The organism is Candidatus Avoscillospira sp. LCP25S3_F1, from assembly GCF_052117125.1.
Classification (GTDB): Bacteria; Bacillota; Clostridia; order Oscillospirales; family Oscillospiraceae; genus Avoscillospira_A.
Genome location: NZ_JBQKJT010000006.1, coordinates 169,528 through 217,661 on the forward strand (window position 1 = coordinate 169,528; position 48,134 = coordinate 217,661).

Consider the following 48,134-nt stretch of genomic DNA (forward strand, 5'->3'; position numbering starts at 1 on the left):
GGTTCAGATTGACCTCCTGATAGCCATGGTCGGCCAGGACCCCGGTGGCAAAGAGGAAGTCCACCGCCGATTTGGTCAAAATCTGCGGCACCACCGGCGTATCACCGTTGTACTCCGGCAGAATGTCCCGCCGGACACGGGGCGTGATGGTATGTTCCTGGGTGGGCGACCAGAAGGGCATCCAATAGCGGTCCACGCCGCCGAAAATTTTGTGGTGCAGATTGCGGTAAGCCGCGTCGGTAACGCCCTCCATGGGGGCAAAGTCAAAGCGTTTCATCAATAGCGGCTGATCTCCAGAGAATCATCATCCACGCCCTTTTCGATGGCCCGGATTTCTACATAGTAGCTGTAATCGGCGTTGACCTCCACCTTGACCCGGTCGCCGATCTTGTGGCCCAGCACCGCCTTTCCCACCGGCGACTCCTTGCTGATTAGGCCCTTGAGGGGATTCTGCCGCAGCGTGGTCACCAGCTGAATGACCTCTTCCTCGTCGTCTTCCTCCATATAGATGGTGACTTTGTCAAAAAGGCCCACGGTGTCCTCGTCGGTCACGGTGCCGTCAATGACATGGGCCGTCTTAATCATCCGCTCCAGATAGCGGATGCGGCTGTCATTGCGGCGCTTTTCCTGCTTGGCCGCCTTGTACTCAAAGTTTTCGCTGAGATCGCCGAAGGCCCGGGCGGTCTGAACATCTTCAATGATCTTATGGCGCAGAACATTGGAGCGGTATTCCAGCTCCTCCTTCATCTTCTGAATATCCACCGCCGTCAATTCGTCGTGCATGGTTCAATCCTCCTTGATGGTGCCGCCGCAGAAGCGGATGGCCGCCTTGGCCAGCTCCGCTGTGGGGTCAATAAAGTCGCCGGACAGATTCAACCTCTGCCGGACCAGGGGCAGCTCCGTGCAGCCCAGAATAAAATAGCCCGCCCCCTGCCGTCTCATGCGGTCCAGGGTGTCCAGCAGGGCCGGGGCCATGGGCGTCAAATCCCGGCCCGCCTTGACGCCGTCGTAGATGGCCGTCATCAGCGCGTCCTTTCCCGTCTCGTCTGGCATCAGGCTGGCAACGCCCGCCCGCTCCAAGGCCTGGGAATACATCCCCGTTTCCAGCGTACCACGGGTGGCCAGAATGCCCGCCGTCCGGCCTGGAAACTGCTCCGCACAGGCGTGGGCCGTGGCCTCCAGCATACTGAGAAAGGGCGTGTCCGTCATGGCCTGGAGCCGGGGCAGAAAATAGTGGGCCGTGTTGCAGGGCATCAAAATGCAGTCGGCGCCGCAGGCTTCCAGATGGCGTAAGGCGTCGGCCATCTCCGGCACCGGGTCGGGCCCGCCCCGCAGAATGGCGGCGGTCCGGTCGGGGATGGCGCTGTTGCTGTCGATGTAAACGCGGATGTGTTCATTGTCGCTGTGGGCGTCGGTGAGCAGGACGATCTTACGGAAGAGATCGGCCGTTGCAAGGGGTCCCATGCCGCCCAAAATGCCGATGGTTTTCATGGTGGTGCGCCTCCTGGGTATCATTGCGTATTGCATCATTGTAGCACGATTTGCCTGCCCTGTCCATGGGGGGAAATTCGCCGAAATTCCTTGACATTCGCCGCCTTAGAGGGTACTCTATTACCGTAAAGTTTGTTCCGGCGAACCGCCGGATTTTTCTATTGTAACAGAGGTGATACCATGACATTGGATCAACTGCCCGTAGGGCAGAGCGGTACCATTACGGCCGTGGGCGGCGAAGGCCCCCTGCGCTGCCGTCTATTGGATATGGGACTGATTCCCGGCACCGCCGTGACGGTGCGGAAGGTGGCCCCCATGGGGGACCCCATGGAGCTGCGGCTCCGGGGCTATGAGTTGACGCTCCGCAAGGCCGACGCCGCCAACATCACGGTGGAGCAGAAGGAGGCAGCCCAATGATTTTCGCATTGGTCGGCAATCAGAATTGCGGCAAGACCACCCTGTTCAACCAGCTCACCGGCTCCAATCAGCATGTGGGCAACTTCCCCGGCGTCACCGTGGACCAGAAGGCCGGCGCCGTCCGGGGACAGAAGGATGTGGAGGTGGTGGACCTGCCGGGCATCTACTCCCTGCGGCCCTACACCGCGGAGGAAATCGTGACCCGGGACTTTATCCTCAACCAGAAGCCCGACGGCATCATCAACATTGTGGACGGCACCAACCTGGAACGCAACCTGTACCTGTCCTTACAGCTGCTGGAAATGCGAATTCCCACGGTGCTGGCCCTGAACATGATGGACGAAGTCCGCAGCAACGGCGGCACCATCCACACCAAGGCGCTGGCCGAACGGCTGGGCATTCCGGTCGTTCCCATCAGCGCCGCCAAGAATGAGGGCATCGACGAACTCATTGTCCAGGCCATCAATGTGGCCAAAAAGCGGATTCCTCCGGCCGTAAGCGATTTCTGTGACCCCGGCCCCGTCCACCGCTGTATCCATGCTGTCAGCCATGTGATCGAAGATCACGCCCAGTTGGCGGGCATCTATCCCCGGTTCGCCGCCACCAAGCTCATTGAGGGCGACGAGGACATTCTGCGGCGGCTGGACATCAACACCAACGAGCAGGAACTGATTGAACACAGCATCTGTGAGATGGAGCACGAGCGGGGGTTGGACCGCAACGCGGCCTTGGCCGATATGCGCTACGCCTTTATCGAAAAGGTCTGCCGGGACACGGTGGTTAAATGTCAGGAGAGCCGGGAGCACAAGCGCAGCGAGCGCATTGACAGCGTCTTGACCCATCGAATCTTTGCAATTCCCATTTTCCTTGGGATCATGTTCTTCATTTTCTACATCACCTTCGGTCCCGTGGGCACGTTCCTGTCCGACGGCCTTGCCGCAGGCATCGACGGCCTCATTGCCCTGGCGGATAAGGGACTGACGGCCTATGGCATCAATCCGGTGGTCCACTCTCTGCTCATTGACGGCGTCTTTGCCGGTGTGGGCAGCGTGTTGAGCTTCCTGCCTCTGATTGTGGTGCTCTTTTTCTTCCTGTCCATTCTGGAGGATACGGGCTATATGGCCCGGGTAGCCTTTGTCATGGATAAGCTGCTGCGAAAAATCGGCCTGTCGGGCCGCAGCATCGTCCCCATGCTCATCGGCTTCGGCTGTTCGGTCCCGGCCATTCTGGCCACCCGGACCCTGTCTTCGGAGCGGGACCGGAAAATGACGGTGTTTCTCACACCGTTTATGAGCTGCTCTGCCAAAATCCCCATTTACGCGGTCTTTGTGGCGGCTTTTTTCCAGCATTATCAGGCGCTGGTGATGATCTGTCTCTATGTGGGCGGCATGGCCGTGGGCGTGCTGGTGGCACTGCTGTACAACCACACGGCGTTCCGGGGCAACAGCGTACCCTTTGTCATGGAGCTGCCCAACTACCGATTCCCTTCGGCCAAAAGCGTTGCATTGCTTCTGTGGGAAAAGGCAAGGGACTTTTTGCAGAAGGCCTTCACTGTGATTTTTGTGGCTACCATCGTCATCTGGTTTTTGCAGACCTTTGACACCCGCCTCAATGTGGTGACCGACAGCAGCACCAGTCTGATGGCCGATCTGGGCCGCCTGCTCTCCCCCATCCTGGCGCCTCTGGGCTTCGGTGACTGGCGGATCGCTTCGGCGTTGGTCGTAGGTCTGACGGCCAAAGAGGCGGTGGTCAGCACCCTCAGTGTTCTGACCGGCACCACCCTGGCCACGCTGGCGGACAATTTGAGCGCGTTGTTCACGGTGCATACCGCCATCAGCTTCCTGGCGTTCACACTGCTGTACACCCCCTGTGTGGCCGCTATTGGCGCCGTTCGCAAGGAGCTGAGCCGTCTGGAAGCCTTTCTGTTTGTGGGTATCCAGTGTCTCATTGCCTGGATTGTGGCCTTTGTGGTCTATCAGATTGTGGGGTTGATTCTGTGACGTGGCTGGACTGGCTTCTGGTGGCCCTGGTGGTGGGCTGGCTGCTCTTTGTGCTCATTCGCCGCCCTGGCCGGGGCTGCTGCGGTGGATGCAAAGGCTGTTCCAACACCTGTCACTGTGATAAAAAGAATAAATCATAACCCCTGCGCCGAAGAACTTCGCGGTTCTTCGGCGCTTTTGTGATTTTTACCATATGGTTAGCATATACTAATCATTTAATTTGTAACATGTTCCGATTCTCAGCCTTTTCAAAAAAATCCCTTGTCAATTTCCCAGTAATATGCTATTCTTTACCCGAAAGTTAGCTACAGCAAACTATTCAGCCCGCCGATGCGGGTTCCTGTTTGCCCCGTTGGTTAGATTTACCTAACTATTTAGAAGGAGAAACCGACCGTGAAAGAGCGTACCATCACCCTGGTCCTGGCCTGCTGTCTGGCCGTGGCCTCCGTGCTGTCCCTGTTTGTGGGCGTCATTGACCTAAATCTTTCCTCCCTGCTGGGCGGCGACCTGCATCAGCTGGAGATTTTTCTCATCTCCCGACTGCCCCGGCTGCTGGCCATTCTCTGTACCGGCGTGGGCATGAGCGTGGCGGGCCTGATTATGCAGCAGCTATGTCAGAACAAGTTCGTCTCCCCCACCACCGGCGCCACCATCTCCTCGGCCCAGCTGGGCATCCTCATCGCCCTGCTGTTCCTGCCCGCTTCCACCTTGTGGAGCCGCGCCGTCTTCGCCTTTGTCTTTGCCATCCTGGGGACCTGGGTGTTCGTCTGGTTCATCCAGCGCATTCAGTTCAAGGACGCCGTTATGGTCCCCCTGGTGGGCATCATGTTCGGCAACGTCATCGGCGGCATCACCAGTTACCTGTCCTATCAGTTTGAAATGACCCAGGCCCTTTCCTCCTGGCTGGTGGGCCACTTCTCTCTGGTCCTCAAGGGCCGCTATGAGATCGTCTGGCTGGTGGCGCCCCTGGTGGTCCTGGCCTTTGTCTTCGCCAACCACTTCAATATTGTCGGCATGGGCAAGGACTTTTCCCGCAACCTGGGCGTCCCCTACAACGTGATTCTGTTCCTGGGCCTGTCCATTGCCGCCATGATCACCGCTTCCATTGTGGTAGTGGTGGGCTCCATCTCCTATGTGGGCCTGATTGTCCCCAATGTGGTCACCATGTTCAAAGGCGACAAGCTGCGGGGCACTTTGACGGATACGGCCCTGTTCGGCGCGCTGTTCGTTCTGGTCTGCGACATGATCGGCCGGGTCGTCATTTTCCCCTACGAGCTGCCCATCGAACTGATTGTCGGCATTTTGGGCAGTCTGATTTTTGTGGGACTGCTGTTCTATCGGCTCCGGGGCAAAAAAACCGTCCGTCTCGCTGTACAGAAAGGAGGCTGCTGCTCTTGAATGGCATTGCTGTCCGCTCCAACCGCCGCAAACTGTTTTTCATGGCGGCCCTGACGGTCCTCTGTGCCGTGGGTTATCTGGTGGTGGAGGTCAACTTCTCCAATCCCAATCTGGTGCGCTACGCCATGAAGCTGCGGGCTCCGAAGCTGTTGGCCATGGTGATTACGGCCTTTGCCATCGGCGGCGCGTCCCTGGTGTTTCAGTCCATCATCAACAACACCATTGTCACCCCGTGCCTGCTGGGTATGAATTCCCTCTATACGCTGATTCATACGGCGGTGGTGTTCTTCATTGGCTCCGGCAGCGCCCTGGCCGTCAACGCCAATCTGGCCTTTGCCGTGGATGTGGTCCTCATGGGCATTGTAGCCACGCTTCTCTATAGCTATCTGTTCCGAAAAACCAACCACAACGTCCTCTATGTGCTTTTGGTGGGTACGGTGCTGACGTCCTTTTTCGGCAGCATCCAAACCACCCTGACCCGGGTCATGGACCCCAACGAGTACGACACGCTGCTGACGTCTCTGGTGGCCGGATTCAACAACATCAACAATGAAATCATCGTCTTTTCAGTGATTCTGCTGGGCGCCATCGTCTTTTTCCTGCGAAAGGAGTTGGCCCTGCTGGATGTGTTGACCCTGGGCAAAGCCCAGGCCATCAACCTGGGCGTCGATTACGACCGGTGCATCCGCCGTCTACTGCTGGGTGTGACGCTGGCCATCGCCGTGGCTACGGCTCTGGTGGGTCCCATCTCCTTTCTGGGGCTGATCATCGCCAACCTGTCCCGGCAGCTGCTGCGGACCTACCGCCACAGCCAGCTGGTTTTAGGCTCCGTGCTCTTCGGCACCATTGTCCTGCTGGGCGGCCAGCTGATTGTCGAACACCTCTATACCTATACGGTCCCCGTCAGCGTCTTTATCACCGTAGGCGGCGGCCTGTACTTCCTCTATCTGCTGCTCTCGAGAAAGAAGGTCTGATATGCTGCAAATCAAAAATCTCTCCAAACAGTACGACGGTAAGACTGTCGTCAACGACGTCTCCTTTCACATTCCCAAGGGTAAAGTCATCTCCATGATCGGTCCCAACGGCGCGGGGAAATCCACCGTCATGGGCATTCTCTCCCGGCTCATCGCCCGGGACAGCGGTCTGGTGGAGTTCGCCGGCAAAGACATCAGTCAATGGAAGAGCAAGGAACTGTCGAAACGGCTGGCCATCCTGACCCAGAGCAACAATATTCAAATGAAGCTGACGGTGCGGGAACTGGTGACCTTCGGCCGGTTCCCCTACTCCGGGGGCCGCACCACGCCGGAGGACCAGGAGATCATCGACCGGGCCATTGCCTATATGGAGCTGGAGGACTTCCAGGACCGGTTCATCGATGAGCTGTCCGGCGGCCAGCGTCAGCGGGCCATGATCGCCATGGTCATCGCCCAGGATACGGAGTATGTGCTGCTGGACGAACCCACCAACAACCTCGATATCTACCACGCCACCAATATGATGAAGATTGTCCGCCGTCTCTGCGATGAACTGGGCAAAACGGTCATTCTGGTCCTCCATGAGATCAACTACGCCGCCTTCTACTCCGACTACATCTGCGCGTTCAAGGACGGTCGCATTGCCAAATTCGGCACTGTGGAGGAAGTGATGACCAAGGAAACCCTTTCGGAGATTTACAACGTGGATTTCGAGATTATGACCATCCAGAATCGCCCGTTGTCCATCTATTATTAACCAATTTTTCAGTACTTTTTGTAAAAAGGAGAACCCCAAATGAAGAAACTGCTTGCACTGACCGCCGCACTAACACTGGCCCTGGGCCTGACGGCCTGCGCCGCTGCCGACACCGCCGCTCCCGGCACTGCCGCCGGTACCGCCGCCACGGAAACAACTGCTGCCTTTCCGGAGACCGTCTCCGTATCCTCCCTCAACGCCAGCAAGGAGACCATCTCGGTAGAAGTCCCATACAATGCCCAGCGCATTGCCGTCCTGGACATGGCTTCCCTGGACATCCTCGATGCCCTGGGCGTGGGAGACCGGGTGGTAGGCTCCGCCAAAACCACCCTTGCCTATCTTCAGGACTATAGGACTGAGGATGTGGCCCAGCTGGGTACCATCAAGGAGGCCGATCTGGAAGCCGTCATGGCCTGCGAACCCGATGTGATTTTCATTGGCGGCCGTCTGGCCGAGTCCTACGACGCGCTCAGTGAGATTGCGCCGGTGGTCTATCTTGCCGTGGACACGGACCTGGGCGTGGTGGAAAGCGTTCGGCAGAACGCCACCAACGTGGCCAGCATCTTCGGTCTGAACGCCAAGGTGGACGAGCTGATGGCGGGCTTTGACAGCCGCATTGCGGCCCTGGCTGACGCCGCCGAGGGCAAGACGGCCATTGTGGGTCTGGTGACCAGCGGCGGCTTCAATATTCTGGGCAACGACGGCCGGTGCTCCATGGTGGGCCGGGAAATCGGCTTTGAAAACGTCGGTATTGACGCTGAAGCCGCCACCTCTACCCACGGCAACGAGTCCTCCTTTGAATTTGTCGTGGAGAAGGACCCGGACTACATGGTTGTTCTGGACCGGGACGCCGCCATTGCCACCGAGGGCGCCAAGCTGGCCCAGGAGGTGGTGGAGAATGAATTGGTGAAGGGTACCCGCGTCTATACCGACGGCCATATAATCTATCTGGCCAATCCTGCCGTGTGGTATACCGCCGAGGGCGGCATCACCGCGCTGGATCTCATGCTCCAGGATTTGGAGACGCCCCTTTTGGCACAATCATAATAAAAATGACCCGAATGCAGCGGCATTCGGGTCATTTTTATGGTTCCATGGCCGTCAAAACCGACGATGCCAGCAGTGCCGCCCCCAGGGGCAATGCATCGTCGTCGGTGCGGAATCGGGCGTTATGCCACGCCGCGTTGGTCTGATTGGGATAACCGGTACCGATCCAATAGAAGAACGCCGGGACCGTCTGGCCCAGAACGGCGAAATCCTCAGAACCCATATCGCCGCGGGGGCTGACAATGTGTTCCGGCCCCACCACGGCCTCCGCCGCTTTGCGGGCCAGAGCCGTCATCTCCGGGCCGTTGTACGTCACCGGCACCTGGGGCGCAAACCGCAGTTCCCATTGACAGCCGTAGGTTTCCGCAATGCCTTGGACCACCTGCTGCAATCGCTTTTCCGTGGCCGCCATGACAGCGTCGGAGTGGGCGCGGATGTCGCCGCTCATGGACAGCGTCTCCGGCACGAAGTTTTCCGGTGTTCCGGCGTGGATGGAAAACACAGCGCAGACCAGAGGCTCCAAAGGGTCTGTGTTGCGGCTGACCACTGTCTGAATGGCGTTGACAATGGCCGCGCCGCAGGTGATCACATCCACGCACTTGTGGGGGGAACCGCAATGGCCCGTGACGCCGGTGAGATCAATGAAAAAGTGGGTTTTGCCCGCCATGATGCCGCCGGGGACCACAGCCACATCGCCGCAGGCAATCTCCGGCCGGGTGTGGAGTCCAAAGAGGAATTTTGGCGTTTGGGGCAGTTTTTCCCATAAGCCGTGGGCAATCATGGCCTTGGCACCCTTGGTGACCTCCTCCGCCGGTTGGAACAGGAAGACCACATTCCCCGCCAGGTCCTCCCGCCGCTCCGACAGGAGCCGGGCGGCGCCCAGGAGACAGGTGGTGTGGAAATCGTGGCCGCAGGCGTGCATGACGCCGGGGGTCTCCGACACCACGCCGTTGTCCGCCGGTTCCTGCTGGGCGATGGCATCCATATCGGCCCGCAAGGCCACCGTGGGACCGGAACGGCCGCCTTGTAAATAGCCCACTACACCGGTTTCCATGCCCAAATCAAGGATGGAAATGGACAAGGATTCCAGCCGCTTTCGGACCAGGTCCGTGGTCCGCCGCTCCTGAAAGGACAACTCCGGGTGGCGATGGAGATCGTCCTTGATGGCTTTGAGCATGGGGGCCAGTTCCTTGGCCCTGCTGCGCAGTTCATTCATAGTCATCGCCGTCTTTCTGATCAGTTTGTTATTACCATACCGCCGCCGCTTCCATTTTGCAAGGGGCAGCGAAAAAAACACGGATGCCCCGGCGGGACATCCGCGTTTTGACCATTACCGGCGTTTGTGGTCGGTCAACAGCTTATAGAGTTGAATGACCACTGTAGGAGCCAATGCCAGCAGCACAACCTTACCCAGCTGAGCCGTGCCAAAGCCGGGCGCGACCATAAAGAGGCCGGTGAGGCCGGGGACAAACAGCACCAGACCCAGCAGCACCACGCCCGCGAAGAAGGCCAGAATGGAAGCGGGATTGGTGGTGAGCTTCAGGCGGAACAGGGATTCCGCGCCGCGGCAGTTGAAACCATGGAACAGCCGGGCCAATGTCAGGGTGGCGAAGGCCATAGTGGAGGCCATGGCGGCGTCCTTGGCCGGACCGTAGCCCAGGTAGAAAGCGGTCATGGTGGCGATGGCAATGAGCAACCCCTGCACACCGATGCGGCTCAGGAGCGATCGGTTGAGGATGGGCTCCTTGGGGTCTCTGGGCTTCTGGTTCAGCAGGCCCCGGCGGGCGGGCTCCATGCCGATGGCGATGGCGGGCAGGGAGTCGGTCAACAGGTTGATGAACAGCAGATGCACCGGCTCAAAGGGCACCGGCAGCGCCATAATGGAGGCGTACAGGACGCAGAAAATACCGGCGGTATTGCCCGAGAGCAGAAACAGAATGGCGTTTTTAATATTGGCGTAGACGCTGCGGCCGTTGACCACGGCCTTGACGATGGTGGCGAAATTATCGTCGGCCAGAATCATGGAAGCGGCGTCCTTGGAGACCTCCGTGCCGGTGATACCCATGGCCACGCCGATGTCGGCCTTCTTGAGCGCCGGGGCGTCGTTGACGCCGTCGCCGGTCATGGAGACAATGTTCCCCTTGCGCTGCCAGGCGTTGACAATGCGGATTTTATGCTCCGGCGACACCCGGGCATAGACGGATATTTTCTCCAGCCGCTGGTCCAGTTCCGCGTCGGTCATGTTGTCCAGCTCCATGCCGGCCAGGGCCTCGTCGCCGTCGCGGAAAATGCCCAGCTGGCGGGCGATAGCCGTGGCCGTCACCTTGTGGTCGCCGGTGATCATGATGGTGCGGATGCCGCCCTGCTTGGCGTCGGCCACAGCCTGGATAGCCTCGGGCCGGGGCGGGTCGATCATGGAGATCAGGCCGATGAACGTAAAGTCGTTCTCATCCTCCAGCGTCAGGGGCCGGACGCTGTCCAATTCCCGGTAGGCGAAGGCCAGGACCCGCAATCCCTCTGTGGACAGCTCCATGTTGACCCGGGCAATCTCCTCCTTGCGCTCCGGCGTCAGTTCCACCTTACCCGCGCTGGTCAGCAGCCATTGGGAACGGCTCAGCAGCACATCCATGGCGCCCTTGGTGAACAGGGTGGGCGTCCCGTCGATGTCGTGGAGAGTGCTCATGAGCTTCCGATCCGAATCGAAGGCCAATTCACCCAGTCTCGGGTGCTGAGCCCGGTAGTCCTCCTCCACCACGCCGAATTGCTCGCCCAGCATGACCAGGGCCACCTCAGTGGGGTCGCCGATGGATGTGCCGTTTTCCTCGTCGTTGGTGGCGTCACTGGCCAGCAGCGCCGCTTTCAACAGCAATCTCTGGACGTCGTTGGCCAATTTCAGGTCGTTACCCTCCAGCAGCGCGCCGTCGGCGTAGACCTTCTGAGGAGTCATTTTGTTCTGGGTCAGGGTGCCGGTCTTGTCGGAACAGATCACGGATACGCTGCCCAAACTTTCCACGGCTTTCAAATCCTTGATAATGGCGTTCTGCCGGGCCATTTTCTGAGTACCCATGGCCAGAACGATGGTGACGATGGAGGAAAGGGCCTCGGGAATGGCGGCCACGGCCAGGGCCACGGCGAACATCAGGGAGTCGAGAATGCTCATTCCCGTGCGGAACACCGACAGGGCGAACACCAGGGCGGAAATGATCAGAATGACCACGGCCAGCTTGGCGCTGAAGCTGTCCAGGCTCTGCTGCAAGGGGGTCTTGCGCTGCTGGGTCTGATTCATAAGGGCGGCGATTTTGCCCAGCTCCGTGTGCATACCGGTGCCGGTGACCAGCACCGTGGCCCGGCCATAGGTGACCAGGGAACCGGAAAATACCATGTTTTTCTGGTCGCCCAGGGCTACCTGTCCGGCGTCGATGGCGTCGGCGGTCTTGTCCACGCCCTCGCTTTCACCGGTCAGAGAGCTTTCGTTGACCTTGAGAGAGAAATTCTCCAGAATGCGGCCGTCGGCCACCACCATGTCGCCGGTCTCCAGCAGCACGACGTCGCCGGGAACCACCTCCGCCGAGGGGATTTCCATGCGTTTGCCGTCCCGCAGGACCTTGGTGGTGGGAGACGACATGGCCTTGAGGCTCTCCAGGGATTTTTCCGCCTTCCAATACTGGACGGTGCCCAGAACGGCGTTGAGGATCAGGACCGCAAAAATGACGATGGTGCTTTCCATGTTGCCGGAGGCGGCGGAGATGCAGGCCGCTACTATGAGAATGAGCACCAACAGGTCCTTGAATTGCTCGAAGAACACTCGGACCATGCTCTTTTTCTCGCCTTCGGATAGCTTGTTGGGCCCGTATTGCCGGGCACGTTGGGCCGCCTCCTGGGAGGTGAGCCCGTTGGCGTTGGACTGCTGGCTGTTGAGCGCCTGCTGCGCCGTTTGTCTGTAATAGGGTTCGGCCATAGGGATGCTTCCTTTCTTGCTTTTTATGGTGTTGAATGGACGGTAGAAAAAAGAAAAAGACTCTTCGACAACCGTTTTCCTGTGTGCATAGGACAACGGTTGTCGAAAAGTCTTGTTACCACTTCGGGCACATACCACCAAGCCCAATGGGCTGAGATGTTGACGGTATGTCTTTCAAACTACTCCCTTTTCAACTACGGCAATTATAGCACGGCCTGCATCCGTTGTCAATGCGGTTTCGTCCCCCTGGTTTCAGCATTTCCCGCCTGCCGGGAATTATGCGCCGCGTTGACAGCAGCCGCGCCAACAGGTATACTAAACCCATCCATGACTTTATTGTATGAAAGCAGGAGGACATGACCAATGGAACAACACACCCCCCTCAATCAGCTTCGTGTCAACGATGAGGTGCAGGGCTTCTACCTTCTGAAGTCCGCCTATGCCAAGACCAACAAAAACGGCAAACCCTTCCTCAGCGCCGTGCTGGAGGACGCCGGCGGCTCCATGGATGCCAAACTGTGGGAATACGACAACAGCACCGTGGGCGAGCAGGACGCCGGGCGGATTGTCTACGTCACCGGCACCGTCACGGAGTTTATGGGCGCGCTCCAGCTGCGCATCAACGCCCTGCGTCTGCGCCGTCCCGAGGAGCCCGTGGACCTGGCGGCCCTGACGCCGTCGGCGCCCATTGACGCCGACGCCGTGCTGGCCCGGGTTTGGCAGCTGGTGGAATCCATAGAGGATGCGGACTACCGCGCCATCGCCACCATGATGCTCCAGCGGCGGGAACAGGATTTCCGCAGCATTCCTGCCGCCAAAAGCGTCCACCACGGCTTTGTGGGGGGCCTGCTGATGCACACGGCCAACATGCTGGAGCAGGCAGATTTTCTATCCCGGCTCTACGGCCCCATCATCAACCGCAGTCTGCTGCTGGCCGGTACCCTCCTCCATGACTTCGGCAAGATGAAAGAGTTCTCCTTCTCCGAGCTGGGACTGGTGACGGAGTATTCCACCGAAGGCCAGCTGCTGGGCCATCTGGTCATCGGCGCCGAATGGGTGGCGGCGGCGGCCCGAAAGCTGGGCATCCCGGAAGAGAAGTCCCTGCTTCTGCGCCACCTGATCCTGTCCCACCACGGCGAACCGGAGTTCGGCGCGGCGGTGGTGCCGGTGTGCATGGAAAGCGAATTGCTGCACCTCATCGACAAGATCGACAGCCGGGTGGAAATCTACCGCAAAGCCTTTGAAGAAGTACCGGTTGGGGCCTTCAGCAGCCGGATTTTCGCACTGGAACACCGCGTTTACCATCATCCGTAACCTCTGGAGCAGCTGTATAAAAACCTTTGTATCGATATGCAAATATTTATATATTTTATACAAAACCGCTTGTTTCTATCCTCAGAATTTGCTATAATATTTTCCAGGACACGGTCTATTTTCGAGGCCGGGGTCTTATAGATTCCTGGAGTGCCAATGAAGTTTGGACACCGCAAGAATGGAGGAGACATCGACTATGCTGGATCAGTCGTACTACCGCAAAGCGGATGAAATCATCGCCCACTACGGCCGCAAGGCCAGTTCCCTGATTCCCATCATGCAGGATATTCAGGGGGAGTACCGCTATCTGCCCGGTGAGCTTCTGACCTACGTTGCCGCGGAGATCGGCATCAGCGAGGCCAAGGCTTACAGCGTGGCGACCTTCTATGAGAACTTTTCCTTTGAGGCCAAAGGCAAGTATATCATCAAGGTCTGCGACGGCACCGCCTGCCATGTAAAAAAGTCTGGTCCCATTTTGGAGGCCCTGCACAAAACCCTGGGGCTCAGCAAGAAGAAGCATACCACCGACGATATGCTCTTCACCGTGGAAACCGTCTCCTGCCTCGGCGCCTGTGGTCTGGCTCCCACCGTCATGGTCAATGAGGACGTCTATCCGCGTATGACCCCCGAGTCCGTGGTCGAACTGATCGAGAAGCTGAGAGGTGAGGGAAATTGAAAATTCAGACGAGAGAAGATCTGCAGCAGCTGCGCGCTGCCGCCCAGGCCACCATTAAAAATTATTCCTGCCGCATCCTGGTCTGCGCCGGTACCGGCTGTATCGCCACCGGTTCCCAGAAAATCTACGACAAGATGGTGGAGATCGCCCGGGACTATCCCAATGTGACCGTGGAATTCAAGCCCCACGACGCCGACGCCCATCCCATCGGCATCAAGCGCACCGGATGTCAGGGCATCTGTGAGCTGGGTCCCCTGGTCCGCATTCAGAAGGGCGACAAGGTCATCCAGCTGGTCCGTGTCAAGGAAGAGGATTGCCAGGAGGTCTTTGAGCGCTGTGTTCTGGGCGACGAGGTCCTGGATCATCATACATACCGCCAAAACGGCATTTTCTACCCCAAGCCCGAAGAAATTCCCTTCATGGCCAAGCAGACCCGCATCGCCCTGGAGAACTGCGGCAAGCTGGACGCTGAATCCCTGGAGGAATACATCGCTGCCGGCGGCTTCTCCGCCCTGGAGAAAGCCCTCTTTGAACTACAGCCCTCCGACGTGGTGGACATCGTGGACGCCGCCGAGCTGCGGGGCCGCGGCGGCGGCGGCTATCCCGCCGGCCGTAAGTGGAAGCAGGTCATGCGTCAGAAAGAGACCACCCGCTACGTGGTCTGTAACGGCGACGAGGGCGACCCCGGCGCGTTTATGGACGGCTCCGTCATGGAAGGCGATCCTTTCCGTCTTATCGAGGGCATGATGCTGGCCGCCTACGCCGTCAGCGCCAAGGACGGTTATATCTACGTCCGCGCCGAGTATCCCAACTCTGTGGCCCGGCTGAGCCATGCCATTGCCCGGCTGGAGGAAGTGGGCCTGCTGGGTGACAACATCCTGGGCACCGACTTCTCCTTCCGTCTGCATATCAACCGCGGCGCCGGCGCCTTCGTCTGCGGCGAAGGCTCGGCCCTGACGGCCTCCATCGAAGGCAACCGCGGTATGCCCCGCGTCAAGCCGCCCCGCACGGTGGAAAAGGGCCTGTGGGGAAAGCCCACGGTTCTCAACAACGTGGAAACCTTTGCCAATGTACCCATGATCATTCTCCGCGGGTCCGACTGGTACCGCTCCATCGGCACCGCCGGCAGCCCCGGCACCAAGACCTTCTCCCTCACCGGTTCCATTGAGAACACCGGCCTCATCGAAGTCCCCATGGGTACCACCCTGCGGGAGATCATCTTCGATATCGGCGGCGGCCTCAAGGACGGCGCCACCTTCAAGGCCGTGCAGATCGGCGGCCCCTCCGGCGGCTGTCTCACCGAGGCACATCTGGACGTGCCCCTGGACTTCGACTCCGTCAAGAAGTACGGCGCCATCGTCGGCTCCGGCGGCCTGGTGGTCATGGACGAGCACACCTGCATGGTGGAAGTGGCCCGCTTCTTTATGAGCTTCACCCAGCGCGAGTCCTGCGGCAAGTGCGTCCCCTGCCGCGAGGGCACCAAGCGGATGCTGGAGATTCTGGAGAAGATCGTCGCCGGTGAAGGCGAACTGGAGGACCTGGACCGTCTGGAGGAACTGGCCGAGATGGTCAAGAGCATGGCCCTCTGCGGTCTGGGCAAGAGCGCGCCCCTGCCGGTCCTCAGCACCCTCAAGACCTTCCGCGACGAGTATGTGGAGCACATTGTGGACCACAAGTGCCGGGCCAAGGTCTGTACGGCCATGCGCCATTACCGCATCAACCCCGAGTTCTGTAAGGGCTGCGGCAAATGTGCCAAGAACTGCCCCGTCGGCGCCATCACCGGCCAGCGGAAGGAGTGCTATCACATCGACACCAACCTGTGCATCAAGTGCGACGCCTGCCGCGACAACTGCGCCTTTGATGCCATCTATGTGGACGCGTAGGAGGATCAGACATGGGAATTATGACCATTGACGGACGGAAAGTCCAGTTTACCGATGAAAAAAATGTGCTGAGTGTCATTCGGAACGCCGGCATCGATATCCCCACCCTGTGCTATCACTCCGAGGTCTCCACCTTCGGCGCCTGCCGTCTGTGTACCGTGGAGGATGACCGTGGCCGGACCTTTGCCTCCTGCTCCGAGGAGCCGCGGGACGGCATGGTCATCTACACCAACACCGGCCGCATCAAGCGCCACCGCAAGCTGATTCTGGAGCTGCTGCTGGCCGCCCACTGCCGCGACTGCACCACCTGCGTCAAGAGCGGCGAATGTAATTTGCAGATGCTGGCCCACCGCCTGGGCGTCACCCAGGTCCGGTTCGCCAATACCCGAGAGATTCACGAGGTGGACACCAGTTCCCCCTCCATCGTCCGCGACCCCAACAAGTGCATCCTCTGCGGCGACTGTATCCGCGCCTGCGACGAGCTTCAGGGCATCGGCGCGCTGGGCTTTGCTTTCCGCGGCACCGACGCCATGGTGATGCCCGCGTTCAACAAAAAGATTGCCCAAACCCTCTGCGTCAACTGCGGCCAGTGCCGTGTCTACTGCCCCACCGGCGCCATCAGCATCCACACCAACACCGACGAGGTTTGGGACGCCTTGGGCGATCCCGACGTCCGGGTGGTGGCCCAGGTAGCTCCCGCCGTCCGGGTGGCCGTGGGCGATGCCTTTGGCATCGAAAAGGGCAAGAGCGTTATGGGTAAGATTGTCAATGTCCTGCACCGCCTGGGCTTCGACGAGGTCTACGACACCGCCTTCTCCGCCGACTTGACGGTGATGGAGGAGTCCGCCGAGTTCCTCAACCGGGTGGAAGCCGGTATCAAGCTGCCTCTGCTGACCTCCTGCTGCCCCTCCTGGGTCAAGTTCGTCACCGATCAGTACCCGGAGTTCAAGGAGAATCTGTCCACCTGCCGTTCTCCCCAGGGCATGATGTCCGCCCTCATCAAGGAGTGGTACCGCGACCCCAAGAACGCCAAGGGCAAACGCACCATTGTCGTATCCATTATGCCCTGTACGGCCAAAAAGATGGAGGCCAAGCGAGCCAACAGCTTCACCAAGGGTGAGCAGGATACGGATATCGTCATCACCACCACAGAGCTGATCCGCATGATCCGCAACTCCGGCATTGATTTCGCCTGCCTGACGCCCGAGGCCAGCGACGTGCCCTTCGGCTTCGGCTCCGGCGGCGGCGTCATTTTCGGTGTCACCGGCGGCGTGACCGAGGCGGTGCTGCGCCGTCTGATTCCCGAGCACGACAAGGTGGCTTTGGATGCCATTGCGGAATGCGGCGTCCGCGGCGACGACGCCATCAAATCCTTCCAGTTTGAGTTTAACGGCCGGACCCTGAATATCTGTGTTGTCAGCGGCCTGATTCATGCCCGCCAGGTCATGGACCAGGTCAAGGCCGGCGAGGTCCACTACGACCTCATCGAGGTCATGGCCTGCCGCCGCGGCTGCATCATGGGCGGCGGCCAGCCGCCCAGAGCCGGTAACCGTACCAAGGCCGCCCGTGCCAAGGGCATCTACAATGCCGACAACATGTCCATCATCAAAAAGCCCGACGAGAACCCCATGGTCATGTCCCTCTACGAAGGACTGCTCAAGGGCAAGGCGCATGAACTGCTGCACAACAAGGACTATTGAATTGACGTTTCCCGGAGCGCCGCATTTTGCGGCGCTCCGCTTGTTGTTTTTTGTAAAAACTTGACATTTCATGCTGAGTATGCTATACTGCAATAGCACAGTACCGTGTAACGGAAAAGAGGGCGCGCAGGCCGGTATAGGGGCTTCCTCCACGGGAAGAGCCGTTTCCTGCTGCCGAAAAAAATCGTCATTCTCCCGGTGGGTCCACCGTGGGAATGACGATTTTTTCATACTCTTTTATCTGATCAAGTTCTGGACGCACCTACCGTTCGATACTCCGCGTTGAAAGCGTTTTATCAAGAATCGGTGTCAGTCTTCCGTGAAGCAATACCGAATGCGCTTCATGCCTTCGCCCACGGCAATCACCAGCTCGCCGTTGCTCTTCTGCTCCACATCCAGCTCCATGTCCGGATGCAGGGCGCGGACATACTCCACCGGGTCCGCCGTCTCCACTGACTGGAACTCCAGCACACGGGGGTCCTTGCCGCCACAGTCGGGCTGCTGCTTCTCAACGATCAATTCATAGGATGCCATGTTGCTTCCTCCTTTTTATCCTATTAACTATATAGGAATAGTATAGCATAGAGTGGAAAGATTTGCAAGAGGCTTGACAAAATTATTTTTGCATCATATAATATAATACAAATAATACAACTATAACAAAAGGAGGCGATTCCATGCTGCTGCAACTGCGATTTGACAGCGACGTTCCCATCTACCAGCAAATCCGCGATCAGATTGTCGTGGGCATTGCCGGCGGGCAGCTGCGGCCGGGCCAACAGCTGCCCACCATCCGGGCCCTGGCGGCGGAAACCGGCGTCAATATGATGACCGTCAGCAAAGCCTACCAGCTTTTGAAGCAGGAGGGCTATCTGCAAACAGACCGGCGCAACGGCACCGTGGTCTGCGGCCAGCGTGCTCCGGGCGAGCCGGAGGAATCCACGCTGCGGTCCCTGCGGGTCAGCTTGTCGGAGCTGCGTCTGGCGGGATTGTCCAAAGAGGATGTACTGCGGCTGGTGGAACGGCTGTACACGGAAGGAGGAGACTGAATATGGAATGGTGGGTCAATCTGATCCTGTGGGGAACCGTCATCTGGATTCCCATTCTCATGTACGTTCAGACGGTCAACGATGCAAAATTCAAGAAAAATATTGCCGTGGGTGTCACCATTCCCCCGGAGGCCCAGCAGGACCCGGAGCTGTTGGCAACCATCGGGCAATTTCGGAAAACAGAAAAACGCCTGCTGTGGGCGCTGCTGCTGTCCGCTGTGCTCTTGGCCCTGCTGCCCTTGTCTCTGGGCGTCCTGCTGACCATTTATCTGATCTGGCTGGATGTGATCATTGTGGTCCCCATGGTCCCCTATGTCCGCTGCAATCAAGCGCTCAAGGCCATGAAGCAGCGCCGGGGCTGGCGGCGGCCCGATCAGACCGCTGCCGCCACCGTGGCCGATCTGTCCACGGTGGACCTGTGGAAGGAAAAGCCCCGGACCGTGCTCTATTTCCTGCTGCCCTTTGTCCTCAGTCTGCTGCCCACAGCGGCAGTCTTTCTGGAGGGCGACGCTGTGATGGGATGGGTCATGGCGGCCGTTGGCCCCCTGTGGGTGGCCCTGTCCTGGGTCTTTTACCGGTACGCCATCCGGCGCAAGGCTGAGGTGGTGGACGATAACGCCACGCTGACGGAGACACTGACGCGGCTGCGGCGGCAGGCCTGGCGGCGGGTATGGCTCTGGATGGCCTGGCTCATGGGGCTGCTGCCCTGGTGCATGGTCTTCTATACGACCCAGCCGGTGGTGTGCATCGTCAGCAGCATAGCCCTGACCATCGTATTCACAGCAGCGGCCGTCTGGCAGGAATTCCGGCTGCGGGCCATCCAGTCCCGGCTCACCGCCGGCAGCAGCCAGACGTTCTATGTGGACGAGGACGACAAATGGGTCTGGGGTATGTTCTACTACAATCCCCATGACACCAATCTGATGATCAATGCCCGGGTGGGCATCAATGCCACCGTCAATCTGGCCCGGAAACCTGGAAAATTCATCATTGGAGTTTCAGCGTTGATGCTGCTGCTGATGCCCCTGTTCGGCGTATGGATTCTGGTGGAAGAGCAGATGCCCGTGGAATTGTCCGTTCAGGGAGACATACTGGAAGCCCGCCACAGCGGCACGCACTACGAGATTGCCCTGGATGCGATTTCCTCGGTGGATGTGCTGGAGGAGCTGCCCCGGATGGTCAAAGTGGCTGGTACAGGTCTGGAAAGCGTGTGCAAAGGCCAGTACAACGCCGGAGAGTATGGCCGCGTCACCGCCTGCATCGATCCTCGCACAGGCCCTTGGCTGTTGGTCACCGATGAGGACGGAGCGCGGTACCTGCTGGGAGACAGCGACGGCACCACCGCACAGGTGGCCGCCGTGCTGCCCCAATCATAGAACGCAACAAGGCACGCCCGTGGGCGTGCCTTGTTGGCGGTTCAGGATTCCGGTTTGACTGGCGCCGCCGATTTTTTCCGGCGGCGATGGCGGCGGCGGGGCCGGGCCGACGCGGCAGCTTTCTCGTAGGCTTTGGCCGCCTCAGAGGTGCCCTCGTACAGCAGTTTGCTGACGCGAATACCGTCGCTGTCCTGCTGGAGCCGGATACGGACCAGGAAATTGCCGTGGTCATCACAGGTGGAAAGATTCATATACCGCCGTCCCGGCTGGGAAATCCACTCCCCGGCCTTCATGGGCTTCTCACAGTGGGGACAGAGGTTTTCCGCCCCCGCCATGGCTCCCATGGCCGTCCGCTTGTCGGCGTAGCCCCGGTAGACCCGCCGGGCGATGCAGCCGGGCAGTTCCGCGCCGTGGAACCCGTTTTCGTGGGCTTCCATGGCCCGGCGGTACTCGGCCACGCCCCGTTCCAGGTCCAGCTGGGCGCAGATCAACGCCGTATGGTAGGCGTCGCCCAGGGCGTCGTGGGCAGGGCGGGTAGGGACGATGCGCAGCAGCTCCAGCGCCGTCTTCAAGGCCCGCTGATTGGTGGCGCCGTCGGTCTGGGCATTGAAAATCATCTGGGCGTTATACCAGGGCAAGACCCAGTCGGCGGGCAGGTTATGGAGGGCCAGATTTTCCCGCAGCACCGTCACGTCGTCAAACCCCCAGGTGAGGAAGGTGCAGTCCTCTCCGCACCAGCCGCGGAACCGCTCCACCGCTTCGGGAAAGGGAACGCCCTCGGCCTTGAGCTGGGCTTCCTGAATGCCGGTCAGCTTACTGACCCGCTTATTGAGCTTGCGGATAAATTTCGGCCGGACCAGAATCTGAAATTCATCGGCCACCGTCCCGTCGGCCAGCAGCCGCACAGCACCAATCTGAATAATTTCGCCATGGGGGGCGATGCCCTGCCGGGCCGCCGACGATCCGGGCCACGCCTGGTTCCATTCCATGTCCAAAATGATATACTGCATCGTTTAACTCCTTACATACAATGGAACCATCATATCATAAATTCCATGTTGGGGCAACAAATTGCGGAAAATACAGGATGGAGGCGTGCCTCACAGCCCCGGCCCCAACAACGCACCTCGCCGCGAACCGCCCCAATTTCAGCCGCTTGAAGGCAATCTGCCGCGAAACAGCCGCATCGGAAAAACCATTGGTAACCATCGCGTGTCCAGTTCTCTTTTCTTTATCAAATATTTTGCAGAAAATTCGTCATTATTCCTGCAAATTATTGTAGCACGTTTCCGTTGTACCGTCAATTTATTTTCCATATTATACGGTATATTTCTGTCTTTTCCTCAATATTTTTACGATATTCAACTATTTTTTCTGACATATCTGTTTCGGTGTCCTAAAAATTCCATTTGAAAAGTGCAGGCAAAAGAACCCAATGATGCAAGCATTCAAACTGTAATAGACGTGGTATCTGAAATCTTCCCTGTGGAATACTTGTAAAAAAGTTCGATGGATGGTATACTTCTAACGCATCCACCCATCTGTAAAGGAATCAACCGTCAAGGCGACGGCAAAGAAAGGACGCATTCTATCTATGGAACCGATTTATGTAACCGGCCACCGCAACCCCGATACCGACTCCATCGTATCGGCCATGGCCTACGCCGCCCTGCGCAACGCCATGGGCGACCGGGAATATGTGGCTGCCCGACTGGGCCACATCAGCGATGAAACCCGCCGCATTCTGGACCGCTTCGGCATGGAACCGCCGGTCCATATTCATACAGTCCGCACGCAAATCCGCGATCTGGATTATGATACGCCGCCGGTCATGCACCAGGCGGTACCCATCCGCAGCGCCTGGGAGGCGCTGCAAGAGCAGACGGCCCCGGCCATTCCCATCTCCCGGGAGGATGGCACCCTCTACGGTATGCTGTCCCCGACGGACGTGGCCAAGCACGATATGAATTTTGCCTCGGAGCCCTATCTGGAAAATGTTCCCGTCTTCAATCTCCTCAGCGTTCTGGAGGGCCATCTGGTGGGAGAGGGCAGCAACCTCATTGACACCGTCACCGGTGAAGTGGTGGCGGCTCTGCCCGGCGCCACCGCCATGGAGCTGAAAAAAGAGACCATCTTCCTCTGCGGCCAGCAGCCGGAAATGGTCCGCGCCGCGTTGGAAGCCGGTGTCAGCTGCATCATTCTCTGTCAGGCCCAGCTGCCGGAGGACCTGGATGTGGACCGCTACGAAAGCACCTGCATCCTCAACACGCCCTTGGACGCCTGCCGCGTGTCCCATCTGCTGTTCCAGGCCATGCCTGTGGAACGCATCTGCCGCAGTCATGAACTGGAGCACGTCCATCTGGATGATTTTCTCGACGATGTGCGGGAAATCGTTCTGCGCAGCCGTTACCGCAGCTACCCCATTCTGGACGAGGCCGACCGGGTCGTGGGTACCCTGTCCCGTTACCATATGATTCGTCCCCGGCGCAAGCGGGTAGTCCTGGTGGACCACAATGAGTTTGCCCAGTCGGTGCCGGGCCTCGATCAGGCCGAGATTCTGGAGATCATCGACCACCACCGGCTGGCCGATATCCAGACCGGCGGCCCCATCCATTTCCGCAATGAACCCGTGGGCAGCACCGCCACCATCGTGGCCAGCATGTACCAGGAGCGCGGCCTGATGCCATCCAAGAGTCTGGCCGGTCTTATGGCCGCCGCCATCATTTCCGATACGGTCCTGTTCAAATCCCCCACCGCCACGGACCGGGACCGCCGCATGGCCCAGCGTATGGCCCGTATCGCCGGTGTGACCCTGGAGGATTTGGGTCAGGTGGTGTTCTCCGCCGGCAACGTGGGCGACCGCTCCGCCGAGGAGCTGCTGTTGTCCGACTTCAAGGAGTTCCACATCGCCGGTCACTATCTGGCCGTGGGTCAGATCACCTGTGTGGATTCCCACCTGCTGATCAGCCGCCGGGAGGAATTCCTTCAGGCCATGGCAGAGCAGCAGAAGCAGCACGGCTACGGTTTAGTGATTCTTATGCTCACCGACGTGCTGCTGGCCGGTTCCCATCTGCTGTATCTGGGTGACGAAGAGGCCGTCCGTCACGCCTTCAATGTGGACCCCCGCAACGAGGAGTGCTTCCTGCCCAAGATCATCTCCCGAAAAAAGCAGATTGTTCCCATGTTGTCGGCCCTGTGGGGCTGATGCCCTTGCCAGTATTCCAATACGCCCTGCGGTCAGTTGCCGCAGGGCGTATTTTCTGTGGGGGCCGGAAGCCCTCTTGACTGTGCCCTCCCCGTTTGATAGCATACAGGAAAAGAGCCGTTTCGGCCCTGGAAAGCGAGGAAATGACTGTGGAAAAAAACATTCTCTGTTTTGGCGATTCCAATACCTACGGTGAGAGTCCCGAGGGCCTGGGCCGGTATCCCCGGCAGGAGCGCTGGACCGGCATTCTGGCCCAGCGGCTGGGCCCTGCCTATCACATCATCGAGGAGGGTCTCTGCGGCCGTACCACCGTTTGGGAAGACCCCGTCGAAGGCGACAAATGCGGTATCCGCCAGCTGCCCAGCTGTATCGCCTCCCATACCCCGCTGGATTTGATCATCCTTATGCTGGGTACCAACGATTTCAAGCAGCGATTCCATGTGACCGCCTCCGACGTGGCCCTCAGTCTGGAACGGCTGGTCAAAACCGCCCAGTCCATGACCAACGGCGTCGCACCGAAACCCTTTCAAATTCTGTTGGCCTGCCCTGCCCCGCTGCGTCCCCGGACCTGCCTGGGAGAGATGATTGGGGACCGCAGCGCCGAGTCCGCGTCTCTGCCGCCACTGGTCCAGGATGTGGCCAACCGCTGCGGCGTTCCTTTTATCAATGTGGGCGCGTTCGCGGAAGCCTCGCCCCTGGACGGGCTGCATTACGACCGGGAAAATCACATCCGCATCGCAGATGCCATGGAGGCCAAACTTCACGAAATTCTAGGCTGACAGAACCGCCCCGGATTGAAGCAATCCGGGGCGGTTCTGTCAGATATACGAAAGAAAAACCGTCAGGAATTACTTCCTGACGGTTTATGGAGTGTAAGACCAATTGAGATATTTGCGGAAATCCATGATTTTCAAGGCTTTGCGGGTCTTCACCCATTATTTTTTGGCGTTTTCGCTGCGATGGCTGTGGATTTTCCACCCGAGGGTCAATTTTAGTGTTCGACCAAAAAAGATGTCCGCTTTATCCATGCCGAAAGATTGACTGAGGGAAGCGCCTGCTTCATCGGACACATTATCCAAGGAGTTCGTCCAGCAGGTAGTTGTATTCCGGCAGCTGATCCGTGTACTCTTTCATCCATTCCCGCATAGCTCGCTTTTCCAGATTGGTGGCTTCCGTGTAATCCTCGCTGTGTCCTTCCTGCTCCATAAAGTCGTATGCGAGATTCTGATAGACCTCTTTCACCAATGTTTCGGGATCTTCCAGTCGTGTTACATCGGAGTCATCAATGGAATCCGCCGCAGGCAGGCCAAGCAGAACATACCCGAACTTTTTCGAATAGACCACATCGAGCAATTCAGAGCCTTCAATGTAGTTCTGGAATACCCCAAGGACCCTCTCAAGCTCACTTTTCTTTTCCTCTAATGAACTCATGGCAACATCTCCTTCCTGCCGGAATGAGCAACTTTCCCGGTCTGGTGTATGTGGTTCCTTTATTATACCGCATTTTCTTTGGCCGTGGAAGAGAGGTGGGACGGGAACTTTTCCCAATCACATGGTCTGTTCCATCGTTGCCACCCGGAAATAACCATGAGAATATGCGGGGGCCAGATCAATTTCGCCATCTGGGCAATAGAACCGGACTCCTGCTGCGGTCAACTTTTCTCCAATCGCCGCCAAACCTTCGGCGTCACGAGCCAGACGGTCGCCGTTTATCACCAGCACACGGTCATAGACTCCATGTCGTGCATCACGGATCAGCGTTCGAATGCTCTGTCGGTTTGCGTCCAAGCCGCTCTCATATTGGAGCATCTCTGCGGAAATCGAAAAGCCAAGCTGGCCGGCGAGGCTTCGGAGTGCGGTAAGCTGCTGGTTCATGGCGAGACGGTTGCTTTCCGTGGACGCTCCATCCACCCGGCAGTAAAGGCAGCACTTAGGCATCTGATTTGACCTCCTTGAACGAATTTGGGGAGAAGCTACCGCTCAGCCCTGACATTCATCCCGGATGAAATCATACAGGGCTTCCGGTTCCTTCAGGCACCACTTAGTTTTTTCATCATCGGTCCAGACTTCATAGTCCGGGGCGGCATCGTAAAGCCACCAGCTGATATAGTCGTACTGGTCGTTGATCGCTTCCTTCAGCACATCCAGCAAGGCGGCAAGAAGCAGCGCTCCGCCCTCAAAGACGAAATGTCCATCTCCCATCATGGCGAGTGCCTTACTGAACTGTTCGTCTCGATCCTTTTGCGCTTGGATCTTTCGCAGGGCTTCGCAGAAGGTTTCCCTGGATAGCATCAAAGTCCCCCTCCCGGTTTTCCCCTCTCCGCTTCCTGTTCGGCTTTCCATTTCAGAAGCAAGGAGATAGCCAGTTCCTGGGTCGCGGGATCGGCGCAGAACTCAAAGAACTTCACAATCAGCATTTCTGGCGTCAGCCCCATAGGAGCGATTATCTTTTCCAGTTGTTCCAGAAGCTCTGCGTCCACCTGGATCTCCACGAGCTCATATCGCTTTTCATCCATGGTGCGTTTCCTCGCCTTCCGAAGATTCCTTCCGCAACTCGTCCAGTCGCTGCCGGAACAGCTCCTGGAGCTCCTTCCAGACCTGCGGCTGCTTGAGGGTCACTATCGGCTGGTTCAGTTCCCGCTCCAGATCGGCGACAGCCACCGAAAGCGTCTTTTCATCGAACAACTGGTAGTGGCGACGAAGATACTGGACGACCGCCGCACTCTCCTCATCTTCGCTGCGCATGGCATAGCGGAGGGCGCTGTTGATGACACAGGAAAAGTCATCCACATAGTCAAGGTTGAACCAGGAGGCTGGGCAGAGAACCAGGTCATCTTTGCCTTCCTCGGTGATCACCAGCCCAATGTCCTCGCGGCTTATCCTTTCCAGCACGGTGTCCAGGTCATCTGCCAGTGCTTGGCGTGAGATGCGTTCCATGCTTTCCAGAGGTTGTAAAATCGGCATCCTTTCCTTCCTCCTATCGTCTTCTTTGATTTTGCCAGATGTGAGCACCCGACTCAAGCTGTGCCACAATCGAGGATATGGCTCCTGTTCTCCATATCGGTTTAAATGTGCGCGGATCTCTGCCACAGCGGTGAAACGGGTAGCTTCGTCCAGACGGCTCAGGTTCCGGCAGGTGAATTCCGCGACTATGCCGGGCATATAAGTGTGCCGCCCCAGACTGTACTGGATCGCTGCCAGAACGATATGCCGCAGCCCTCCATCTAAAATGGGAGCGAGGATTCTCACGGAGAACAGCAGCCCGGTGCTTCCTTTTTGGGACTGGAGAGAGAGGCCGTTTCGCTCGGCTCGTTCCATCGTGTGCGTCCAGTCCTGCCGTGCGATGAAACCGGCTACAGGAGCCACCTCATAAAAGCCTTTTTTATGTCTCACGGCTGCACCTCAAGCCCGGCTTTTGACTGACCTTTATACAGAAGATTGTTGGCCTCCATCTCCTCAAAGGTGACCGGCTCGAAGTGATTGACATCCACTCCGGCATTCAGCATTCTCTCGTTTGCCTGGATGAGCGGCCAGTAATCCGCGTCGGTATTGCCGTGGATGTGGCCAAAGACCATGTAGCAGCGCATGATGTGAGGCCAAGACATCATGGGGTAGTGGCAGAGGGTGTACTGCCGCTTCCCGTCTGCGACATACAGCAGGTTATTGACGCTTTCAAAGAATCGTTCTGTCTGACAACTCCTGATCCATCCCCTGTCATGATTCCCAAGGATGAGATGTTTCTTCCCCCGCAGCCGCCGCAGGTATTCCTCCGGCGGCTTTTGGCTGCGGTAGATCAGGTCGCCGAGGATATAGACAGTATCCTTCCCTGTGACCTTGTGGTTCCAGTTTTCGATGAGAGTTTCGTCCATCTCCTCGATACTGGAAAAGGGCCGATTGCAAAGGCGGATGCAGTTTTCGTGACCGAGATGCAGGTCAGAGGTAAAGAAGATCATGGGGTTTCACCCTCCTTCTTCATCCTGGGAACTGGGATTGGCTGCCATCGGCAGTATTTTGCAAGTTCATCCTGACGCTCCCGAGGCAGGTTCATAAAATCGACAATGCTCTCTCCCGGAAACCTGTCGTGGCAGTAGGCGGGAAAGACTCCCTCCGGCACGATGCCGATGGACTCCGCTCCGGTCAGGCGGGCCTTCAGTTCCTCTGTGTTTCGGATGCATACGGGAACGCCTGCCCGATAAAGCGCCAGGAAGAAACGGACCGCCTCAATCGTCCGGGTCTCCGCAAGACCGGCCACCACCAGATAGTAGCCATGCGCATCTTGGTGTACGATGCAGTCGATGTGGGTGCTGTTGCCGCCCCGGCATACCTCCCAGGGGTGACCGGTGCGGGGACGCTCCTTCAGCCACCGTGCAAAAGCTTCGGGCGAATCTCCGTCCAGCTTGGACAGTCCCTCGTCCCGCCCATCGGCGTGGAGAGCGTACTGCTCTTTTTCCGATTTCTCCGTTCCAGTGTATCCCATGGCCCGATAGCCCAGGGCACAGAAGTGATAGAATTCGTTTGCGGTCACGGATGGGAGCCGCTTGTTATTTTCCAAAGGATACCCAACCGCCGAGGTGAGAAACTCCTCCACCTCCTGCTGGGAGAAGTCCTGGAAGAACTCCTCCTTCCACTGTGGGAATACCCTCCACAGATCCCGGCGCAGGATGGTTCCGGTTCGATGCCAGATGGGCAGCTCCCGCTCCACCAATTCCTGATAAGAGCCGGCCTCCACCATCTGAACGGCGTCTCGTACCGCACCCTCCAGCCAGGCGGTGAATGGGGCGATGTCATAGGGGAAGGCGCGCTCTTTGCGGCTGTCCACCTCCAGCACATGGCGATGGCCCAGGAATACCGCCCGGTATCCGATCTCCTGATCCTCGCCGGCGGCAAAGTGGAACCACGCTGCCTCCTCCGGGAACTCGGAATGCCACCAGGTTTCAAACCCCTCAAAGCTCTCCACCTGGCCGTCCGCCCGTAGCTCCTCAAAGCTGCCGAAGTCTTCGATGGTACCTCGCTCCGCACGGAGCCATAGTTCCCAGCTTGTGTTCTCCGGGCCTGGCTCCAGCCGGTGGAGAAGGCGGAAGATTCGGTCGATGGCCGCATAGGATGTCTCGTCATAGGTGAAGGAGCAGTTGATGTTTCGGTATTCCACCCGACCCAGCCAGTTGATGTAGTGCTTGATCTCCGGCGCTTTCATGTTTCCACCTCCTCAGTATCCGTATCCCCATCCTCCGTTTCCTCAAACTGGAGTCGGAAGAGGGCAGTGTGCTCTCCCACAAGATCGGGGTATTTGTAATAGACATGGCGGCAGAGGGTTTTTTACAGTTCAAGGAGCCTCGGATCATCTCCGAAGTCCACAAGCCCGTCCATGATTCGCTCGATCTCTCGCTCCTCAGTGATCCTGCCGTTCAACACCTGCTCTACCAAACGGCTGTATTGCTGATATGCGGCGTCCATTAGGCGGAAAATCTCCTGGACGATCTCACGGATTGCGGCAAAGCACGCCTCCTGCTCCTTGGCCTCCGGTCTTTCTTCCTCTGTCATAATGTGTTCCCTCCCGTCAAGAGCTGCGGCGCAGCCTCCACGCTGTGGAAGAGGAAGTGCATCCGGTCGATATGCTTGTCAATATGCCAGTGCCCACAGAACCAATGGCCGTATTTGAGTTTCCGCTCGATCTCCTCCAGCCATTTCTCGGTAGAGTCGTCCACGGTACTCTGGTCGATCATCGGAAGAAAGGCCTCGCGAGGCTCATACGGATAGGGACAGGTGTGGGAGAGGACGGTATCTACCTGCCACCCGCAGGCGTCCAGCGTCTGGATAACCTTGTCCTTGATCTCCTGGGAAGGCTGCTCATCCGGCCACCAGCCGTAACCTCTGGCCAGCCGGTAGAATTTGTCCACGCTGTAAGCTCCGCCGATGACCAAGTGTCGGAGACCTTCCAGATCAAAGATCTCACCATCCATAGCAAACAGCAGACGTGGAAAGGCTTCCTCTACCCAGACTGTCCCGCCGTTCCACTGCTTCGTCCGATAGGAAGAGATGCTGGCCGGCCGGATCTCATGGTTGCCGTGGATGCAGAGCATCGTCGGCTTTACGGCGGTAAGAACTTTCTTCATCTCTGTGTCTCGCCGGTTTCGGTAGTAGTTCGCTCCTACATCTCCAAGCAGAACCAGAGTATCCTGCTCTGTCAGCTTCTTGCTGTCGCAAAACTGTATGACCTCATAGGGGTCTCCGTGGATATCACCCGTGTAATAGATCATTGGTCATTCCACCTTTCTTTTCTCATTATACCAACTCGGAAGCCCCATATCCGGGACTTTCCAAAAACATATCCACCGTTCCAAAAATATATCCAGCTTTACTGGCATAGATCGACCGGCAGTCAATGCTCGTGACTTCCGGTTGATTGCTTTCTCAGGTTCAGATGGTAAAATCAAAGTTATCTGGTTTACCGTATCTGCCGTGATGCTCTTTCAAGGAAGCTTTCAGCGATTTTATAACATCCAGGAGAATCAGCATCTCATAGGTGCTGCAATCCGAAAGGAGCAGGGCGATTTCTTCGCTGGCGCACCGTTCAGTGCTGGTGACTTGCTCCATCAAAAGCCGGTCGGGAGATACGCCCAAGGCATTGGCGATAAGAACAAAGGTGTCAAGGCTCATGCTCTTGATCCCGCTCTCTATGTAGCTGATGTAAGATGGCGTTTTATCCACCAGTTCAGAGAGCATCGCTTGCGAAAGGTGGTTGCGCTGGCGGACTTCACGGATGTGTTTTCCAATGACTTTGTAGTTCAGGCTCATAATAAGACCTCCAAAAAAATTTTGCAGTCTTATTATAGTGTTTAGATTATATCATCAACTCGACCTTATATCAATTTCACCTCAAGTTGATATACTCTTAGAAATAGATAATCTGGAGAATATATTTGAGGGGGGAAGCCGATGACGGAACATGATTTGACCGAGAGCCAGCTGATCGGCTCCCGTATTCGAGATGCGCGGATCAATCGCCGGATGAGCCAGGCCGATCTTGCTGCGAAGGCCAATATCTCGCTGCCGCATATCAGCAATATCGAAAAAGGCAAGACGAGCATGAAGTTGGAAACTTTTATCCGAATCATCGAAGCCCTGCAAGTATCTGCTGATTCCCTCCTTCGGCCCGATGTGCCGGAGGTGAGAAGCCTATACCAGAGCGAGTTTGACGAGCTGCTGGCCGACTGCTCTCCCAAGGAGCTGGATTCCATCCTGAAGATTGTTCGTGAGTTGAAATCCACTATGGCCAGACGGGATGACAATACCTGAAAAACTGCGAGCTGGAATTGCCGGCTCGCTTCTTTTTTTCTCATCTATCGACCAGAAGTCAAGGTGTTGACTTCTGGTCGATTTTGTTATTAGTCTGCAGATTATATAATGGCCTGGAAGAGAAATAACACAGGGGGAGCAAATATGTCAGATCTGGCCGTTCAAAATAGAGAGTCAGAGCAGGAAGTTATGCCCTCATTTGATTTCCTGCTGGAAAGGGAGACGGAACGAAACACCCTTTTAGCGGAACATCGTGCCTGGTTAAAAGAAATCAAGCGGGAACGCCCGCTTCCCAAAACACATTACCGTGTGGCGGTATACATCCGCTACTTCAACCAGACCCGCTATGAGGACTATCTCTCAGCTCATAAAAAGCAATTTCTTGATACACTGGCTCTCTGCCCAAACTGGAAGTTTGTCGGTTTCTATGTGGACGAGGGCAGCACTGCGCCCAATATGGAGAGCGCTCCGGAGTGGTCAAGGCTCCTTCAAGACTGCTACGAGGAAAAGGTCAATCTGATCATTACCCAGAAAGCAAGCAATATCTCGAAGAAGCTCTCCGAGCTCTCTTTCTGTACGCGCCTCTTGGCAGCACTCCCAAAGCCAGTGGGCGTTTACTTCGTTTCGGAGGATATTTATACGCTGGCTTCCTATTACCAGGAGGATCTACACGACCCCTACTTTTTGCCAGATCCCGGTTGGAAGATACTCCCTGATGACGAATCCCGGAGGGAAATGCTGCATGATTGACAAGTCCACACGCAAACAGCTTGCGGAACGGAAAGAACGGGTCCGCCGGCGTATCAACACAAAAGTTGACCCGGAGAACTATGAATTCATTCCGGCTAAAAAGCCCATCGACTATTACGATAATGATATAAGGCAGCGGGTCGCCGTGTATGCCCGTGTCTCCACAGACAATGTCCAGCAGACTTCCTCCTATGAGCTGCAAAAGAAATACTATGAAGATTTTGTTGTGCATCATCCCAACTGGACATTGGTCAAAATCTATGCGGATGAGGGGATTAGCGGAACTTCTCTGGCTCATCGGGACGAGTTCAACAGCATGATCGCCGATTGCCGCAGCGGGAAAATCGATATGATCATTACTAAAAGCGTGTCTCGCTTTGCCCGAAATGTGGTGGACTGTATCAGCATGGTGCGAATGCTTGCGGAGCTGCCCAGTCCCGTCGGAGTGTTCTTCGAGAGCGAATGTATCTTCTCCCTCAAAGACGATTCCCAGATGGCGCTTTCGTTTCAGGCCACCATGGCTCAGGAGGAGTCTCACATCCGCAGCCGGAGCATGGAAACCTCCTTGCGGATGCGGCTGGACGGAGGTCTGCCATTGACGCCCAAACTGCTGGGGTATTCTCACGACGCAGATGGAAACCTGGTCGTCAACCCGGATGAAGCCCCCACGGTAAAACTCATCTTCTATATGTATCTGTATGGATATTCCACCTCCGACATTGCGGCGGCGCTCACCGAGCTGGGCCGAAAGACTTATCTGGGAAATGTCAAGTGGACATCCAACTCCATTGTCCAGGTCCTTCGCAATGAGCGGCATTGCGGGGATGTACTGACCCGGAAGACCTTCACCCCCAACTATCTGAACCACAAGGCCAGAAAGAATCGGGGGGACAGACCCCAGAGCCTTTACCGGAACCACCACGAGGGCATTGTTTCCAGAGATGATTTCATTGCGGTTCAGCATCTTCTGAACAACTCCAAGTATGGCAACCGCTCCATCCTCCCGGAGCTGCGGGTGATCGACAGCGGCCTGCTCAGAGGGTTCGTGACCATCAATCCCCGCTGGGCTGGATTTAAGCCGGCGGATTATTACCAAGCGTCCGCCAGTATCCATCCGCCCGATGAGCAGCAGGCGGATGCATCCCTGCCCTCGAGCATCACATTGGTTCCGGGAGATTTTGATATGAGAGGCTTTGAAATCGCCCGCAGTGAATTCTTTGATAATTATCACCGTCCCTATGTACTGTTTCAAGATAAGAGAATCAAGTTCAGCACCACATGTGTTCGGTCTTTTGGGAAAGACAACCATGTGGAGCTGCTGGTCAACCCTGTGGAGATGAAGTTCGCCGTCCGTACAGCGGCGAAAAGCAGCCGCAACGCAGTCGTGTTTTCCAAGCTGTCAGACGGAAAGTATCAGCCCAGGGATATCGCCGGTGCGGCCTATGTAGAAACGCTTTTTCAGTTATTCGGCTGGAGTCCGGATTTAAAATACCGGATCGCCGGAGCGCTGTTTCAAACTGAAACTGAATCTGCGTATATTTTTGATGTCAATGATGCGGAAGCGTTTATTAAATCGTACCTGCTTTCCGGTTCAAAAAGCACGGAACAGGCGAAGGAGCCTGTACAGCCCCTTTCTGTCTCCGGCAAACGGGTGCGGGCAGTCCCGGAGGAGTGGATCGGCTCTTTTGGCAAGCAATATTACCTCCACCAACAGTCTTTCCCGCCCGTCTGCGATCAGAGTGAGGAAGACTGGAAAATTCGCATGGAGGGCCAGTTGTATGAAACCGGACAGAAACTCCGCGTGACAGGATTTGACGTGCTGCGTGACTATATCTGTCAGGAACTCGGTCAGCGCGGGAAGGAGGAATCCTAAATGTTTGAAGAAAGTCGGGAAAATACCGGCGGCGTAATCGCCGGAATGCTTCGTTCCCTGGAGGACGGGCATTTGGATATTGTTCCGTCTGCTGAATTAGAAGAAGCGGAACCGGAAGCTTCTCCCGCAAACAGCAGTAGTGATGAGGTTCTGGAGATGGCCGGTGACTTTAACTACGATGGCTACCAAGTGGTACGCCGTGAGTTCTTCGCCCATATTAATGAGCCGTCTGTAACGTTCAACAATTACAAATTTTATGTAAATACCGCCTGCCTGAACCGCTTCCCACAAGTTGATTATGTGCAGGTATTGGTCAATCAGGAGAGCAGGATCTTGGCGATCCGTCCCTGTCGGGCGGAAGATCGGGATGCCTGCGCCTGGTGCACCAACGGCTCCGGCAGACGCAAACCGAAACAGATCACCTGCAAGATTTTTTTCGCCAAAGTGTTTTCACTGATGGGCTGGAATCTGGACTATCGATATAAGCTCCTCGGGCGGATAATCCATGCCAGGGATGAGTGGCTCATCGCATTTGATCTCACAGCGACCGAAGTGTATCAGCGGGTGCAAAAAGACGGCCAGAAGCCCAAGTCTTCTCGAACTCCCGTGTTTCCGGAGGGCTGGAAGACGCAGTTTGGACTCCCGTTCCGGGAACACCAGAAATCTATGCAGGTAGACATTTTTGAAGGATATGCTGTATATGGGTTGCGCGATAACATCGCTCCTGCTGCATCAGAGCAGTCAGACGAGGCTGCCTCTGATACTGGTAGTAAGTCCGTTTTGGGAGGACAAGGACATGAATCATGAAAATCAATTGCAGGCTTACTTAACGCTGGACCCTGCGCGAAACCGGATTCGAATCCACAGGCAAACGATTCGTCTCTTGAAGAATCCTGCGTATGTGCAATTCCTGGTAAACCCTGAAGAGCTGTATATCGCCGTTCTCGGATCGGACAAACCTATTTCAGGCGGGACCGCAAACAAGGTTCGGATGTCAAACACATCCCAGCAGTCTATAGAATTCTATAGTACGATCCTTATTAAAAACTTTTCCGAACTGCTGGGTGGCTTTGACCTGAGATTTAATTACCAGCTGACCGGTGAGATCGATCAAGTCAACCGGGTCGCATATTTTTCCCTCAAAACCGTCAAACAGCTGGAACGCAGGAGGCTACATGACAGAGAAAGCATTTAGGCAGCTTAACATCGATCCGGAATTCAAAAACTTGATTCGTCCACTTCGCCGGGAGGAATACCGGCAGCTGGAGCTGAATCTGGTCGTGGAAGGATGCCGGGAAGATATCATCGCATGGAATGATACCATCATCGACGGTCATAATCGCTATGAAATATGCAATAAAATGCGCATTCCTTATGGAGTCAAGGAGCTGGATTTTCCAAGCAGAGATGCTGCCATCGCCTGGATCTGTGCGAATCAACTCGGACGACGCAACATCTCAGAAGAAACCAGGAAATATCTGATTGGGAAACAATATGAAGTGGAAAAGAAAGTACAGCGAAATAGGAATGGCTATAATCAGTACCGTCCGAACCCCAACATTGCTGTGGGGAGAGGCCGCCCAATAGATGAAGAGAGCGGCCGGCGAACAGCAGCCCGGCTGGGAAGGAAGTATCATGTGTCCGGCGCAACCGTACAGAAATATGCGAAATACAGTGCAGCATTAGATACCATTGAACAAAATGCTCCTGAGCTTGTTCCGCACATTCTTTCCGGGGCATATAAGATTTCTTTCGAAAATATCGTTGCTCTATCAGAAATGGAACCCGAAGAACTGAGAGCACTTAGTAAAAAAATCGGAAAAAATCCCTATGCTTTCGCTCGTTACAGTGAATCGAGACGATGCCTTTATTCCGACGCTTCTGCCAAGCCCGGCACAGCGGCGGCAGAGCAGCCGGCAATCAAGACGATGCCCGCCTATGACCCGGATGCGGAAGTTGCTGGACTTACTCTTACGATCCCCTCCTGGATGAGCTCCATCGACCGGACAAAGTCCATGGCACATTTGGAAGCGATCTCACCTGCTGCCAGACAAAACCTCTTGGCGGCGTTGACTGAATTAGAAGGAAAAATCCAGGAAATGCTCAATGCAATTGAGGGGGAATCCTAATGGAAGATTATAGTATGTTTGTTCCCAATGTTCACTTCGAACAGATTCCCATCAAGAACCTCGTATCCAATCAGGAGTACCAGAGGAATATTTCCGAACAGCATGTGCTGAATGCTGCGGCACACTTTGATCTGTATCAGATCAACCCTGTGAAGGTGAGCCGTCGAAATGGGGTCAACTATGTCTTCAATGGCCAGCACACGGTGGAGATCGTCGCCCTGGCCTCTGGCTCTCGTGAAACGCCAGTCTGGTGCATGATATACGATGATCTGAACTACGAGCACGAGGCAGATATCTTCGCCAACCAGATGAAGTTTGTCAAACCGCTCCGTCCCTATGAAGTGTTTATGGCAAATGTGGAAGCCGGGAATCAGGAGCAGCTTATGATCAAAGATCTGGTAGAGTCTTATTCTCTTTCCATTGGCCAGGTCAGAAACTATGGCGTTGTCTGTGCTGTCTCTACGCTTGAAAATATATATGAGCGGTTCGGTTACCACGTACTTGATCGAACACTCAGACTCTGCGTAGGCACATGGGAGGGCGATATGAATTCGCTGTCCGCCAATATGCTCAACGGAATCGCCAGATTGGTCTACACATTCGGCGATGCCCTGAAAGATGAGACCTTCAAGGAAAAAGTAGGGGAAATGTCGGTCAAGCTGCTTTCGAGAACAGCCAAGGAACGACGCCCCGGTTCTATGGGCTATGCTGAGGCGATGCTTCTGGCCTATAACCGCAAATGCAAATATCCGCTCAAATGGACCAAGCTCTACGAGAAGAATGTGGGGAACAATGAAGGACTGGACATTGATACGGATATGGACGAGGATGAGGGCGAGGACTCTTTTGAGGGAGTCGCCAAAGAATAAGCAAACGGACGGTTCCACCAGGAATCGTCCGTTTGTGATCTTATCATGGAAGGGAAAAGGCAGGGCGCATATACTCTATCGCTCCTCGGCTGAGACCATACTGCCCGGCCAACTGTTCCCAGTGTCCGGATACTGTTTTGCAGACCTCCTCTGCAGCCTGTTCCGCTTCCTGAGGGTCCAGGCCGAAATAATCGGCTACTTCCAGAGCCAGTTCCAAGTCAATGGTGTTATCATACTCACTCACATTGAGGGAAAGCCGGTCCCCCGAGGGGACTGGGTTCACATCATAGAGAGGGGCCAGCCGCCAGCCGGTGGGTGTCAGAAGGAAACCATGGTTGCGTAGGTGGTCGTCAGTATTGGATACCGCCATGCTGAACACGATCCGCTTCCACAGCTCGGCCAGATCCTGCCGGGGTGATGCCCCGTTGGCCCGGATGAACGCCGCCAGATCCAGATAGCTGCTTCCGTCCGCTGCCGAGGCTCCATCGGTCTTGCCCAGCAGGGTCATGGCGGAGGCGAAGTGGATGCGACGGCTGCCGTTTCGGTCAAATCGCTTGACAAGAAAGGTGCTGCCGGTCTTGGAGAATGTCTCCAATTTGGATTCCGGAACATCCAGCCCGCAGAGCCGTGCCAGGTCATGGACGACCTTCTCCCATGCGCCGCTGTTATATTCATCATGCTTGGAAGGGAACTTGGCGATCCACAAGGCGCCATCCGTGGCCTGCACCGTCGCTTTGGGTCTTGCGCCTCCCAAGGAGGAGCCGGGGGCCAGAAGCTCACGCAGCCATTTTTCATTCAGGCCGCTCTCATCGCTCTCGAAAGCGATAGAGGCGTTTTCCAGCGTCCGAAGGTTTACCCATGGAGGCGTCGCAAACGCTTTATCGTTCGAAAGAAATTCGCCCCCTTCTTCCAAGCTGAACCGCAGCGCACCCATACGGGATTCATCGTAGACCCCCAACAGGAAGTCGCTCTCGGTGAGCTTACGGGGCTTGCGGTCCTCTTTGCGAGCGTCGATGGCCTCCTTGCGCTTCATCAGCAGACGCCCCCAGCGATCCGGACAGGAGTCGGAAAACAGGCCAAAGAGCTGCTTGTTCAGCGGCACATACTGCCGCCCGCGGTAAAGAGCCAGATCCGGGTCCAGAGAGAAGGAACTCTCGGCGGATGACAGCCAGGCTGGATCATACTCAAAGGAAAAGGTTTCCTGTCCGCGGACGAAGCCGCAGCGCAGCCGCCCCAGCAGAGTGGGTGCCTCTCCACGCCAATTTTCATATACATAGATGGTCTTTTCGTCCTGCGCCATGGGCTACTCTCCTTTCTTGGGTGCCCGCCGTCTGGTGGGCAGCGCCAGATCTTGTAGCTTCCTGCCGAATTCATCATCTTTTGCAATAAGCAGCAGGTCGCTGTCCATATTGTTTAATGCGTGCAGCACAGCGGCATAGGAGCCGATGGATACCGTAGGGGTGCCTTTCTCAATGGATATCAGAGTGGCTCGGCTGATCCCGGCACGCTCTGCTACCAATTCCAGGCTCAACTTCCTGCGCAGGCGGGCCAGGCGGATCTGCTCACCCATCTGTGCCAGGATCTCCCGTGTTTGCGGCATGATGACCGCAGCTTTTTTTGCCATGCACAATCGCCTCCTAACATAAATTATACTATATTATTTCGGCGATTATGTCAATTATATTTGAAGTTATCAATTTTCTTTTTCCAGGCGTTCTTCGATAAGGTACCCTCCTCCGAAGATAATGTCCAGTCTCCCGTCGGGATACACCTTCACACACTCAATCATTTGGTGGACGATGGTATCGTCGTACTCCATCTTTTTGGATGCTCGGTCGGCGATGATCTGCTGTAGTTGAAGGATTCGGCTGTCATTCACCTGATCGGAAGCAAGTGCTTCTTCGAGCTTCTGAATCCGTCCTTGCAGGAGTTCAATGGTATCGGAAAGTTCCTTGAATTCAGCTTCGTGACTCTCAATACCCTCCCCGCTTTCCACGCTCTCATTGATAAGAGATACCATTTTCCGATTCAGCCCATCTATTTTCCGCCGGAGCAGGTCGATCTCATCTGTGCCTCCGGTTAGACCGATTGCTTCACCAATGGTTGCCCGCATGAATGCCATATAAGTGGACTCGTCTTCCTCGTTGAATCGGTTGATTGCCCGAACAATAGCGGCGTGGAGGGCGGTCTCATCTACCGTGAGCGAGGTTTTGCAGTAGCGCTTCCCATAGTCTAAGCGGCTGCCCCCATACCCGAATTGACGGACAGAAAAATCAGTCGTAAACTGGAATAGAAAGGGGCGAAAAAAATGGAACAGCAAAAGGACAAAAAAGGTACGCCGCCACCTCGCTATGATACAGCATTCAAAGCCGGGGCGGTGAAAATGGTAACAGAGCAGGGACGGGACCCCAAGGAAGTTGCTCGAGACCTCGGCATTTGCATCGACACCCTACGGAGCTGGCTGAAGGCCTCAGGGATGCAGCTGGGCCAAGTGAGCCGCTACAACCGGGAACAGCAGCGGATCCGGGAGCTGGAAGCGGAGATCCGTACGCTGCGCAAGCAGCTGGGTGAGAAAGAGGAGGTCATTGACATCCTAAAAAAATCCGTCGGCATCCTGTCGAAACCATAGTGGAAAAATACCGCTGCGTTCAGGCGCTACACCGCCAGGGAGCCACTGTGGAACAGGTATGCCGGACCCTAAATATCCTGCCCTGGGGTTGGACAGCCTCTATCATCTGCTTAAACCGGATTTTGGCTGCTCTCGCAAGCGGGTACACCGTCAGATGCGTCTTGCCGGCATCTGTTCGGTCAGACGCCGGGCCTATAAAGTCACAACCAACTCCAAGCATAGCCATCCCGTTGCATCGAATCTCCTCAAACGAAACTTCTTCTTTGAACGCACGAAACAAGCCTGGGTGGGCGATATTACCTACATTCCCACCGGTGAAGGCTGGCTCTATCTTGCCATTGTAAAGGACCTGTGTACCCGCAAAATTGTAGGTTATGCCTTTTCCAGCCGTATCGATACATCCCTGACACTGGCAGCCCTGGACATGGCAGTGCATCGCTGCAAGCCGTCAACAGGCCTGATTTTTCACAGTGACCGGGGTGTCCAGTACGCTGCCAGGGCCTTTCGGGAACGGTTGGCGACCTACGGAATTCAGCAGAGCATGTCCCGTAAGGGTGATCCATACGATAACGCTGTCGCAGAAAATTTCTTCAGCTGCCTCAAGTGTGAGCTGATTCACCTGAAGCAGTACCCAACGCGGGCTAGTGCGCAAGCCGATGTATTCTCATATCTGGAGGCTTTCTATAACTCCGTCCGGCCACATTCTGCCTTGGGCTGGGTGTCTCCCGTACAGTTTGAGAAAAACCTTTTGGCGGTTCAGGCAGCATGAACGAGCATCCACGAGAATAACCATGTTTCATTCCGTTTTTTCTGCGTTTTTCGTGTCCGTTTTTCCGGGAAGGGCTCATATAAGCCATCAGTTTTACCAAGAGAAAATTGACTACCCGAGTCATTATGAAAGGTATTCCATCTCTAACGTATGTGTTTCCTCAGAAAAAGGGCTGCTGTATCGCCGGATTAAGCCGAACTCAGTTCTCCGGACACCATCCTCCACCATAGCGTCCTCGCCCAGCCTCTCAAAATCCATATACCCGTCGATGGTGTCAATTAGCTCATCATCAGCGCCAATACGCCGCAGAACAGCTTTTCCGTAAGCATCCAGATCATCTGAGAAGTGTTCGTAGTCATCCAGATTCATGGCGTAGTGCAGGGCCTCTTGAAGAGTTTCCGGTTGCTCTACAGAAAGAACCGACAGATATTTCATGAGCTCTCTATCTTCAAGTTGCATTCCTTCAATTACCCAGGCCATTTCATTTGCGTCTTCCACGCATACTCCCGTGGTGGGAATATACTCGTTCAAATTGGAAACAGAAAAAGAAATCCTGGTAATTGCGGCCTCTGCAAAACAATCAATCCCAAGCAATTTTTTTACTCGCTCCAACTCTTCCTTCAATGCCGGAAGCGATACACTCACTTGCGCTTGAGTGGAGGAGAGATCAAGCCGAATTTTTTCCGCATTCTCTCTGATGGGTTCAGCATCCTGCTTGCGAAGCACATAGCCAGCATGGGTGTACATCCACTTCCTCTGGGAATGAACTGTCAGCTATAAAGAGGCGCATATCCTTTGGGTCAGCAATGCCGGAACGCTGCACGGCGCGCTCAATTTGTCCTTTTGATGCAGGGAGATAGATCCAGGTCACATTCCTGCTGTTCTCCGGCTCCCACCGAGAGGATATCCCGACAGCAGTCATATCAGCCTCATAGTGGTAACAGGGCAGGTGTTTTCCATCAAAGAGCTGTGAAAGCTGCATGCCGTTGTCATAGACCACTCCGTAGCGGGTGATAGTCCCCTCATTGCCCTCAATCAACAAGACAGCGGTTTCCACTCCGTCCAGCTGTTCCAGTTCTTCCATGCTGGCACACCCACCATGGATGTTCATGTAGTGATCACGGCCAACCTCTTTCAAATTTGTGAAGTCCGTGATCACCGTCGCCTGCTGGCAGCAGAAGGTCAGGTTGATGAGATCCTTCATGCTGGTGAGATTCAGCTTTTCAGCCATCGCCTGAAATTGCGAAAACTCGCCCACAGTAAAGCTGTCCAGCCGCTTTGCCAGATAGTCCAACTCATCAAGGTTGACCTTGGTGCATACCAGCCGATTCAGCACGGGCCATGCGCTGTCGAGGGAGTCCAAGCGGCAGTCAGCTTCAGAGGCATCGCCGATCTCCAGTGCCTCCAACAGCGCAACGCAGTGGTCGTATTGATTTCTGGGAATGGGAAGAGGAATCGTCGCAACACCGTATTCCGGGTGGTCGGCGTTGCTCAGAACTGCTTCCATCATCACATTGCATCACCTTACTTTCCTTCAAAATTCAAAATCGCATCTCCGTACTTGGCCAGAAGCAGAGTGCAGACAATCAGGTGGAACGCCTCATCTGTGACCAATTCGGGGGATGCGAGATCGGCAAGAGTGATATTGTGGCTGCCGGTGGAGATGGCTTTGGCCGCCTGGTAAACACTGTACAGTTCCGGCTGGATGCCGGAAAGCTGGACGGACTGGAAGTCAAATCCGCGGGCATCAAACTTCCAGATCATCCTGCGCCAGATATCCTCATACGCCGTGAGGAGAAACAGCGCGGCCAGATTACGGCCTGACATTCGATAGTAGCGCTCGCGCCAGTGCTGCCAGCGCTCACGATGGCACTCATTCAGAAAAAAGCTGATGGAGCAGCAAGTGAAATTCCTCTCTAAGCGGGCCAGAAGCTGTACCCCCGCTTCAGGGAAGAAGCAATCCCTGACGAACTCATTGAGATTCAGTGCGCCGGCCGCGATCCGTTCATCCAGGCAAATGCACAGTTTCAGCGGACAAGGCTGATTGCGCCTGAAGTTTATACAGTATGGGCACTCCGTGTCCTCGCTGCTGTATTGGAAACCGGGAGAATACCGGCCGTGACCTCTGGCCTTGAAATTGGGCGGGGTCATCATCTGCTGTTCCAGCTGGCACAGCGGCGTATCTCGCATGAAATAGCGTTTCATAAGGTCATGTTCATCCCTTACTGCTTGATTTCGCTATTGTCTTCTCTGATATCCGCATTCTCCTCCATGTCGTTCTTCTGCCCGAGGACAAGGCATTCGCCCGGATAAAGTTCCATTTCATAAAGCACGCTGCCATCACCGCTTCTGCGGTCAAGAACCTTGATGGTCGTGCCCTCAAATAAATAGTTGGATGCCTTTTCGAAATCAGAGCGGAATCCCTTCCCGTAATTACAGGTCGAATACTGGTGAGTCGGCTGGTCCTTGACCACGGAATAGTAAGCATTGGTCTGAACCTCAGTCACCACCCGTACAAGCCCGACCAGGGTAGGGTGCTTGCTATGGCTGGTTGCCACCAACTCTGTCCCGGGGCGGATACAGCGTTTCAACTCAGCCAGGTTTTTGATGCGCAGCGGCACTATTTGTTCGTTCTTTTGATCCAATCTTCAATCCTCCTGTCTGGTTTGAGGCAATAAAAAAGCGCCGGAGTCTTATTTCCGAAACTCCGGCGCTTGAATATTACATGATCGGTTCTTGGTTGTAGGGTTCCATGGGGTGCTGCTCTTGCTCTCTTATGCGCTCCAGGGCATCGGGAGCTGCAGTAGTAATCTGCTCTTGAACTCCCCGGATGCACTTTTCCTGCTCGGCAGTCAAGTCAAAACCAGCATCCAAGGTGTCAGAGCAGCACCGGTAGATTTCAACAAGCTGCTCCTGATTGAAAATTTGCTGTTTGGAAATGAGACCGGCGCGGATGGCGAAGTCCTGCTTGGCACCTACATAGTTTTCCTGAAAGTAATTGCCCTGGTTGAGACCTGTGTGGTCGAAGCTCCAATCCCATGTGACGAATTGGACGCCAAGCCGAGTGGGATGGGCAGCCAGCACGGCTCCATTGAAGTCAGCCAGCAGGCGGTAGTCATCGGTCAGGCTTTGGGCTTGTAGGGGCGGAGCCTGTTCCAGCAGCGTCATGTACTCCCGCACGGTGCAGGCCAGATCGGTGGCTCGCTCACAGGCTCGTTCCCGTTCCGGCGTCGCTACATCCTTCTGCCAGTAGCGAACGCCTCCGTCCGCTGTGATCCGGCAGAGCGGGAGACCGCCCTACTCCACGGGAAGCAATTCACCCTGCTTAGGCTGGGAGGTAAACCCCTCCCGTGTGAGTGCAATATGTAGTTCCTCAAAATACTGTTTTCGATCCAAGTTGATTTCCTCCTGTGCGTGACGCCTTTTGGGCTCTCGTTTTGATTTTATCTGAAAACAAAAAAGGCCGTCACCTTAAAAAAGTGACGGCCAAGATGTGTGGAATAGAAAAGTGGTTTGTACTACATTTTTGCACAAACCACTTTGTTCACAGAAATTTAACAAAATATTTTTCGAAGAAACTGAAATTTTTCCGTGTTGCTCACTCAAAATTGGGCGCAAAAGCCCTCAGTTTTAGTTCAAGTCCTCACCGCACGGGGAAGAGGTGGGAAGATATCTTTTTTTCGTGCAGTCAAAAATGGACGCGGAAAAACCCCGAAACCGTTAGCTTAACAGTGATAAGGAAGTAATTAAAATTTCACTTTGTCGGCTGATGGATTTTGTGTGTGCAGATATGTAATGCCGCCCGTTTTCCGGTGAAAACGGGCGGCATTTTCATATGTTTCGTGTAACTTGCTTATTCAACGGCCGGTACAGCATCGTGACGAGCTACGCATGGAGGCGGCGAGACTTCGGCATCCGCCAGTCGTCAGTTCCCTTGAGGGTACCGGCGGGCACGGCTCACTTTACGAGCACAACGGAGATTTTGACCTCCTTTTCAGTATCGCTCAGATCGAACGCACCGCCGTCTGCGATGATTACGCGAACCTCATATTTCCTCCGTGATCGCCCACAGATCACCTGCGACTTCCGTCAGGCTGCCCTGCGAAGCCGTTACGGCTCGATGATATTGAAGGGGTTGGTTCCGTTGATGGGGAACTGGTTCATATGCTCCATCATCAGGGCCAGCAGCTCGGCCCTGCCTTCGACCCGGACGGCTTGCGCCACCGTCTCCCGGTTGTTGGTCAGGATGGCAAAGAGGGCGTCCTTCGGGCAGGTGATGGAGACATCCGCTTCCTCAGACAGGGTATTCGCGTACACCAGAATCACCCCATTTTTCACCCGGAGCATATGCTGCTCACCCACGTCGGGCAGCGACACATTCATGATGAAGTCGTAGTCTGCCAGGGCCGCCTTGTCCATGACAATGGCCATGTAGTCAAAGAGCATGGGGGCGGAAAGGGCCTTGATCATGGAGCCGGTGCTCTTGGTGGAAGCGGTGAAATTGGCATTGCCATGGCGCAGCTCCTGAGCTGCGGTCAGGTATTCGTTGCGCCACGGGCCGGATTCTGCCTGATAGCCAAGCTGCTCCAGGGCATCGGCGCAGAGCAGCCGCGCGTCGGTGTTGGAAGGATCGGCGAAGACGAGGGTGTTCGTGACCTCCGCGACCCACTGGTACTCACCCTTGTCAAAGTCTTCCTTTGCCATTTGCAGCACCTTGTCGGTATCGCCCAGATACTCCACCCATTTCTTCGCGCTGTCGCTGGGCGTGAGGGGGTTCAGATTGACGGGGTTGCTGTCATACCAGCCCATGAACTTCTGATAGACCGCCTTGGCATTGTGGGCCACCGTGCCGTAATACTGGCGGGTGTACCAGATTTTGTTCAGCGCCTCTGGCAGCTCGATCATGTTGGAGATCTCATCGCTGGTGTAGCCCTGATTGATATAGGTCAGGGTCTGGTCGTTGATGTACTTGTAAACCGCCGCGGTATTGACCAGGTAGTCGTTTACGACGGCGTTGCCCCAGTGGGGCCAGTTGTGGGACTGGAAGCTGACGGCCACGTCCTTGCCGTAGCGGGAGATTGCCTCGGTCAGGTAGCTTGCCCAGGCCGCGCCGTCCCGCACCTCGGCGCCCCGCAGCGTGTAGAGGTTGTGGAGCGTTCCGTTGCAGTTCTCAGCCAGCCAGAGGGCCTTGTACTGGGGCAGCCAGGTGTTCATTTCCGCGGGGGCTTCGGTGCCGGGGGTGAGCTGGAACTCCAGTTCCACGCCGTCAATGGTCACGGTTTCACCGGTTTGCCGGATTTCATAGCTGGGGGTAAAGAAGGAGACCGTGCCGGTGGACTGGCCCATACCGATGCCCTGGGCAAGCTTCCCCGTCACGCCGGGGGTCAGGAGCACGCCGTACTGGTAATTGGAGCGACGGCCCATGCCTTTGCCCGCGTAGACGTTTTCCTTGACGGAATGCTCGGTAAAGCCCTCGGGGGTGATGACCGGAATCTTGCCGCTGGCAAGCTGCTCCTCAATGGACAGCGAGGGGTCCGCCTTGTCCGCCTCCTCCATCACGCCGGCAATGCCGCCGAAGTGGTCAGCGTGGGAGTGGGAGATAATGACGGCCTTCACCGGGAACTTGCCCAGATTTTTCTCGATGAGCTGCATCGCCGCCTGGCTACACTCGACGCTCATCAGAGTGTCGAAGACGATCCAGCCAGTATCGCCCTTGACAACGGTGAGGTTTGCCATATCATAGCCGCGCACCTGATAGATGCCGTCGGACACCTCGAAAAGCCCATAGACATGGTTGTTTTTGGTATTCTCCCACAGACTGGGGTTTACGCTGTCGGGAGCCTTTTCGTATTCGTCGAGGAAGGCGTAGGCCTCCTGGCTCCAGAGGATGTTCCCCTCCTTGTCCTTCAGCTCCAGCGTTTCCGGCGCGTCGATCAGGCCGCGCGTGGCAAATTCGTATTCCTGTTTGTCGTTAAAGTCGAGCTTATCGTAAACTGCGGCATTTGACTTGGCCGTGAAGTCCGTTGCGGGCTTGACCTCTGCGGTCAAGCCGAGATTTGCTTTTCCCGCCTGTGTACAGGCGGTACAGGTCAGCAACAGCGCCGCTGTAAGGAGCAAAGCTGTAATACGTTTCATAAATTGTTCCTCCTCTTTTACTTTTTATTGTTCACGGATGACCGGGGGCTGCCAGGTATCCAGCGCGGTCATATCTGGCAGATAAATCCGCATGAACAGGTGGAAGTCTCCGTCGGAAACAGGCAGCCAGTTCGAAGTATCCTCCGGCGCTTCCTTTGACAGGACAATATCCAGCGTGCCGTCCTCGTTCAGCTTAAATGCAGAGCGGTCGTTGATGCAGTAGCGGTCGATCGAGTTGTCGATAAGGAAATCATCCTCGCCGTAGGCGGTAACAGACCAGAAGCCGCCCTCCAGGGTTGGAGGAAGGGTATCAAAGTGGAGCGTATAGGCCTTTTCACCGGTCAACGCTTCGCCGTTCTGATCCACGGTGGTTTTGGGATAAATTGCGACATCCACTGTGTTGGCCCCCAATCCCACCAGCGCGACCATGGCACGGTAGGTATATTCTGTCCCAAAATCCCCGATGGGTCTGCCGTAGTAAATCCACTGACCAAGCTGCTGGGCGTACTTTGCACCGTCGGCGGAAAGCGTGGAGCGAAGCTGCTGAAGCATCTGTGTCCAGCGTTCAGCAGCGCCCTCGCCCAAGAGGGAAGCATCGAAGGTCATACCCGCGCCCACATTGATGGCAGAGAGCTTCTTCAACAGCTCCCCGTCAGCGTCAGCGGGCGGGTTGGCCTGCATCAAAGCATTCGCCGTATTGAAAAACTCTGTCGGCGTCATGGAAAGAACCTTGTTCACGGGAACGAAGTCATTTTCCACCGTATACGTTCCCTTTGGTGCAGCATACTCGCCTCCCTGCACGTAAGCCGAAAGCGGCAGAAGCTGCATTTGCTCCTGAATGGCATAGACGTTGGGCAGATCCTCGTTTCCGGACAGCACGGTGCGGGCAATCGACCACACCGTTGCGGTCGGCACGTCCACGCGCGTCACTCCGTCGGGCAGCTCGCCCTCCCAGCCGGGAAGCGTGATGGCATAAGCACCCGCCTTGCCCAGTACGGCGGCGGTGTTCGTCCAGGCGTCCAGAAGCTGCACATTGCAGAAGCGGTCCGCTTCCGGCAGGACGTAGATTATAGGCTCCGTGCTGATGTTGAGCCACGCCTGAGAGTAGACCGTATCGACATTCGGCGTTACAACGGTACGGAAAGAAGCATCCGCCAGTTTTTTCGCGTGGTTGAACTGATTGACGGGCGCACGGCCGGTCATGGTTCCGTCTGTGTTGGTCGATAGTGTTTTGGTCGCGTCGGTAAGCACCAGCGGGAACGCATAGATGTATGCCTCGCTGACCGTTTCCCACACGGCGTCTGTATCCGGCTGTGTTTTTTCGGCAGAGCAGGCAGAAAGAAGCCCGCAGGAAAGCAGCGTCAGCAGCGATAGAAGGATCGCAAGCGGTTTTTTCATGTTTTTCTCCTCATTTATTCTTTTCAAATTCAGATTATTTTCCGGGACGTTGTGTTTTTTTGCGCGGCGCTTACGGATCGACCTCCTTTTTCTTCCTTGCGGCAAGCCGCAGCAGCTCTTTTTTTGCCGCTTTGATCTGCGGGTCAAACAGCGCTCGCTCGGCAAAGATCATATAGTTGTTGAGGGCGAGGATCGACAGGTGGACGAACGGCTCCACCTCGTCCTGCGTACAGCCCAGGATCTCCGCGATTTTTTCCGTGTAATAGGGGTATCTTGCCGCGAGCCGACTGAGGGCGGGCTTTACCTTTTCCCCGTATTCCTGTGACACGCACACGCTGACCAGAAAGCGCATGGTGGGCGACATTTTGTCCGCCAGCACGCCTAAACGCTCCATCATGCCCTTGACGTCGCTGATGTCCTCCAGCACGATGTCGAACGCACTTCTTTCAATTCGGCTGATTGCTTCCTCGGCACAGGCAAGAACGATTTCCTCTTTGGTGGAGAAGTAATAATAGATGCCGCCGTTTTGCAGCTTTGCTGCTGTACAGAGGTCTTTTGTAGTGGCAACAGTCAGCCCCTTTTCAACAAAGCAGTCGAGGCAGACGCCAACAACCTCCTGTCTCTTTACGGTTTTCTTTTCTTCCCTCAAGACGCACCCTCCCTTTCTGTACACTGACCAGTGTTTCTATAGTAGGCTATCATATTTTTCGAAACAAATCAAGCGCTTGCTTGAAAAAGAATTGTTATATTTTTTAATGCTTATCGGCTTGACTCAGTATACCAAAAGAAGTAGCAACAGCTCTGGCTAAGCGGTGGAATATCTGATTGCCAGTCATACGGCGGTTGAAACGGAAGCAGTATTCATCCAGATAAGTACGGCCTGGCAGCGGATGTCACCATCCAGGGCGTAACACCGCGCAGGTGGCCGCCTAATGACCGTCATCCGAGCCTGTATGTATCGGATGACCACTACCACTGTTTCGCCTGTGGGGAGCATGGGGATGTGATCGACCTGACCGCCAAACTGTTTGACCTTCGGCT

Annotated in this window: 52 protein-coding genes and 1 pseudogene (1 of these 53 running past the window's edge); 25 read left to right on the top strand and 28 right to left on the bottom strand. The window is 56.1% G+C overall.

Annotation, left to right across the window (positions count from 1 at the left end; all coding sequences use genetic code 11):
• The 3 genes in view from ACTQ33_RS07290 to ACTQ33_RS07300 are tightly spaced (at most 3 nt apart) and all read right to left on the bottom strand, a layout consistent with a single transcriptional unit that may run on beyond the window.
• Positions 1 to 277, bottom strand: partial view of a tRNA dihydrouridine synthase gene (locus tag ACTQ33_RS07290; protein WP_441463462.1) — the start only. It extends 683 nt beyond the left edge of the window; the window shows 277 of its 960 coding nt (coding positions 1-277); the start codon lies at positions 275 to 277; its stop codon lies beyond the left edge, outside the window.
• Positions 277 to 783 (bottom strand): GreA/GreB family elongation factor, encoded by a 507-nt coding sequence (locus tag ACTQ33_RS07295; RefSeq protein WP_441463464.1) that lies wholly within the window; start codon positions 781 to 783, stop codon positions 277 to 279. The genes ACTQ33_RS07290 and ACTQ33_RS07295 overlap by 1 nt, the downstream gene beginning before the upstream one ends.
• Positions 784 to 786: 3 nt before the next feature.
• Entirely contained in the window at positions 787 to 1,491 is a 705-nt protein-coding gene (locus tag ACTQ33_RS07300) for an aspartate/glutamate racemase family protein (protein WP_441463466.1), read from the bottom strand.
• A 180-nt stretch (positions 1,492 to 1,671) separates the two neighbouring features.
• Between ACTQ33_RS07300 and ACTQ33_RS07305 the strand changes: the two genes are divergently transcribed.
• The 7 genes from ACTQ33_RS07305 (at position 1,672) to ACTQ33_RS07335 (ending at position 8,084) form a co-directional block, all read left to right on the top strand.
• Entirely contained in the window at positions 1,672 to 1,908 is a 237-nt protein-coding gene (locus ACTQ33_RS07305) for a FeoA family protein (RefSeq protein ID WP_441463468.1), read from the top strand.
• Positions 1,905 to 3,908: a ferrous iron transport protein B gene (gene feoB / locus ACTQ33_RS07310; RefSeq protein WP_441463470.1), complete on the top strand. Its 2,004-nt coding sequence runs from the start codon at positions 1,905 to 1,907 to the stop codon at positions 3,906 to 3,908. Before ACTQ33_RS07305 ends, feoB begins: the two co-directional genes overlap by 4 nt.
• Positions 3,905 to 4,048: a FeoB-associated Cys-rich membrane protein gene (locus ACTQ33_RS07315; protein ID WP_441463472.1), complete on the top strand. Its 144-nt coding sequence runs from the start codon at positions 3,905 to 3,907 to the stop codon at positions 4,046 to 4,048. The genes feoB and ACTQ33_RS07315 overlap by 4 nt, the downstream gene beginning before the upstream one ends.
• Positions 4,049 to 4,301: 253 nt before the next feature.
• Positions 4,302 to 5,306: an ABC transporter permease gene (locus ACTQ33_RS07320; RefSeq protein WP_441463474.1), complete on the top strand. Its 1,005-nt coding sequence runs from the start codon at positions 4,302 to 4,304 to the stop codon at positions 5,304 to 5,306.
• Entirely contained in the window at positions 5,303 to 6,280 is a 978-nt protein-coding gene (locus ACTQ33_RS07325) for an iron chelate uptake ABC transporter family permease subunit (RefSeq protein ID WP_441463476.1), read from the top strand. The genes ACTQ33_RS07320 and ACTQ33_RS07325 overlap by 4 nt, the downstream gene beginning before the upstream one ends.
• A 1-nt stretch (position 6,281) precedes the next feature.
• On the top strand, positions 6,282 to 7,037 hold the full coding sequence (locus ACTQ33_RS07330; protein ID WP_441463478.1) for an iron ABC transporter ATP-binding protein: 756 nt from the start codon (positions 6,282 to 6,284) through the stop codon (positions 7,035 to 7,037).
• Positions 7,038 to 7,076: 39 nt separating this feature from the next.
• Positions 7,077 to 8,084, top strand: a complete 1,008-nt coding sequence (locus ACTQ33_RS07335) for a siderophore ABC transporter substrate-binding protein (protein WP_441463480.1) — start codon at positions 7,077 to 7,079, stop codon at positions 8,082 to 8,084.
• A gap of 37 nt (positions 8,085 to 8,121) precedes the next feature.
• Here the strand turns inward: ACTQ33_RS07335 and ACTQ33_RS07340 are convergent, their stop codons facing one another.
• Both ACTQ33_RS07340 and ACTQ33_RS07345 read right to left on the bottom strand, forming a co-directional pair.
• Positions 8,122 to 9,300, bottom strand: coding sequence for a M20 family metallopeptidase (locus ACTQ33_RS07340; protein WP_441463482.1), 1,179 nt, complete (start codon positions 9,298 to 9,300; stop codon positions 8,122 to 8,124).
• Positions 9,301 to 9,414: 114 nt separating this feature from the next.
• A complete protein-coding gene (locus ACTQ33_RS07345; protein WP_441463484.1) occupies positions 9,415 to 12,042 on the bottom strand; it encodes a cation-translocating P-type ATPase in 2,628 nt (875 codons plus the stop codon).
• A 363-nt stretch (positions 12,043 to 12,405) separates the two neighbouring features.
• Between ACTQ33_RS07345 and ACTQ33_RS07350 the strand changes: the two genes are divergently transcribed.
• The 4 genes from ACTQ33_RS07350 to ACTQ33_RS07365 all read left to right on the top strand — a co-directional run bounded on the left by ACTQ33_RS07350 (position 12,406) and on the right by ACTQ33_RS07365 (position 17,615).
• Positions 12,406 to 13,356 carry a 3'-5' exoribonuclease YhaM family protein gene (locus tag ACTQ33_RS07350; RefSeq protein ID WP_441463486.1) on the top strand — a complete coding sequence of 317 codons (951 nt, stop codon included), beginning with the start codon at positions 12,406 to 12,408 and terminating at the stop codon, positions 13,354 to 13,356.
• Positions 13,357 to 13,552: 196 nt separating this feature from the next.
• Positions 13,553 to 14,032 carry a complex I 24 kDa subunit family protein gene (locus tag ACTQ33_RS07355; RefSeq protein WP_441463488.1) on the top strand — a complete coding sequence of 160 codons (480 nt, stop codon included), beginning with the start codon at positions 13,553 to 13,555 and terminating at the stop codon, positions 14,030 to 14,032.
• Complete coding sequence (locus ACTQ33_RS07360) at positions 14,029 to 15,915, top strand: NADH-ubiquinone oxidoreductase-F iron-sulfur binding region domain-containing protein (protein ID WP_441463490.1); 1,887 nt, start codon at positions 14,029 to 14,031, stop codon at positions 15,913 to 15,915. The genes ACTQ33_RS07355 and ACTQ33_RS07360 overlap by 4 nt, the downstream gene beginning before the upstream one ends.
• Before the next feature lie 11 nt (positions 15,916 to 15,926).
• The gene (locus ACTQ33_RS07365; RefSeq protein ID WP_441463492.1) at positions 15,927 to 17,615 is read left to right on the top strand and encodes a [FeFe] hydrogenase, group A; all 1,689 of its coding nucleotides are present in this window, start codon (positions 15,927 to 15,929) and stop codon (positions 17,613 to 17,615) included.
• Between the two features lie 309 nt (positions 17,616 to 17,924).
• Here ACTQ33_RS07365 and ACTQ33_RS07370 read toward each other — a convergent pair whose 3' ends face one another.
• Positions 17,925 to 18,149, bottom strand: coding sequence for a hypothetical protein (locus tag ACTQ33_RS07370; RefSeq protein ID WP_441463494.1), 225 nt, complete (start codon positions 18,147 to 18,149; stop codon positions 17,925 to 17,927).
• Positions 18,150 to 18,292: 143 nt separating this feature from the next.
• Between ACTQ33_RS07370 and ACTQ33_RS07375 the strand changes: the two genes are divergently transcribed.
• The gene (locus tag ACTQ33_RS07375) at positions 18,293 to 18,664 is read left to right on the top strand and encodes a GntR family transcriptional regulator (RefSeq protein ID WP_441463496.1); all 372 of its coding nucleotides are present in this window, start codon (positions 18,293 to 18,295) and stop codon (positions 18,662 to 18,664) included.
• Between the two features lie 2 nt (positions 18,665 to 18,666).
• Positions 18,667 to 20,040, top strand: coding sequence for a hypothetical protein (locus tag ACTQ33_RS07380; RefSeq protein WP_441463498.1), 1,374 nt, complete (start codon positions 18,667 to 18,669; stop codon positions 20,038 to 20,040).
• A gap of 41 nt (positions 20,041 to 20,081) precedes the next feature.
• Here the strand turns inward: ACTQ33_RS07380 and ACTQ33_RS07385 are convergent, their stop codons facing one another.
• Positions 20,082 to 21,050 carry an exonuclease domain-containing protein gene (locus ACTQ33_RS07385; RefSeq protein ID WP_441463500.1) on the bottom strand — a complete coding sequence of 323 codons (969 nt, stop codon included), beginning with the start codon at positions 21,048 to 21,050 and terminating at the stop codon, positions 20,082 to 20,084.
• Between the two features lie 584 nt (positions 21,051 to 21,634).
• Here ACTQ33_RS07385 and ACTQ33_RS07390 point away from each other — a divergent pair.
• Together ACTQ33_RS07390 and ACTQ33_RS07395 are read left to right on the top strand one after the other, a co-directional pair.
• Positions 21,635 to 23,245 (top strand): putative manganese-dependent inorganic diphosphatase, encoded by a 1,611-nt coding sequence (locus ACTQ33_RS07390; RefSeq protein WP_441463502.1) that lies wholly within the window; start codon positions 21,635 to 21,637, stop codon positions 23,243 to 23,245.
• Positions 23,246 to 23,388: 143 nt separating this feature from the next.
• Positions 23,389 to 24,024, top strand: coding sequence for an SGNH/GDSL hydrolase family protein (locus ACTQ33_RS07395; RefSeq protein WP_441463504.1), 636 nt, complete (start codon positions 23,389 to 23,391; stop codon positions 24,022 to 24,024).
• Positions 24,025 to 24,316: 292 nt separating this feature from the next.
• Here ACTQ33_RS07395 and ACTQ33_RS07400 read toward each other — a convergent pair whose 3' ends face one another.
• The 10 genes from ACTQ33_RS07400 to ACTQ33_RS07445 form a co-directional block, all read right to left on the bottom strand.
• On the bottom strand, positions 24,317 to 24,676 hold the full coding sequence (locus tag ACTQ33_RS07400) for a hypothetical protein (protein ID WP_087937087.1): 360 nt from the start codon (positions 24,674 to 24,676) through the stop codon (positions 24,317 to 24,319).
• Between the two features lie 117 nt (positions 24,677 to 24,793).
• The gene (locus ACTQ33_RS07405; RefSeq protein ID WP_441463506.1) at positions 24,794 to 25,183 is read right to left on the bottom strand and encodes a recombinase family protein; all 390 of its coding nucleotides are present in this window, start codon (positions 25,181 to 25,183) and stop codon (positions 24,794 to 24,796) included.
• A gap of 42 nt (positions 25,184 to 25,225) precedes the next feature.
• Positions 25,226 to 25,537 carry a hypothetical protein gene (locus ACTQ33_RS07410; protein ID WP_130870536.1) on the bottom strand — a complete coding sequence of 104 codons (312 nt, stop codon included), beginning with the start codon at positions 25,535 to 25,537 and terminating at the stop codon, positions 25,226 to 25,228.
• On the bottom strand, positions 25,537 to 25,761 hold the full coding sequence (locus ACTQ33_RS07415; protein WP_087936973.1) for a hypothetical protein: 225 nt from the start codon (positions 25,759 to 25,761) through the stop codon (positions 25,537 to 25,539). Before ACTQ33_RS07415 ends, ACTQ33_RS07410 begins: the two co-directional genes overlap by 1 nt.
• Positions 25,754 to 26,638: a hypothetical protein gene (locus ACTQ33_RS07420; RefSeq protein WP_148337052.1), complete on the bottom strand. Its 885-nt coding sequence runs from the start codon at positions 26,636 to 26,638 to the stop codon at positions 25,754 to 25,756. Before ACTQ33_RS07420 ends, ACTQ33_RS07415 begins: the two co-directional genes overlap by 8 nt.
• A complete protein-coding gene (locus tag ACTQ33_RS07425) occupies positions 26,635 to 27,198 on the bottom strand; it encodes a metallophosphoesterase (RefSeq protein ID WP_087937003.1) in 564 nt (187 codons plus the stop codon). The genes ACTQ33_RS07420 and ACTQ33_RS07425 overlap by 4 nt, the downstream gene beginning before the upstream one ends.
• Positions 27,195 to 28,439, bottom strand: a complete 1,245-nt coding sequence (locus ACTQ33_RS07430) for a hypothetical protein (protein ID WP_441463509.1) — start codon at positions 28,437 to 28,439, stop codon at positions 27,195 to 27,197. Before ACTQ33_RS07430 ends, ACTQ33_RS07425 begins: the two co-directional genes overlap by 4 nt.
• A gap of 122 nt (positions 28,440 to 28,561) precedes the next feature.
• Complete coding sequence (locus ACTQ33_RS07435; RefSeq protein WP_441463511.1) at positions 28,562 to 28,786, bottom strand: hypothetical protein; 225 nt, start codon at positions 28,784 to 28,786, stop codon at positions 28,562 to 28,564.
• Positions 28,783 to 29,502, bottom strand: coding sequence for a metallophosphoesterase (locus ACTQ33_RS07440; protein ID WP_441463513.1), 720 nt, complete (start codon positions 29,500 to 29,502; stop codon positions 28,783 to 28,785). Before ACTQ33_RS07440 ends, ACTQ33_RS07435 begins: the two co-directional genes overlap by 4 nt.
• A 160-nt stretch (positions 29,503 to 29,662) precedes the next feature.
• A complete protein-coding gene (locus ACTQ33_RS07445; RefSeq protein WP_287878919.1) occupies positions 29,663 to 30,040 on the bottom strand; it encodes a helix-turn-helix domain-containing protein in 378 nt (125 codons plus the stop codon).
• Between the two features lie 141 nt (positions 30,041 to 30,181).
• Between ACTQ33_RS07445 and ACTQ33_RS07450 the strand changes: the two genes are divergently transcribed.
• The 7 genes from ACTQ33_RS07450 to ACTQ33_RS07480 all read left to right on the top strand — a co-directional run bounded on the left by ACTQ33_RS07450 (position 30,182) and on the right by ACTQ33_RS07480 (position 36,162).
• Positions 30,182 to 30,541, top strand: a complete 360-nt coding sequence (locus tag ACTQ33_RS07450; RefSeq protein WP_071430658.1) for a helix-turn-helix domain-containing protein — start codon at positions 30,182 to 30,184, stop codon at positions 30,539 to 30,541.
• A 144-nt stretch (positions 30,542 to 30,685) separates the two neighbouring features.
• Positions 30,686 to 31,291, top strand: a complete 606-nt coding sequence (locus ACTQ33_RS07455) for a recombinase family protein (protein WP_441463515.1) — start codon at positions 30,686 to 30,688, stop codon at positions 31,289 to 31,291.
• Positions 31,284 to 33,164: a recombinase family protein gene (locus ACTQ33_RS07460; RefSeq protein WP_101691771.1), complete on the top strand. Its 1,881-nt coding sequence runs from the start codon at positions 31,284 to 31,286 to the stop codon at positions 33,162 to 33,164. The genes ACTQ33_RS07455 and ACTQ33_RS07460 overlap by 8 nt, the downstream gene beginning before the upstream one ends.
• Positions 33,165 to 33,971 (top strand): hypothetical protein, encoded by an 807-nt coding sequence (locus tag ACTQ33_RS07465; RefSeq protein WP_180956746.1) that lies wholly within the window; start codon positions 33,165 to 33,167, stop codon positions 33,969 to 33,971.
• Entirely contained in the window at positions 33,961 to 34,359 is a 399-nt protein-coding gene (locus tag ACTQ33_RS07470) for a hypothetical protein (RefSeq protein ID WP_087936991.1), read from the top strand. The genes ACTQ33_RS07465 and ACTQ33_RS07470 overlap by 11 nt, the downstream gene beginning before the upstream one ends.
• Positions 34,340 to 35,293: a hypothetical protein gene (locus ACTQ33_RS07475; protein ID WP_071430667.1), complete on the top strand. Its 954-nt coding sequence runs from the start codon at positions 34,340 to 34,342 to the stop codon at positions 35,291 to 35,293. The genes ACTQ33_RS07470 and ACTQ33_RS07475 overlap by 20 nt, the downstream gene beginning before the upstream one ends.
• The gene (locus tag ACTQ33_RS07480; protein ID WP_130848597.1) at positions 35,293 to 36,162 is read left to right on the top strand and encodes a DUF6551 family protein; all 870 of its coding nucleotides are present in this window, start codon (positions 35,293 to 35,295) and stop codon (positions 36,160 to 36,162) included. The genes ACTQ33_RS07475 and ACTQ33_RS07480 overlap by 1 nt, the downstream gene beginning before the upstream one ends.
• A gap of 43 nt (positions 36,163 to 36,205) precedes the next feature.
• Here the strand turns inward: ACTQ33_RS07480 and ACTQ33_RS07485 are convergent, their stop codons facing one another.
• The 3 genes from ACTQ33_RS07485 to ACTQ33_RS07495 form a co-directional block, all read right to left on the bottom strand.
• Complete coding sequence (locus ACTQ33_RS07485) at positions 36,206 to 37,462, bottom strand: type II toxin-antitoxin system HipA family toxin (protein WP_441463519.1); 1,257 nt, start codon at positions 37,460 to 37,462, stop codon at positions 36,206 to 36,208.
• A 3-nt stretch (positions 37,463 to 37,465) separates the two neighbouring features.
• Positions 37,466 to 37,786 carry a helix-turn-helix domain-containing protein gene (locus tag ACTQ33_RS07490; RefSeq protein ID WP_071430674.1) on the bottom strand — a complete coding sequence of 107 codons (321 nt, stop codon included), beginning with the start codon at positions 37,784 to 37,786 and terminating at the stop codon, positions 37,466 to 37,468.
• A gap of 69 nt (positions 37,787 to 37,855) precedes the next feature.
• A complete protein-coding gene (locus tag ACTQ33_RS07495; protein WP_441463521.1) occupies positions 37,856 to 38,284 on the bottom strand; it encodes a hypothetical protein in 429 nt (142 codons plus the stop codon).
• 186 nt (positions 38,285 to 38,470) lie between these two features.
• On the opposite strand from ACTQ33_RS07495, the gene ACTQ33_RS07500 reads away from it, so the two are divergent.
• Together ACTQ33_RS07500 and ACTQ33_RS07505 are read left to right on the top strand one after the other, a co-directional pair.
• Positions 38,471 to 38,791: a transposase gene (locus tag ACTQ33_RS07500; RefSeq protein WP_441463523.1), complete on the top strand. Its 321-nt coding sequence runs from the start codon at positions 38,471 to 38,473 to the stop codon at positions 38,789 to 38,791.
• A gap of 58 nt (positions 38,792 to 38,849) precedes the next feature.
• Entirely contained in the window at positions 38,850 to 39,560 is a 711-nt protein-coding gene (locus ACTQ33_RS07505; RefSeq protein ID WP_441463525.1) for an IS3 family transposase, read from the top strand.
• A gap of 123 nt (positions 39,561 to 39,683) precedes the next feature.
• Here ACTQ33_RS07505 and ACTQ33_RS07510 read toward each other — a convergent pair whose 3' ends face one another.
• From ACTQ33_RS07510 to ACTQ33_RS07545, 8 genes are all read right to left on the bottom strand, one after another.
• A complete protein-coding gene (locus ACTQ33_RS07510) occupies positions 39,684 to 40,307 on the bottom strand; it encodes an antirestriction protein ArdA (RefSeq protein WP_441463527.1) in 624 nt (207 codons plus the stop codon).
• Entirely contained in the window at positions 40,264 to 41,070 is an 807-nt protein-coding gene (locus ACTQ33_RS07515) for a hypothetical protein (protein ID WP_441463529.1), read from the bottom strand. Before ACTQ33_RS07515 ends, ACTQ33_RS07510 begins: the two co-directional genes overlap by 44 nt.
• A gap of 14 nt (positions 41,071 to 41,084) precedes the next feature.
• Complete coding sequence (locus ACTQ33_RS07520) at positions 41,085 to 41,765, bottom strand: hypothetical protein (RefSeq protein WP_441463530.1); 681 nt, start codon at positions 41,763 to 41,765, stop codon at positions 41,085 to 41,087.
• A 17-nt stretch (positions 41,766 to 41,782) separates the two neighbouring features.
• Positions 41,783 to 42,205 (bottom strand): hypothetical protein, encoded by a 423-nt coding sequence (locus ACTQ33_RS07525; RefSeq protein ID WP_441463532.1) that lies wholly within the window; start codon positions 42,203 to 42,205, stop codon positions 41,783 to 41,785.
• Between the two features lie 76 nt (positions 42,206 to 42,281).
• A complete protein-coding gene (locus tag ACTQ33_RS07530; RefSeq protein ID WP_441463534.1) occupies positions 42,282 to 42,728 on the bottom strand; it encodes a hypothetical protein in 447 nt (148 codons plus the stop codon).
• A 942-nt stretch (positions 42,729 to 43,670) separates the two neighbouring features.
• Complete coding sequence (locus ACTQ33_RS07535; RefSeq protein ID WP_441463536.1) at positions 43,671 to 45,695, bottom strand: alkyl/aryl-sulfatase; 2,025 nt, start codon at positions 45,693 to 45,695, stop codon at positions 43,671 to 43,673.
• 24 nt (positions 45,696 to 45,719) lie between these two features.
• Positions 45,720 to 47,093, bottom strand: a complete 1,374-nt coding sequence (locus ACTQ33_RS07540) for a DUF1254 domain-containing protein (protein ID WP_441463537.1) — start codon at positions 47,091 to 47,093, stop codon at positions 45,720 to 45,722.
• Positions 47,094 to 47,163: 70 nt separating this feature from the next.
• A complete protein-coding gene (locus ACTQ33_RS07545) occupies positions 47,164 to 47,742 on the bottom strand; it encodes a TetR/AcrR family transcriptional regulator (RefSeq protein WP_075704609.1) in 579 nt (192 codons plus the stop codon).
• 282 nt (positions 47,743 to 48,024) lie between these two features.
• Between ACTQ33_RS07545 and ACTQ33_RS07550 the strand changes: the two are divergent.
• Positions 48,025 to 48,134, top strand: a pseudogene (locus tag ACTQ33_RS07550) (CHC2 zinc finger domain-containing protein); the annotation flags it as partial.

Coding starts and splice junctions, on each gene's coding strand:
- ACTQ33_RS07450 (WP_071430658.1), top strand. CDS start 30,182: ATGACGGAACATGATTTGACCGAGAGCCAGCTGATCGGCTCCCGTATT.
- ACTQ33_RS07300 (WP_441463466.1), bottom strand. CDS start 1,491: ATGAAAACCATCGGCATTTTGGGCGGCATGGGACCCCTTGCAACGGCC.
- ACTQ33_RS07470 (WP_087936991.1), top strand. CDS start 33,961: ATGAATCATGAAAATCAATTGCAGGCTTACTTAACGCTGGACCCTGCG.
- ACTQ33_RS07350 (WP_441463486.1), top strand. CDS start 12,406: ATGGAACAACACACCCCCCTCAATCAGCTTCGTGTCAACGATGAGGTG.
- ACTQ33_RS07335 (WP_441463480.1), top strand. CDS start 7,077: ATGAAGAAACTGCTTGCACTGACCGCCGCACTAACACTGGCCCTGGGC.
- ACTQ33_RS07355 (WP_441463488.1), top strand. CDS start 13,553: ATGCTGGATCAGTCGTACTACCGCAAAGCGGATGAAATCATCGCCCAC.
- ACTQ33_RS07500 (WP_441463523.1), top strand. CDS start 38,471: ATGGAACAGCAAAAGGACAAAAAAGGTACGCCGCCACCTCGCTATGAT.
- ACTQ33_RS07415 (WP_087936973.1), bottom strand. CDS start 25,761: ATGGATGAAAAGCGATATGAGCTCGTGGAGATCCAGGTGGACGCAGAG.
- ACTQ33_RS07540 (WP_441463537.1), bottom strand. CDS start 47,093: ATGAAAAAACCGCTTGCGATCCTTCTATCGCTGCTGACGCTGCTTTCC.
- ACTQ33_RS07330 (WP_441463478.1), top strand. CDS start 6,282: ATGCTGCAAATCAAAAATCTCTCCAAACAGTACGACGGTAAGACTGTC.
- ACTQ33_RS07530 (WP_441463534.1), bottom strand. CDS start 42,728: ATGACGCTGCTGGAACAGGCTCCGCCCCTACAAGCCCAAAGCCTGACC.
- ACTQ33_RS07465 (WP_180956746.1), top strand. CDS start 33,165: ATGTTTGAAGAAAGTCGGGAAAATACCGGCGGCGTAATCGCCGGAATG.
- ACTQ33_RS07375 (WP_441463496.1), top strand. CDS start 18,293: ATGCTGCTGCAACTGCGATTTGACAGCGACGTTCCCATCTACCAGCAA.
- ACTQ33_RS07430 (WP_441463509.1), bottom strand. CDS start 28,439: ATGAAAGCGCCGGAGATCAAGCACTACATCAACTGGCTGGGTCGGGTG.
- ACTQ33_RS07490 (WP_071430674.1), bottom strand. CDS start 37,786: ATGGCAAAAAAAGCTGCGGTCATCATGCCGCAAACACGGGAGATCCTG.
- ACTQ33_RS07305 (WP_441463468.1), top strand. CDS start 1,672: ATGACATTGGATCAACTGCCCGTAGGGCAGAGCGGTACCATTACGGCC.
- ACTQ33_RS07395 (WP_441463504.1), top strand. CDS start 23,389: ATGACTGTGGAAAAAAACATTCTCTGTTTTGGCGATTCCAATACCTAC.
- ACTQ33_RS07460 (WP_101691771.1), top strand. CDS start 31,284: ATGATTGACAAGTCCACACGCAAACAGCTTGCGGAACGGAAAGAACGG.
- ACTQ33_RS07435 (WP_441463511.1), bottom strand. CDS start 28,786: ATGACAGAGGAAGAAAGACCGGAGGCCAAGGAGCAGGAGGCGTGCTTT.
- feoB (WP_441463470.1), top strand. CDS start 1,905: ATGATTTTCGCATTGGTCGGCAATCAGAATTGCGGCAAGACCACCCTG.
- ACTQ33_RS07390 (WP_441463502.1), top strand. CDS start 21,635: ATGGAACCGATTTATGTAACCGGCCACCGCAACCCCGATACCGACTCC.
- ACTQ33_RS07495 (WP_441463521.1), bottom strand. CDS start 38,284: ATGGCATTCATGCGGGCAACCATTGGTGAAGCAATCGGTCTAACCGGA.
- ACTQ33_RS07370 (WP_441463494.1), bottom strand. CDS start 18,149: ATGGCATCCTATGAATTGATCGTTGAGAAGCAGCAGCCCGACTGTGGC.
- ACTQ33_RS07475 (WP_071430667.1), top strand. CDS start 34,340: ATGACAGAGAAAGCATTTAGGCAGCTTAACATCGATCCGGAATTCAAA.
- ACTQ33_RS07455 (WP_441463515.1), top strand. CDS start 30,686: ATGTCAGATCTGGCCGTTCAAAATAGAGAGTCAGAGCAGGAAGTTATG.
- ACTQ33_RS07505 (WP_441463525.1), top strand. CDS start 38,850: ATGCCGGACCCTAAATATCCTGCCCTGGGGTTGGACAGCCTCTATCAT.
- ACTQ33_RS07535 (WP_441463536.1), bottom strand. CDS start 45,695: ATGAAACGTATTACAGCTTTGCTCCTTACAGCGGCGCTGTTGCTGACC.
- ACTQ33_RS07295 (WP_441463464.1), bottom strand. CDS start 783: ATGCACGACGAATTGACGGCGGTGGATATTCAGAAGATGAAGGAGGAG.
- ACTQ33_RS07425 (WP_087937003.1), bottom strand. CDS start 27,198: ATGATCTTCTTTACCTCTGACCTGCATCTCGGTCACGAAAACTGCATC.
- ACTQ33_RS07515 (WP_441463529.1), bottom strand. CDS start 41,070: ATGATGGAAGCAGTTCTGAGCAACGCCGACCACCCGGAATACGGTGTT.
- ACTQ33_RS07410 (WP_130870536.1), bottom strand. CDS start 25,537: ATGCTATCCAGGGAAACCTTCTGCGAAGCCCTGCGAAAGATCCAAGCG.
- ACTQ33_RS07405 (WP_441463506.1), bottom strand. CDS start 25,183: ATGCCTAAGTGCTGCCTTTACTGCCGGGTGGATGGAGCGTCCACGGAA.
- ACTQ33_RS07510 (WP_441463527.1), bottom strand. CDS start 40,307: ATGTACACCCATGCTGGCTATGTGCTTCGCAAGCAGGATGCTGAACCC.
- ACTQ33_RS07380 (WP_441463498.1), top strand. CDS start 18,667: ATGGAATGGTGGGTCAATCTGATCCTGTGGGGAACCGTCATCTGGATT.
- ACTQ33_RS07340 (WP_441463482.1), bottom strand. CDS start 9,300: ATGAATGAACTGCGCAGCAGGGCCAAGGAACTGGCCCCCATGCTCAAA.
- ACTQ33_RS07445 (WP_287878919.1), bottom strand. CDS start 30,040: ATGAGCCTGAACTACAAAGTCATTGGAAAACACATCCGTGAAGTCCGC.
- ACTQ33_RS07480 (WP_130848597.1), top strand. CDS start 35,293: ATGGAAGATTATAGTATGTTTGTTCCCAATGTTCACTTCGAACAGATT.
- ACTQ33_RS07385 (WP_441463500.1), bottom strand. CDS start 21,050: ATGCAGTATATCATTTTGGACATGGAATGGAACCAGGCGTGGCCCGGA.
- ACTQ33_RS07440 (WP_441463513.1), bottom strand. CDS start 29,502: ATGATCTATTACACGGGTGATATCCACGGAGACCCCTATGAGGTCATA.
- ACTQ33_RS07400 (WP_087937087.1), bottom strand. CDS start 24,676: ATGAGTTCATTAGAGGAAAAGAAAAGTGAGCTTGAGAGGGTCCTTGGG.
- ACTQ33_RS07345 (WP_441463484.1), bottom strand. CDS start 12,042: ATGGCCGAACCCTATTACAGACAAACGGCGCAGCAGGCGCTCAACAGC.
- ACTQ33_RS07485 (WP_441463519.1), bottom strand. CDS start 37,462: ATGGCGCAGGACGAAAAGACCATCTATGTATATGAAAATTGGCGTGGA.
- ACTQ33_RS07520 (WP_441463530.1), bottom strand. CDS start 41,765: ATGAAACGCTATTTCATGCGAGATACGCCGCTGTGCCAGCTGGAACAG.
- ACTQ33_RS07365 (WP_441463492.1), top strand. CDS start 15,927: ATGGGAATTATGACCATTGACGGACGGAAAGTCCAGTTTACCGATGAA.